This is a genomic window from Aeromonas sp. CU5, from assembly GCF_002586745.1.
Taxonomy (GTDB): Bacteria; Pseudomonadota; Gammaproteobacteria; order Enterobacterales; family Aeromonadaceae; genus Aeromonas; species Aeromonas sobria.
Genome location: NZ_CP023817.1, coordinates 1,207,421 through 1,265,091, shown reverse-complemented (window position 1 = coordinate 1,265,091; position 57,671 = coordinate 1,207,421). Strand labels below are relative to the sequence as shown.

At 56.3% G+C, this 57,671-nt stretch carries 53 protein-coding genes and 3 tRNA genes (2 of these 56 running past the window's edge); 20 read left to right on the top strand and 36 right to left on the bottom strand.

All coding sequences use genetic code 11. The features are described 5' to 3' along the window. Positions 1–1,515: the 3' portion of a hypothetical protein gene (locus tag CK911_RS05665; RefSeq protein WP_098969276.1), read on the top strand. Its footprint begins 483 nt before the window's first position; the window shows 1,515 of its 1,998 coding nt (coding positions 484–1,998); its start codon lies beyond the left edge, outside the window; its stop codon occupies positions 1,513–1,515. Positions 1,516–1,611: 96 nt separating this feature from the next. On the opposite strand, the gene glgC is transcribed toward CK911_RS05665, so the two are convergent. Further along, a complete protein-coding gene (gene glgC, locus CK911_RS05660; RefSeq protein WP_098969275.1) occupies positions 1,612–2,886 on the bottom strand; it encodes a glucose-1-phosphate adenylyltransferase in 1,275 nt (424 codons plus the stop codon). 190 nt (positions 2,887–3,076) lie between these two features. Here glgC and CK911_RS05655 point away from each other — a divergent pair, with 190 nt between their 5' ends. Next, positions 3,077–4,717, top strand: a complete 1,641-nt coding sequence (locus tag CK911_RS05655; protein WP_098969274.1) for an EAL domain-containing protein — start codon at positions 3,077–3,079, stop codon at positions 4,715–4,717. On the opposite strand, the gene CK911_RS05650 is transcribed toward CK911_RS05655, so the two are convergent. The 9 genes from CK911_RS05650 to CK911_RS05610 form a co-directional block, all read right to left on the bottom strand. Continuing rightward, a complete protein-coding gene (locus tag CK911_RS05650) occupies positions 4,680–5,174 on the bottom strand; it encodes a hypothetical protein (protein WP_098969273.1) in 495 nt (164 codons plus the stop codon). The two genes, CK911_RS05655 and CK911_RS05650, sit on opposite strands and share 38 nt — an antisense overlap. A 178-nt stretch (positions 5,175–5,352) precedes the next feature. Further along, positions 5,353–5,715, bottom strand: a complete 363-nt coding sequence (locus CK911_RS05645) for a DUF2750 domain-containing protein (protein WP_042023959.1) — start codon at positions 5,713–5,715, stop codon at positions 5,353–5,355. Positions 5,716–5,895: 180 nt separating this feature from the next. After that, on the bottom strand, positions 5,896–7,200 hold the full coding sequence (locus tag CK911_RS05640) for an inosine/guanosine kinase (protein WP_042023960.1): 1,305 nt from the start codon (positions 7,198–7,200) through the stop codon (positions 5,896–5,898). A gap of 186 nt (positions 7,201–7,386) precedes the next feature. Further along, entirely contained in the window at positions 7,387–7,779 is a 393-nt protein-coding gene (locus CK911_RS05635; RefSeq protein WP_098969272.1) for an MAPEG family protein, read from the bottom strand. 29 nt (positions 7,780–7,808) lie between these two features. Beyond that, entirely contained in the window at positions 7,809–8,783 is a 975-nt protein-coding gene (gene hemH / locus CK911_RS05630; protein WP_172953968.1) for a ferrochelatase, read from the bottom strand. Between the two features lie 99 nt (positions 8,784–8,882). Beyond that, the gene (gene adk / locus CK911_RS05625; RefSeq protein ID WP_042023979.1) at positions 8,883–9,527 is read right to left on the bottom strand and encodes an adenylate kinase; all 645 of its coding nucleotides are present in this window, start codon (positions 9,525–9,527) and stop codon (positions 8,883–8,885) included. 302 nt (positions 9,528–9,829) lie between these two features. Continuing rightward, positions 9,830–10,588 carry a tRNA-(ms[2]io[6]A)-hydroxylase gene (locus CK911_RS05620; protein ID WP_098969270.1) on the bottom strand — a complete coding sequence of 253 codons (759 nt, stop codon included), beginning with the start codon at positions 10,586–10,588 and terminating at the stop codon, positions 9,830–9,832. Between the two features lie 195 nt (positions 10,589–10,783). Further along, positions 10,784–12,304: an amidophosphoribosyltransferase gene (purF, locus tag CK911_RS05615; RefSeq protein ID WP_042023983.1), complete on the bottom strand. Its 1,521-nt coding sequence runs from the start codon at positions 12,302–12,304 to the stop codon at positions 10,784–10,786. An 18-nt stretch (positions 12,305–12,322) separates the two neighbouring features. Next, entirely contained in the window at positions 12,323–12,814 is a 492-nt protein-coding gene (locus CK911_RS05610; RefSeq protein ID WP_042023984.1) for a CvpA family protein, read from the bottom strand. A gap of 8 nt (positions 12,815–12,822) precedes the next feature. Between CK911_RS05610 and CK911_RS21115 the strand changes: the two genes are divergently transcribed. Further along, complete coding sequence (locus CK911_RS21115; protein WP_157774535.1) at positions 12,823–12,999, top strand: hypothetical protein; 177 nt, start codon at positions 12,823–12,825, stop codon at positions 12,997–12,999. A gap of 2 nt (positions 13,000–13,001) precedes the next feature. Here the strand turns inward: CK911_RS21115 and serS are convergent, their stop codons facing one another. From serS to lrp, 5 genes are all read right to left on the bottom strand, one after another. Further along, entirely contained in the window at positions 13,002–14,297 is a 1,296-nt protein-coding gene (gene serS, locus CK911_RS05605) for a serine--tRNA ligase (RefSeq protein ID WP_098969269.1), read from the bottom strand. Between the two features lie 307 nt (positions 14,298–14,604). Then, positions 14,605–15,942: a replication-associated recombination protein A gene (locus CK911_RS05600; protein ID WP_098969268.1), complete on the bottom strand. Its 1,338-nt coding sequence runs from the start codon at positions 15,940–15,942 to the stop codon at positions 14,605–14,607. 153 nt (positions 15,943–16,095) lie between these two features. Next, entirely contained in the window at positions 16,096–16,704 is a 609-nt protein-coding gene (gene lolA / locus CK911_RS05595; RefSeq protein WP_042024083.1) for an outer membrane lipoprotein chaperone LolA, read from the bottom strand. Between the two features lie 80 nt (positions 16,705–16,784). Next, positions 16,785–19,298 (bottom strand): DNA translocase FtsK, encoded by a 2,514-nt coding sequence (locus CK911_RS05590; protein ID WP_098969267.1) that lies wholly within the window; start codon positions 19,296–19,298, stop codon positions 16,785–16,787. 201 nt (positions 19,299–19,499) lie between these two features. Further along, complete coding sequence (gene lrp / locus CK911_RS05585; protein WP_042023989.1) at positions 19,500–19,991, bottom strand: leucine-responsive transcriptional regulator Lrp; 492 nt, start codon at positions 19,989–19,991, stop codon at positions 19,500–19,502. A gap of 150 nt (positions 19,992–20,141) precedes the next feature. Here lrp and ald point away from each other — a divergent pair, with 150 nt between their 5' ends. The 3 genes from ald to CK911_RS05570 all read left to right on the top strand — a co-directional run bounded on the left by ald (position 20,142) and on the right by CK911_RS05570 (position 23,702). Beyond that, positions 20,142–21,257, top strand: coding sequence for an alanine dehydrogenase (gene ald, locus CK911_RS05580; RefSeq protein WP_098969266.1), 1,116 nt, complete (start codon positions 20,142–20,144; stop codon positions 21,255–21,257). Positions 21,258–21,441: 184 nt separating this feature from the next. After that, the gene (trxB, locus tag CK911_RS05575) at positions 21,442–22,392 is read left to right on the top strand and encodes a thioredoxin-disulfide reductase (RefSeq protein ID WP_098969265.1); all 951 of its coding nucleotides are present in this window, start codon (positions 21,442–21,444) and stop codon (positions 22,390–22,392) included. Positions 22,393–22,454: 62 nt separating this feature from the next. Further along, a complete protein-coding gene (locus CK911_RS05570) occupies positions 22,455–23,702 on the top strand; it encodes a diguanylate cyclase (RefSeq protein WP_098969264.1) in 1,248 nt (415 codons plus the stop codon). Positions 23,703–23,811: 109 nt separating this feature from the next. Here the strand turns inward: CK911_RS05570 and CK911_RS05565 are convergent, their stop codons facing one another. Next, positions 23,812–24,282, bottom strand: a complete 471-nt coding sequence (locus tag CK911_RS05565) for a glycine zipper 2TM domain-containing protein (RefSeq protein ID WP_005337104.1) — start codon at positions 24,280–24,282, stop codon at positions 23,812–23,814. Between the two features lie 19 nt (positions 24,283–24,301). On the opposite strand from CK911_RS05565, the gene aat reads away from it, so the two are divergent. From aat to infA, 3 genes are all read left to right on the top strand, one after another. Next, complete coding sequence (aat, locus tag CK911_RS05560) at positions 24,302–25,009, top strand: leucyl/phenylalanyl-tRNA--protein transferase (RefSeq protein WP_098969263.1); 708 nt, start codon at positions 24,302–24,304, stop codon at positions 25,007–25,009. Beyond that, complete coding sequence (locus CK911_RS05555; protein WP_098969262.1) at positions 25,006–25,722, top strand: arginyltransferase; 717 nt, start codon at positions 25,006–25,008, stop codon at positions 25,720–25,722. The genes aat and CK911_RS05555 overlap by 4 nt, the downstream gene beginning before the upstream one ends. A gap of 68 nt (positions 25,723–25,790) precedes the next feature. Next, the gene (gene infA, locus CK911_RS05550) at positions 25,791–26,009 is read left to right on the top strand and encodes a translation initiation factor IF-1 (protein WP_005300033.1); all 219 of its coding nucleotides are present in this window, start codon (positions 25,791–25,793) and stop codon (positions 26,007–26,009) included. Positions 26,010–26,078: 69 nt separating this feature from the next. Here infA and clpA read toward each other — a convergent pair whose 3' ends face one another. Together clpA and clpS are read right to left on the bottom strand one after the other, a co-directional pair. Then, positions 26,079–28,334: an ATP-dependent Clp protease ATP-binding subunit ClpA gene (clpA, locus tag CK911_RS05545; protein WP_042023996.1), complete on the bottom strand. Its 2,256-nt coding sequence runs from the start codon at positions 28,332–28,334 to the stop codon at positions 26,079–26,081. Positions 28,335–28,393: 59 nt separating this feature from the next. Next, positions 28,394–28,711 carry an ATP-dependent Clp protease adapter ClpS gene (gene clpS / locus CK911_RS05540; protein WP_042023997.1) on the bottom strand — a complete coding sequence of 106 codons (318 nt, stop codon included), beginning with the start codon at positions 28,709–28,711 and terminating at the stop codon, positions 28,394–28,396. A 229-nt stretch (positions 28,712–28,940) separates the two neighbouring features. On the opposite strand from clpS, the gene cspD reads away from it, so the two are divergent. Beyond that, positions 28,941–29,159: a cold shock-like protein CspD gene (cspD, locus tag CK911_RS05535; protein WP_042023999.1), complete on the top strand. Its 219-nt coding sequence runs from the start codon at positions 28,941–28,943 to the stop codon at positions 29,157–29,159. Positions 29,160–29,276: 117 nt separating this feature from the next. Here the strand turns inward: cspD and folD are convergent, their stop codons facing one another. Beyond that, positions 29,277–30,131 (bottom strand): bifunctional methylenetetrahydrofolate dehydrogenase/methenyltetrahydrofolate cyclohydrolase FolD, encoded by an 855-nt coding sequence (folD, locus tag CK911_RS05530; RefSeq protein ID WP_042024001.1) that lies wholly within the window; start codon positions 30,129–30,131, stop codon positions 29,277–29,279. 213 nt (positions 30,132–30,344) lie between these two features. On the opposite strand from folD, the gene CK911_RS05525 reads away from it, so the two are divergent. The 3 genes from CK911_RS05525 to CK911_RS05515 all read left to right on the top strand — a co-directional run bounded on the left by CK911_RS05525 (position 30,345) and on the right by CK911_RS05515 (position 30,724). Next, positions 30,345–30,421 (top strand) — tRNA-Pro (locus tag CK911_RS05525). Positions 30,422–30,458: 37 nt separating this feature from the next. Beyond that, a tRNA-Arg gene (locus tag CK911_RS05520) sits at positions 30,459–30,535 on the top strand. A 113-nt stretch (positions 30,536–30,648) separates the two neighbouring features. Beyond that, a tRNA-His gene (locus CK911_RS05515) sits at positions 30,649–30,724 on the top strand. A gap of 244 nt (positions 30,725–30,968) precedes the next feature. Here the strand turns inward: CK911_RS05515 and CK911_RS05510 are convergent. Both CK911_RS05510 and CK911_RS05505 read right to left on the bottom strand, forming a co-directional pair. Beyond that, positions 30,969–31,220 carry a DinI family protein gene (locus CK911_RS05510; RefSeq protein WP_042024004.1) on the bottom strand — a complete coding sequence of 84 codons (252 nt, stop codon included), beginning with the start codon at positions 31,218–31,220 and terminating at the stop codon, positions 30,969–30,971. Positions 31,221–31,294: 74 nt separating this feature from the next. Continuing rightward, positions 31,295–33,715, bottom strand: a complete 2,421-nt coding sequence (locus tag CK911_RS05505) for a DNA polymerase II (protein WP_098969261.1) — start codon at positions 33,713–33,715, stop codon at positions 31,295–31,297. Between the two features lie 202 nt (positions 33,716–33,917). Between CK911_RS05505 and CK911_RS05500 the strand changes: the two genes are divergently transcribed. Beyond that, complete coding sequence (locus tag CK911_RS05500; protein WP_098969260.1) at positions 33,918–34,412, top strand: prolyl-tRNA synthetase associated domain-containing protein; 495 nt, start codon at positions 33,918–33,920, stop codon at positions 34,410–34,412. Beyond that, complete coding sequence (locus tag CK911_RS05495) at positions 34,413–35,009, top strand: GNAT family N-acetyltransferase (RefSeq protein WP_098969259.1); 597 nt, start codon at positions 34,413–34,415, stop codon at positions 35,007–35,009. 87 nt (positions 35,010–35,096) lie between these two features. Here the strand turns inward: CK911_RS05495 and CK911_RS05490 are convergent, their stop codons facing one another. The 4 genes from CK911_RS05490 to CK911_RS05475 form a co-directional block, all read right to left on the bottom strand. Next, positions 35,097–35,957 (bottom strand): PA4780 family RIO1-like protein kinase, encoded by an 861-nt coding sequence (locus CK911_RS05490; RefSeq protein WP_042024013.1) that lies wholly within the window; start codon positions 35,955–35,957, stop codon positions 35,097–35,099. Positions 35,958–36,162: 205 nt separating this feature from the next. Further along, positions 36,163–37,158 carry a lauroyl-Kdo(2)-lipid IV(A) myristoyltransferase gene (locus CK911_RS05485; RefSeq protein WP_172953966.1) on the bottom strand — a complete coding sequence of 332 codons (996 nt, stop codon included), beginning with the start codon at positions 37,156–37,158 and terminating at the stop codon, positions 36,163–36,165. Positions 37,159–37,309: 151 nt separating this feature from the next. Further along, positions 37,310–38,299: a lauroyl-Kdo(2)-lipid IV(A) myristoyltransferase gene (gene lpxM / locus CK911_RS05480; protein ID WP_042024020.1), complete on the bottom strand. Its 990-nt coding sequence runs from the start codon at positions 38,297–38,299 to the stop codon at positions 37,310–37,312. A gap of 254 nt (positions 38,300–38,553) precedes the next feature. Then, positions 38,554–39,546, bottom strand: a complete 993-nt coding sequence (locus tag CK911_RS05475) for a TDT family transporter (RefSeq protein ID WP_042024024.1) — start codon at positions 39,544–39,546, stop codon at positions 38,554–38,556. Positions 39,547–39,648: 102 nt separating this feature from the next. On the opposite strand from CK911_RS05475, the gene CK911_RS05470 reads away from it, so the two are divergent. After that, positions 39,649–40,554: a LysR substrate-binding domain-containing protein gene (locus CK911_RS05470; protein ID WP_098969258.1), complete on the top strand. Its 906-nt coding sequence runs from the start codon at positions 39,649–39,651 to the stop codon at positions 40,552–40,554. A 102-nt stretch (positions 40,555–40,656) separates the two neighbouring features. Here CK911_RS05470 and nfo read toward each other — a convergent pair whose 3' ends face one another. The 6 genes from nfo to CK911_RS05440 form a co-directional block, all read right to left on the bottom strand. Beyond that, a complete protein-coding gene (gene nfo / locus CK911_RS05465; protein ID WP_098969257.1) occupies positions 40,657–41,499 on the bottom strand; it encodes a deoxyribonuclease IV in 843 nt (280 codons plus the stop codon). Between the two features lie 125 nt (positions 41,500–41,624). Continuing rightward, positions 41,625–41,852 (bottom strand): DUF3955 domain-containing protein, encoded by a 228-nt coding sequence (locus CK911_RS05460; RefSeq protein WP_253860380.1) that lies wholly within the window; start codon positions 41,850–41,852, stop codon positions 41,625–41,627. A 265-nt stretch (positions 41,853–42,117) separates the two neighbouring features. Then, positions 42,118–42,447 (bottom strand): YbaB/EbfC family nucleoid-associated protein, encoded by a 330-nt coding sequence (locus CK911_RS05455; RefSeq protein WP_033113565.1) that lies wholly within the window; start codon positions 42,445–42,447, stop codon positions 42,118–42,120. Positions 42,448–42,561: 114 nt separating this feature from the next. Next, positions 42,562–45,162 (bottom strand): DNA polymerase III subunit gamma/tau, encoded by a 2,601-nt coding sequence (gene dnaX / locus CK911_RS05450; protein WP_098969255.1) that lies wholly within the window; start codon positions 45,160–45,162, stop codon positions 42,562–42,564. A gap of 172 nt (positions 45,163–45,334) precedes the next feature. Further along, positions 45,335–45,880, bottom strand: coding sequence for an adenine phosphoribosyltransferase (gene apt / locus CK911_RS05445; RefSeq protein ID WP_042024033.1), 546 nt, complete (start codon positions 45,878–45,880; stop codon positions 45,335–45,337). 133 nt (positions 45,881–46,013) lie between these two features. Beyond that, the gene (locus CK911_RS05440) at positions 46,014–46,391 is read right to left on the bottom strand and encodes a YbaN family protein (RefSeq protein WP_098969254.1); all 378 of its coding nucleotides are present in this window, start codon (positions 46,389–46,391) and stop codon (positions 46,014–46,016) included. Between the two features lie 119 nt (positions 46,392–46,510). Here CK911_RS05440 and dusC point away from each other — a divergent pair, with 119 nt between their 5' ends. The 3 genes from dusC (at position 46,511) to CK911_RS05425 (ending at position 48,886) form a co-directional block, all read left to right on the top strand. Continuing rightward, positions 46,511–47,455, top strand: a complete 945-nt coding sequence (dusC, locus tag CK911_RS05435) for a tRNA dihydrouridine(16) synthase DusC (RefSeq protein ID WP_098969253.1) — start codon at positions 46,511–46,513, stop codon at positions 47,453–47,455. A gap of 96 nt (positions 47,456–47,551) precedes the next feature. Continuing rightward, a complete protein-coding gene (locus CK911_RS05430) occupies positions 47,552–47,920 on the top strand; it encodes a conjugal transfer protein TraR (RefSeq protein ID WP_068978461.1) in 369 nt (122 codons plus the stop codon). Between the two features lie 693 nt (positions 47,921–48,613). After that, positions 48,614–48,886 carry a hypothetical protein gene (locus CK911_RS05425; protein ID WP_157774534.1) on the top strand — a complete coding sequence of 91 codons (273 nt, stop codon included), beginning with the start codon at positions 48,614–48,616 and terminating at the stop codon, positions 48,884–48,886. 404 nt (positions 48,887–49,290) lie between these two features. Here CK911_RS05425 and CK911_RS05420 read toward each other — a convergent pair whose 3' ends face one another. Together CK911_RS05420 and CK911_RS05415 are read right to left on the bottom strand one after the other, a co-directional pair. Beyond that, entirely contained in the window at positions 49,291–49,818 is a 528-nt protein-coding gene (locus CK911_RS05420) for a hypothetical protein (RefSeq protein ID WP_139244995.1), read from the bottom strand. A gap of 167 nt (positions 49,819–49,985) precedes the next feature. After that, the gene (locus CK911_RS05415) at positions 49,986–50,456 is read right to left on the bottom strand and encodes a hypothetical protein (RefSeq protein ID WP_042024048.1); all 471 of its coding nucleotides are present in this window, start codon (positions 50,454–50,456) and stop codon (positions 49,986–49,988) included. Positions 50,457–51,008: 552 nt separating this feature from the next. On the opposite strand from CK911_RS05415, the gene CK911_RS05410 reads away from it, so the two are divergent. Further along, entirely contained in the window at positions 51,009–52,019 is a 1,011-nt protein-coding gene (locus tag CK911_RS05410) for an AraC family transcriptional regulator (RefSeq protein ID WP_042024051.1), read from the top strand. On the opposite strand, the gene CK911_RS05405 is transcribed toward CK911_RS05410, so the two are convergent. The 3 genes from CK911_RS05405 to CK911_RS05395 form a co-directional block, all read right to left on the bottom strand. Further along, a complete protein-coding gene (locus CK911_RS05405) occupies positions 52,006–52,365 on the bottom strand; it encodes a hypothetical protein (RefSeq protein ID WP_042024053.1) in 360 nt (119 codons plus the stop codon). The genes CK911_RS05410 and CK911_RS05405 overlap by 14 nt on opposite strands. Positions 52,366–52,417: 52 nt before the next feature. Further along, positions 52,418–53,410: an AraC family transcriptional regulator gene (locus tag CK911_RS05400; RefSeq protein WP_098969251.1), complete on the bottom strand. Its 993-nt coding sequence runs from the start codon at positions 53,408–53,410 to the stop codon at positions 52,418–52,420. 291 nt (positions 53,411–53,701) lie between these two features. Next, positions 53,702–57,671 carry the 3' portion of an Ig domain-containing protein gene (locus tag CK911_RS05395; protein WP_157774533.1) on the bottom strand. 176 nt of this gene lie beyond the right edge of the window, so only the last 3,970 of its 4,146 coding nucleotides appear in the window; its start codon lies beyond the right edge, outside the window — the gene reads right to left on this strand; the stop codon is at positions 53,702–53,704.

Below are 57,671 nucleotides of genomic sequence, written 5' to 3'. Positions count from 1 at the left end.
AATGGCGACCAGATCACCATCAAGACCGCCAAAGGTACCGAAAAAACCGTCAAGACCCAGGTGCCCGCCTACTTCCGTGACTACAGCACCCTGCGCTGGAGCGGCAGTGACAACCTGCTGGTGCCCGCAGCCGTGGGCGGCATCCTGCTCAAAGAGGTGATGTGGTCGCAAGACTTCCTCGGTGGCATGCACGTGGCCGAAACTGATGAAGAGGTAGAAGCGGCCTCCACCACCATGGATCAGGATGGCAAGCACAAGCTGGGCGTCTCTGCCGCTGACGGCTTCAACGGCATGATGCTGACTGAACAATCCATCGACAAGCTGGCCATCATGCAGAACCAACTCGGCTTCGATGGCAAGCAACTGGGCGCCAAGATCATCCCGCAGTACGATCCGGCCAAGGGCGTTGTCTACTTCCCCCATCAGGTGAAAGTGACCGAAACCAGCAGCAACGATGCCGGTGCCATCGGCAAGCTGGAGGTGGTGGATAGCTCTGCCCAGCTGCGCGATGCCTGGATGATGCTGTGGCCGCTCTCCGAGTTCTATGCCTTCAGCGATCAACGCACTGCCAATACCAACCAGAACCCGGCCTTCCACGCTGTGTTTGACGGCGCGCCGTTTGCCGCCGCACCGGCTGCCAACCAGGCCAATGACTTGGGCAAGGCCGTCGCTGGCAGCGATGCCTTCTCGCTGGCGATCAATCTCTCCAACCTCACCTTCAAGAACCTGGCCGCCCTGCACTTTGATACCAAGGCTGGCACCCTGGTCGATAGCTGGCAGGCAGGCAAACAGGGCAAGCACGTCACCACCTTTGACGCAGCTTACGCTCTGGTCGCCCTGCAGATCTTCCAGCGCGCTCAGGATGCGCTGCCGGTCGGTTACGCCGCCGGTGACAATGGTGAGCTGAACCTCAAGACCCAGCAGGGTCAGCAGGCGCTCGACTTGATCCGCAAACAGGCCGATTTCATCCTTGCCAATCTCAAGGGCAAAAATGGTCTGGTGCATGACGGCGTCACGCTGGGTGGCAAGCTCGATGCAGGCCACTCCATCGATGCGCAGTTCGCGGCCATCCGTGGCCTGACTGCCGCGTTCCTCGCCACCTCCGATGCCAAGTACCGCACCGCCGCCCGCGAGTTGTTCATCGCCGCCGACAAGGCCTACTTCAATGCCAAAGCAGGTACCTGGCTGGCTGGTAAACAGGATGCATACACCCCCTGGACCCAGGCTGCCATCTCCGGCGCCCTACGCTCTGCCATGCTGAACCTGCGCAACGAAGGGGCCGAGCAGGCGCCCGAGCTGGAGCTGGCCAAGCTGACCGGTCAGTATGTCAGCTGGTTTCGTGGCACCGTCAACGGTGGCATGCAGATGGCCGAGTGGATCGGTGACTCCGGCGAGAACATCATCGAAGGTGCCGGCAGCGACACCGATGAAGATGGGGTACCGCAAGTGACTGCCGCCGGTGGCAAGCACGGCACCGCCATGGTGATGGCCGCCAAAGCGGTGGTCAGCGAATAATCATCGCCATTCACCCACATGTAAAAGGGAGCCAATTTGGCTCCCTTTGCATTACAGCGTCTGACACAGTTTCAAGGTACTTTTTTCACAACCCGGCTAAACCAGCTTGTCCAGCATCTCCTTGGTCACCAGCACGATCCCCTGCTCGGAGCGGTAGAAGCGGCGGATATCCTCATCGGCATTCTCGCCCACCACCAACCCATCGGGCAGGACACATCCCTTATCCACCACCACCCGGCGCAGACGGCAACCAGCCCCCACTTCAACCCCCGGGAAAATGATCGCCTGATCCAGGGTACAAAAAGAGTGGACCCGCACATTGGTAAAGATCACCGAATTGAGCACGAAGGAGCCACTGACGATGGCGCCGCCAGCAAACATCGAGTTGATGGTCATGCCGTGCTGACCGTTGCGGTCCTGCACAAACTTGGCCGGTGGCGTCAGGGTCTGGCTGGTCCAGATAGGCCAGTTTTCATCATAGATATCGAGTTCGGGCACCACAGAGGCGAGATCCATGTTCGCCTCCCAGAATGAATCCAGGGTCCCTACATCACGCCAGTAAGGCGCTTGCCCCTCACGGGCACCCACACAAGACATATTGAAGGGATGGGCATAGGCCTTGCCTTCCTCAACGATACGGGGGATCAAGTCCATCCCGAAGTCGTGTTTGGAGTCCTGATTGAGAATGTCATCTTCCAGCAGTTGATAGAGATACTCGGCCTCGAAGATATAGATCCCCATGGAGGCGAGGGAGCGGTCATCCCGACCCGGCATGGCGGGCGGATTAGCCGGTTTCTCTACAAAGGCGCGGATCTTGCGCTGCTCATCAATATCCATGACCCCGAAGGCTGACGCCTCGGCTCGTGGCACTTCGATACAGGCCACCGTCACCTTGGCGCCAAGGCGCACATGGTCGAGCAGCATGGCGGCGTAGTCCATCTTGTAGATGTGATCCCCCGCCAGCACCACTATGTATTTGGGGCCGTAGTCACGAATGATATCGACGTTCTGATAAATGGCATCGGCGGTACCGCGATACCAGTGCACTTCGTCCACTCTTTGCTGGGCAGGCAGCAAATCGATGAACTCGTTCATCTGATAACGCAAGAAGGACCAGCCCGATTGCAGGTGACGCAGCAGGCTGTGAGATTTGTACTGTGTCACTACACCCACCCGGCGGATCCCCGAGTTGATACAGTTGGATAGCACAAAATCAATGATCCGGAATTGGCCACCGAAATGGACGGCAGGCTTGGCACGATTAGCGGTCAACTGCTGCAAGCGACTGCCACGTCCACCCGCCAGCACCAGTGCCATACTCTGATTTAACAATTGTCGTGCTTTGGCACTATTTTCTGGCTCTAGCAACATGATTTACCTCTGCCCTGTTTGATCTGTTTTCAACCTATCTTCGCTGGTTTAGATGATGCTGAAAGTGGTTTCACTCACATTTAACCGATCTCAATTGACCCTTTTAACCGAGTTGCGAGGAATAGCATGATTTGATCTGCAAGCTTGGTTAAAATTCCCCCATAAAAGCAGCCACTTCAAGGATGACAAGATGGTTCACAAGCTCGGACGCCCCCTCTTTCTGATCGCTATCATAGTGACCATACCCCTGCTACTCCTGCAAGCAGTTTGGTTGGCCCTTCAGAGCACACCGCTCACCATGGCCATTATTCTGGCCACCACACTGCTCGGCATGATCTTGCTGCTGACGCTGGCCATTCGCACCATGGATGGCATGCTCCAGCATCAGGAGCTCACCTGGGTCAAGGCGATCAGGGGCCGGGATCCCGCACAACTCGATGAGCCCGCCTCACAAGAGGTGCTGCAACAGCTGCTGGAGCAGTTTGACAGTGCCGAACAGAGTGCCCATCGCCAACTGACCGAACTGAGCAATCTGGCTACCACCGACGAACTGACCCAGCTACTCAACCGCCATGCGTTTCGCCGCGACATGACCGAGCTACTGCAGCGGGATCAGGATACCCAAACCGCCACCCTGGTGTTGATCCGCGCCACCGAGCTTGGCAAGATCAATGCCCAGCGTGGCTTCCAGTCCGGTGATGCCTACATCAAGGACATGGCAACCCTGATCAAGCGAGTCGTGAGCCGCTTCCCGGGCAATCAGGTCTATCGCATCTCGGGAGCCGACTTCGCCGTACTGGTCCAGCCGGTCGCCAATATCCCGCCCCATTTGCTGGGGCAGGATTTGAAGATGGCCTTCGATCACTATCAGGATCAACATGAACTGGAGAGCACAGCCTACTCGGGGCTGACCAAACTCAACAGCGGCCAGAAGATCGAAGCTGTGCTGGCCAGAGCCGATCTGGCGCTGGCACGCGCCCAGACCGAGACCATCAATGGTTGGGCTATTCAGCAAGATGACAATGTTTCTGACCTGCAAGGACAGCATCACTGGCGCGAAGTGCTGACCGAGGTACTGGCACAGGAGCGCCTCAGCTTTACCTATCAGCCGATCCAGCCACTGCATCGCAGCATGCTGGCCTACAACGAGATCTACACTCGCTTCAGTGGCAACGATGGTACAGCCCTGCCCACTGACACCCTGTTTGCCATGGCACAGCGACTCGATCTGGTGATGCGCCTGGAACAACTGGTCATTACCCACATCATGCGTCAGTACCGGGCTTTTGGTGCGAATCAGAGCCGTTGGGGGATCAACCTCTCCCCCAACCTGCTGCAAAACAGTGCCTTTTTGATCTGGCTCGACCGCCAGTTGATCAAGGATCCCAACACCAGTGCCAATCTGGTATTCGAACTGGATGAAGAAAACCTTGAGCGCAACCTGACCGGTGCCAAGCGGGTGTTTGAGCTACTGCGCCGCAACGGCAGTCGCTCGGCCATCGCCAACTTCGGCAAGGGGATCGGCTCCTTCACCCTGTTTCGCGAACTCAAACCCGACTATATCAAGCTGGATCCGGCCCTGATCACCGGGCTGGAGCAAGATCAGACCAATCAGCAGTTCGTGCGGATGATCGTTGATGTGTCACACCGGATGGGATGCCAGGTGATTGCAGAAGGAGTAGAGCAGCTTGGCCAGAAACAGCTGCTGCAGGGGATGTATGTGGATGGCTTGCAGGGCTATCTGATCGCCCGGCCGCAACCGTTGCGACCGGATATCAGCCAGATCGGACTGTTTACTGAGGATGTTTCAACTTCAACAGAGTCAGAATGATGTCGTTGAGCTGGCGGTAACGTTCCAGCTCCTTCTGATCGTAGCGGGTCGCCAGCGTGGTGGGGTTATGGCGATTTTTGAGGTAACGGTTGATCTGCAACCGGTTGAACCCCGCCACCTGATAGACCTGCCCCAACAGGGTATTGAGCTCATCATGCGCCAGACCGGCTCGGGACAGATATTGGGTATCGGCCGGACTCTCGGTCTGGTGGCTCCACTTGCCGATACGACCGCTCTCCTGCAGATAGCTCAGCCACTGCTCGAGATACAGTGGCTTGCAGCCCGCCAGCAGACTGAAAAACCCCACCGCATCGCAACGGCAGCCGCTCAAGAGTATCACCGCCAATTCATCGTCGTCACACTGGAAGGTCACAGGCCCAGCTTGCGCCCAGTCAAGCGCCTGCAGCCGGATCTCGGCTCGTCCTCCCGCCACTCCTGTTACGTCGAATACAAACATGGCGCGCCCCCTTTGGCAAAAGGTTGATGATGGACCATACCCCAGGCAGGTGCAAAGGCAAATCGTCGTTAAAGCCATCATTGGGCCCAATCGACCATAAAAAAGACCGGTATCCTCGCAGATACCGGTCTTTAACCAAGGATGGGCCGATCTTGTCAGGCCATCAATGGAGGTGCTTTCAGGCGTTCAGTTCTACCAGTGCCTTGGCCAGCTCGATGGGTTCAAGCTCCTGGCCTTCCAGATCGGCGTTCCAGTTCGGGCCGACCAGTACATCGTCTTCATCCAGATCGTTGATCCAGATATCAAGGAACTCTTCCAGCTCGATCACTTCCGGCTCATAGTCAGCCCACTCGTCCACACAGTGCAGACGGGCATCTTCTTCGGCAGACCAGAGCGGCATCACGTCGGCATCTTCAAATTCGGCGGAACGGCAGACGACCCAGTCTTCCCCATAGCGCAAACCCCACACCTGACCCGACTCGCGGACTTGTTCGATAAACAGTTGGAAATTGGCGTCAAGGTTGTCGTTAAGCATGCTCATGGGGCTCTCTCTTTCTTTCGGGTGCTGCGGCATTGTCGGGCGACAATACGATGGCCAAATGGTGTCGTAAAAGTGACATGGACTCAAGCATATTGGGGTTATTGATGGAAAAAAGCCGGGATAACCGCCATTTGCCTGCAAAAGCGCCTCCCAGGGGAGGCGCGTGATAACAACCTGAGATCAACGCTCCCAGTAAACCTCTTCCAGGCTGTCCTCTTTCTCCGGCAAGCCGCGAGAAAGACGAGGGCTGCTCTGGGCCAGCACTTCATAGCTGACTCGGTTGGCGTACTTGCACACCTGAGCCAAAGAGGAGTAGGTCAGGAACTCGGAGATATGCTTGGCGGAGTTGGGCACATTCATCCGGTGATAGGAGTTTGCCACCATGTCGTGCAGCACGGCAGAGAGGGCGCCATCCCCTGCCCCGTTGGTGTTCTTGATCTTCTCCGGGCCACCCATGTACGGGGAGATGTGGGAGTAGATCCGGGCAGGCTTGCGGCACTTAGCGCGGGCCATCGGGCGGCTGAACTCATACATGTTGAACTCGGGGATAACGCCAGGCAACAGGGTATGGGTGGTTTCGCGCTTGTAATCTTCGTCGGTGTAGCTCGCCATATAGAGGCCAATGGGGCCCGCGGTGCAGAGCACCATGTCGGCCCAGTCGAGCGCCTTGTCTGCAGCACCGAGTGGATCTTTGATCCCGGTAAGGGCCTCACCTTCATCTTCGTTCATCGCCAGCACGGTCACGTTCTCGGCAATGAAGTCACGCCACCACTGGGGGTTTTCGTCGATGACAAAGCGGGTACCCAAGGTCAAGATGACCGGCACCCCGGCCTCGCGAGCATGGCGAACGGCGGCCATCGCGGCCTCTTTCATCGGATCACCATCATCACCACGCACCAGATAGGCGGTGATCACCAGGGCCGAAGCACCTTTGATCACCTCTGCAGGGATATGATTGACATCCAGCTGGTTCATCTTGCCGGCGTTGATACCAAAGCTGCGCTCACCGCACTCGGTGATGAAGGTAAAACAGCGACCGATGGGGCCATCGACCGGCTGCAAATAGTCGAGATTGACGCGGGAAGAGGTGTTGCACAGATAGCGGTAGGCGTAGCAGCCGATGCGAATATCCTGACTCATCACACCCAGCAGGATGGAGTGAGAATCCGCCAGCACCGAGTAGTTGTGAACCGTGTTGCCGATGGTGCCACCGGCAAACTCGCTCACCACCATATTGTTGGCTTTGAGCTCATCATAAATCCGTTCAGCCACGTCATCCTTGATCACCACAGAATGACCTTTGCTCAAACCATAACGGGTCAGAAAGTCTTCATCCACATGGGCTTCGATATCTACCAGGGTCTGATCGATCCCGACCACATAGGCTTTGCCCAATTCGGTCAACAGCGGATTGTGCGATACCAGCGGATCACGTCTGTCGACAGGGAAATAGTGTTTGGACTTGCGCTGACCGGGAAATTTCATGGCAATGTTCTGTGCTCTGGGGGAAAGAGGGGCGGGATTTTAACACAATCCGCCGCCCCGAAAAGTCGCCCTGATTAAATTATGGGGTCAGTATAGCCAAGGGCTATCAGAGAAAACGTTTGTCTTTTCACCATAAAAAAACCACCCCGCACGGGGTGGTTCTCACGCACAAAAAAGCATCGGTTTTCAGGCTGCCACAACGCCTTGCAACAGGGCCAGCACCGAGAAAAGCCCGAGGGCGAGCCAAAACAGCAAGGTCCCCAGAAAACGGGGGACATTGGGCGCTTTCGGGATCTGGATACCGATGGCATGGAGGATACGGCCGACCAGCAACATGGTACCACCGGCATGCAACCAGAGCGCATCCGCACCGGCAAGCTCACACAGCGCCATCAGCAGCAGGGTCAGCGGCACATACTCGGCGAAGTTGCCGTGAGCACGGATCGCAGCCAGCAGCTCAGGAGCCTCCCCCTGCCCTATCATCACCCCGAACTGGGCGCGGCGTCTGACCACCCAAAAAGAGAGTCCCAAAAACAGCAACCCCAGCAGGCCTGCATAAATCAGCGTGATATGGATCATCTTGTCACTCCTGCTATTGCAAGGTTCACTCAGGCCAGCTCGCGGCAGATCAGAGAGACCATCATCCTGATATGGGCCTGATCGCTGTTGAGTGCCGGAATATATTCAAATTGTTCGCCACCCGCTTCCATGAAAATCTCCCGGTTCTGCACCTGGATCTCTTCCAGGGTTTCCAGGCAATCAGCGGAAAACGCCGGGCAGATCACATCGAGCCGCTTGATCCCACTCGCAGGCAACCCTTCGATGGTCACATCGGTGTAAGGCTTGAGCCACTCCTCCTTGCCAAAGCGGGACTGGAAGCTGGCTGTCCATTGCCCCGCCGCCAGCCCGAGCGCCTCGGCCAGCAGGGCTGCGGTACTGCGGCACTGGTGGCCATAGGGGTCGCCTTCGTTCTCATAACGCTCGGGAATACCGTGGAATGACATCAGCAGATGCTCACCCTGGCCGTGTTGCTCCCAGTGACGGCGCACGCTCATGGCCAGCGCCTGAATGTATTCAGGATGGGCGTGATAATCACGGATCAGCCGCACTACCGGCAGATTGCGTTCTTTCTTCATCGCCCGCCCCCACGCATCAAACACCGATGCCGTGGTGCTAACCGAATATTGCGGATAGAGCGGCAACAGGATCACCCGGTTGACCCCCTTGGCCTTGAGAGCTTGCCAGCCATCATTCACTGACGGGGAACCATAGGTCATGGCCAGCTCCACCGGCACCTCGAGCCCTTCCCGCTTGAGCTCCTGCTCCAGCGCGGTGCGCTGCTGCTTGCTGATCACCATCAGCGGTGAGCCCTGCTCGGTCCACACCTGCTGATAGAGCTTGGCCACTTTGGGGGAGCGCGTCGGCAAGATGATGAAGTGCAGCAGCGGGCACCAGAGGTAACGGGGCAAGTCCACCACCCGGGGATCGTGCAGGAACTGGCTGAGGAACGCTTTAACGGCGGCAGTGGTCGGCGCGGCTGGGGTACCCAGATTGACCAGCAATATTCCGGTTTTCGTGGTCACATTGGCTTCCTGTCTATCTGTCATTAACCAAAAAAGGCCCCGAGGGGGCCTTTTCTTCATTTACCTGATGGCACAGAGACGCTGTACCGACAGCAAAGATCAGCCCAGAATGGTGGCAAGCTGCTTGCTGACCAGATCAACCGGCTGGGTGCCGTCGATCTTGACGTAACGGGTGTGGCCTGCTTCAGCCTCTTTGCCGTAGAAACCGATCAGCGGCGCGGTCTGCTGATGGTATACATCCAGACGCTTGCGCACTGTGGTCTCTTCGTCGTCGGCGCGGATCACCAGATCTTCGCCGGTCACGTCATCCTTGCCTTCCACTTTCGGCGGGTTGAACACCACGTGGTAGGTACGGCCGGAGCCGGAGTGAACGCGACGGCCGCTCATGCGCTTGACGATCTCTTCGTCCGGCACAGCAAACTCCAGCACGAAATCAACCACGACACCGGCATCCTTCATGGCTTGCGCCTGGGGAATGGTGCGCGGGAAACCGTCCAACAGGAAGCCTTTCACGCAATCTGCTTGAGCAATACGCTCTTTGACCAGACCAATGATAATGTCGTCAGAGACCAGCTGACCTGCGTCCATCACAGCTTTGGCTTTCAGACCAAGCTCGGTGCCCGCCTTGATTGCTGCACGCAGCATGTCGCCGGTGGAGATCTGGGGAATACCGTGGTTTTCCATGATGAACTGAGCCTGAGTACCTTTGCCGGCGCCCGGAGCCCCCAACAGAACAATGCGCATACACGCTCCTATTGATTGGTTATTCAAATATTGCGAAGGCAAAAAAGTACACGGTTTCGCCCGTTTCTACAAGCTCGAGCCGCCTGAGTGAGCAGTTTCTCACCATTATTGTCCGCTGACCGACCAGGATTTCACCGTCAGGAAGATGCGCAAAAATAATGAGGGTTTACGCAGAGTGAGCCAATTGGCTGTCAGCAGGCTCGCGATAAAAAAATCCCGGCTCAGGGCCGGGAATTGCGCTCAAAAATAACTACTTGTCGCTCGTAGTAGGAACAGAGCAATCGTAGTTTGCCCCCTGTGCGTCAACAACTGTCAGATGTGACAGGGAGGCCGCTATGGAACCGGAACTGCGGATCCGGCGAGCAGATAAGCTCGGCTTCCAGCTTGCCAAAGAACGCCACCCGCTCGCTGATATCCTCTCCCGCATACTGTTCGGCCAGGTTCAGGTAATCCTGATAGTGGCGCGCCTCGGAGCGCAGTAAAGAGATATAGAAGCGGCTCAGCTCTTCATCCAGATGGGGCGCCAGCTTGGCAAACCGCTCGCAGGAGCGCGCCTCGATGTAGGCGCCGATGATCATCTTGTCGACAATGGTGGCCGGTTCATGGGTGCGCACATGCTGCATCAATTGGCGGGCATAACGGGAGGCCGTCACCGGCCCGTATTCGATGCCGCGGGCCTGCATGATCTCCAGCACCTGCTCGAAATGATGCAGCTCCTCCTGAATGAGCCGCACCATGGGAAACAGCAGCGGGTTGCGTTCCAGCTCGGCAAAGACGGTGCGATCAGACTCCCCCATGCTGCGTTTGCCCAGGATCTCGGCCTTCTCCGGGATGGCATCCAGCTCGCGATAGAACTCCAGTTTGGGCAGCAGATGACGCTTGCCCTTGGGCAGGCAGTAGCGGCGCACCAGACTGTGGGCAGTGAGCGCGGCCTTGGTCTCGCAGTTGGCGTGATCGATGAGCAGGGTCGGCAAACGGGCAGGATCCCGCGCCATCTCGACCCACTCATCCGGGGTCTCGCACTGCAGAAACTGGCGCACAGGGGCTAGCAGATCGTCCATCACAACTCTCGTCGGTTAAAAGCGTATCGGTCATACAGGTTGGCCTCTATGCTAACGGATCCGGCCTGACATGCCCATATCCAACAAAATAAGTGCTTACTTTTCAATCTCATGTGCACTACTTTTGCCATCCCCCCGAGCAGACATAACAATGGGGGCCTTAGCCCCCATCTCAAGCACCGCCAGCGAAAACGTTTAACTTCCTTCGTTAAAAATTTCCAGATTGCTGGTGCCTTCCTGCCACTCACGCACCGCTTTGGTGTCATCGTTGCGCAGGGCATTGAGGTGATCCAGATAGGATTGGTCCACGTCGGAGGTGACGTAATGGCCGTTGAACACCGAGGTTTCGAAGTGACGCAGATCCGGGTTGAGCTCTCGCACCGCCTCTTCCAGATCTTCCAGATCCTGGAAAATCAGGCCATCGGCACCAATCAGCGCGCACACCTCTTCCACTTCACGGCCATGGGCGATCAGCTCGTTGGCGGTGGGCATGTCGATACCGTAGACGTTGGGGAAACGGATCTCCGGCGCGGCCGAGGCGAAGTAGACCTTGGCGGCACCCGCTTCACGGGCCATCTGGATGATCTGCTCGGAGGTGGTACCACGTACGATGGAGTCATCCACCAGCAATACCTTCTTGCCCTTGAATTCGGAACCAATGGCATTGAGCTTGCGACGTACCGACTTCTTGCGCTGGGTCTGGCCCGGCATAATGAAGGTACGGCCGATGTAGCGGTTCTTCACGAAGCCCTGACGGTATGGCAGGTTGAGGGTGTGGGCTATTTCCAGTGCCACGTCACAGGAGGTCTCGGGGATGGGGATAACCACATCGACGTCGAGATCTTCCCATTCGCGGGCAATCTTCTGACCCAGCTTGCGACCCATGTTGAGACGAGCGGCATACACTGACACCTTGTCGATGCACGAGTCAGGACGAGCAAAGTAGACATATTCGAAGATGCAGGTACTCATCTGCGGATTCTCCGCACACTGCTCGGAGAAGAGCTGGCCCTGCTCGGTGATGTAGATGGCTTCACCCGGTGCAATATCCCGCACCGTCTCGAAACCGATGGCATCGAGTGCCACGCTCTCGGAGGCCAGCATGTACTCCAGATGCCCTTGCTCGTCCTGACGACGACCGAGGATCAGCGGGCGGATGCCGTTGGGATCGCGAAAACCAATCAGGCCATGACCAATCACCAGCGAGACCACCGCATAAGCGCCGCGGATCTGCTGATGGGTTCTGCGCACCGCAGCGAAGATATCTTCGGGACGCAGGGCCATCTTGTCGCAAAGATCCAGCTCGTGGGCCAGCACATTCAACAACACTTCCGAATCAGAGGTGGTATTGATGTGACGGCGGGCAACCTTGAACTGCTGCTCTTTGAGATCCTTGGCGTTGGTGAGGTTGCCGTTATGGGCCAGTACCATGCCATAGGGAGAGTTCACATAAAAAGGTTGGGCTTCCGCGGCACTGGAACTGCCTGCGGTGGGGTATCTGACATGACCTATGCCAATGTTCCCCTGCAGACGCTGCATATGACGCACTTCAAACACATCCTTCACCAGGCCATTGGCCTTGCGTTGCCGGAAGTTTCCACTATCAATGGTCACGATCCCGGCGGCATCCTGTCCCCTGTGCTGCAACACCGTCAAGGCGTCGTAGAGGGCCTGATTGACGGGGGTGGTGCCAACTATACCGACAATACCGCACATGTCTTTGCTACCTCGAAGTCACTGTACCTGTTGAAGAAAGCTTGATGAGTTCAACATGAACCCGAAAAACCACTGGATCACCGGTTTGAACTCCGGCACCAGTTTGGACGCCACCCACCAGTCGCTCTGGGAGAGGCTGGTGAAGGTATCCATAAAAAACAACAGGGCACTGACAATCAGTACCCCGCGAATTGCACCGAAGCAGACCCCCAGCACCCGATCGGTGCCAGAGAGCCCGGTTTTTTCAACCAGCAACCCCACTACGTAGTTCACCACTCCCCCCAGGATCAGGGTCGCGACGAACAAGGCCGCAATAGCCAGCCCATTGCGCACCATGGCATCGGAGAACGAAGTGAAATAGACGGCGAGATCGGGATAGAAATGGCTGGCAATAAAGAAGGCGATAAACCAGGTGACAAGAGACATGGCCTCCTTGACGAAGCCGCGCACCAGGCTGATGAGAGCAGAAAAACCGACGATGCCGATGATGGTGTAATCAATCCAGACCATAGAAAAAGATGTCCTGCGAAATTGCGGCGCAGTCTAACAAAAACGATTGCGCATTGCTTGATAAAATTGTGTTAACTGTTCAAAGCGGTGCCGAACAGCCGATTTTTTTGACCACTAAAACAGGTGGCCGGCGCCAGAATGCACAACGCCATGGCAATGCCATGGCGTTGTGGTCAGCAGCGTGAGCTTACCCGATGTGGGTCAGGCCACCCATGTAGGATTGCAGCGCAGCTGGGATGGCGATGCGGCCATCTTCCTGCTGGTAGTTCTCCATCACGGCAACCAGAGTACGACCCACCGCCAGACCGGAACCGTTCAAGGTGTGCAGCAGCTGCGGCTTGCCGTCGATGCGCACGCGAGCCTGCATGCGGCGCGCCTGGAAGTCGGTGCAGTTGGAGACAGAGGAGATCTCGCGGTAGGTGTTCTGGGCCGGCAGCCACACTTCCAGATCGTAGGTCTTGGAGGCGCAGAAGCCCATGTCACCAGTGGAGAGCGCCATCACGCGATACGGCAGCTCCAGCAGTTGCAGTACCTTCTCGGCGTGGCCGACCATCTCTTCCAGCGCTTCCCAGGATTGCTCCGGGTGAACCAGCTGAACCATCTCGACCTTGTCGAACTGGTGCATACGGATCAGGCCACGGGTATCACGACCGTAGGAACCGGCTTCAGAACGGAAGCAGGGGCTGTGAGCGGTCATCTTGATCGGCAGCTCTTGCGCGTCAAAAATCTCGTCACGGGCCATGTTGGTGAGCGGTACTTCAGAGGTCGGGATCAGCGAGAACTTGCGCACCTTGCCCTCTTCTTCCCCTTCGCCCTCGATACCGGTGTTAAACAGGTCTTGAGCAAATTTTGGCAACTGACCAGTGCCATAGAGGCTGTCCGGGTTCACCAGATAAGGCACGTAGCACTCGGTGTAGCCGTGCTGCAGAGTGTGCAGGTCCAGCATGAACTGGGCCAGGGCGCGGTGCAGACGGGCAATCTGACCCTTCATCACCACGAAACGGGTACCGGAGAGCTTGACGCCGTTCTTGAAGTCAACGCCCTTGGCCGCTTCGCCCAGATCGATATGGTCGCGTACCGGGAAGCTGAACTCGCGCGGGGTACCCCAGCGACGTGCTTCCACGTTGTCATTCTCGTCACGGCCAACCGGGGTGGTCTCGCTCGGCAGGTTCGGGATCGCATCGGCAATGGCTTTCAGCTGGGCCAGCAGGGTATCCAGCTCGACCTTGCTGGTCTCCAGCTCGTCGTTGATCTTGGAAACGATGGCCTTGAGCGGGGCAACATCTTCACCACGACGGGCAGCTTCACCGATGGATTTGGAGCGGGCGTTGCGCTCAGCCTGCAGCTCCTGAGTGCGGGACTGCAGATCCTTGCGTTTCTCTTCCAGAGCATTGACAGCCACTACGTCCAGAACGTAGCCACGTGTCGCCAGACGAGCGGCAGCCTCTTCGATATCGCTGCGCAGATATTTGGGATCCAGCATGGTTTACCTACTTTTTTTAAAATGGGATCTGGGCCTGAGTCATCATGACGGGCTGGGAAACAGATCCGGAAGTTAACATCGGTTGGCGCACCCCAATCGTCTTCAGGATCGGGCCTTAACAATCAGGCCTTCGAAATCAGGAAGATGGCGCAAGGCCAAGACAAACGGGGTCGGATGGGCAGTGTAGCAGACCGCCCCCCCGCCCGAACAGGGACTATTTGTGTCGTTTTTACCGACGTTGGCACGCACACCGCCCTGCATATTCAAACGCCTGACCAATTTTCAGCCATGCGAGGTAACAAAGGGGCTATTTGCCCCGTTGCTGCGGGCTCTGCCGATCCAGCTCATGAAGATAATCGAGCTTCTGGCCGATCTGCTTTTCAAGGCCGCGATCGGTCGGCTGGTAGTACTGCTTGCCAGCCAGTTCTGGTGGGAGATAGTCCTCGCCCGCGGCATAGGCGCCCGGTTCGTCATGGGCATAGCGGTACTCGGCGCCGTAGCCCAGCTCGCTCATCAGCTTGGTGGGCGCGTTGCGAAGATGGGGTGGCACCTCGAAGTCCGGCAGGTTTTTGGCATCATTAAGTGCCGCCTTCCAGGCGGTATAGACCGCATTGCTTTTCGGCGCGCAGGCGAGATAGACGATCGCCTGGGCGATGGCGCGCTCCCCTTCCGCCGGACCGATCCGATGGAAGCAATCCCAGGCCGACAGGGCCACCTGCATGGCGCGCGGATCGGCATTGCCCACATCTTCCGAGGCAATCGCCAGCAAGCGGCGGGCAATATAGAGCGGATCGCAACCGGCACTCACCATGCGGGCATACCAGTAGAGCGCCGCATCCGGCGCCGAGCCGCGAATGGACTTGTGCACCGCCGAGATGAGGTCGTAGAAGTGATCCCCCCCCTTGTCGAAGCGGGCCACATGCTCCCCCACCACGGCGGCGAGCAGGGCACTGTCAATTTGCTTGTGACCGCTGCTATCTTGCTCGGCCATATCGGCCAACAGCTCCAGATAGTTGAGGGATTTGCGCCCATCCCCATCCACCGCCTTGGCCAGCGCCTCTTTGACGCCGGGGGCAAAGGCGAGCGCCGGATCATTGAGACCACGGGGGTCCTGCATCGCCTGATCGATCATGGCGAGAATGTCGCGCTCCTCCAGCCGCTTGAGCAGATAGGCCCGGGCCCGGGAGAGCAGCGCGTTATTGAGTTCGAACGAGGGATTTTCAGTGGTGGCACCGATAAAGGTGATGGTGCCATCTTCGATGTGAGGCAGGAACACATCCTGCTGGCTCTTGTTGAAGCGGTGCACTTCATCCACGAACAGTATGGTGCGCACCCCGCGCCAGCTGTTCTCCTTCGCCTTGTCGATGGCGGCGCGGATCTCCTTGATGCCGGAGGTGACCGCAGAGAGCCGCTCCACTTCCGCTTGGCAGTAGTGAGCCATCAGCTCCGCCAGGGTGGTCTTGCCGGTGCCGGGCGGCCCCCACAGGATCATTGAGTGGCAGTGCCCCGCCAGGATCGCTTTGCGCAGGGGCTTGTCAGCCCCCAGGATATGTTGCTGACCGATATACTGGTCGAGGTTTTGCGGCCGCATCCGGGCCGCCAGCGGACGAAAGTCCGATGAGAAATCCAGCGACAAGTTGCTCATCTGTATTGACCGTTCCGTATCATGGATACCGCCATGGAAAAACGGTCCGACGAGAAATCCAATAAGAGGTTACTCATCTGTATTGACCACCCAGCGTCACGCCACCCGTCTTTGACAGACGCAGTGGCGAGCAATCCAACGACCGCGTGCTCATTAGCGCTGGTCGTCCAGCTCAACCCCCTTCGGGATCTTGAACACAAATTCGTTGCCCTTGAGCACAGGCTTGCGGTTGAAGCTGCTCAGGGTGAATTCGCTCCACTGCCCTTGCGCCTCTTTCACATCGAAACGGCTGATGTTGTTGGCCCGATCGAAGGTGACGCGGAAGGAGGCGATCAGCTCGTCCTTGTTGCGGCTGGTGACGGTATAGACATCCCCTTGCTGGGTCACGTCATAGTTCTTCCAAAACTTGTCGTCATTACCGGCAATCAGAATGAAGGGGGTATTGAGTACCGCATCCTTCAGCTTGAGAGCGGTAACCTGCTCGACGAAGGGATCATAAACCCACACATCCTGACCATCGGCCACGATCAGGCTCTCGTCCGGTGAGGTTGTGTGCCAGTTGAAACGATTGGGACGCTGTACCAGCAGATCGCCGCTGGCCTTTTGCAGCTCCTTGCCCTTGCTGTCATAGACGGTCTGGGCAAACTTGGCGGAGAAGAGGCTGACATCTGCCAGCTTTTGCTTGAGATCGCTGGCCGCATCGGCCCACACCTGGCTACTGGCCATCAGCAGCACGGTACCCATCAACAGTTGTTTTTTCATCACGCTCTTCATAAAGACGCTCTCGATAAAAGGCCACGCCCGTGGAGGGCATGGCCAGGGATTGTATGAAACGGTGAGGCTTAGTCCCGCACCGGCGGCGGTGCCAGCACGTCGCGCTGACCATTGCCACCCGGTGAGCTGACGATGCCCTGATTCTCCATCTGCTCGATGAGACGAGCCGCCCGGTTGTAACCTATTTTGAACTTGCGCTGGACGCTGGAGGTCGAGCCACGGCGGGACTCCACCACAAAGGCGACCGCTTCGTCGAACAAGGGATCAAGCTCTTCATCGCCACCGCCGCCAAACTCGCTGCTGCCACCATCACTGCTTTCACCGGCGAGGATCTCTTCGATATAATTTGGCTCGCCGCGCAGTTTCCAGTCTGCCACCACCTTGTGCACCTCGTGATCATCGACAAAGGCGCCGTGCACCCGGGTCGGGTTGGAGGTACCGGCTGGCATGTAGAGCATGTCACCCATACCGAGCAGAGATTCAGCACCGCCCTGATCGATAATGGTGCGGGAATCGATCTTGCTCGATACCTGGAACGAGATGCGGGTCGGGATGTTGGCCTTGATAAGACCGGTAATGACATCCACCGACGGGCGCTGGGTCGCCAGAATAAGGTGAATACCGGCCGCTCGTGCCTTCTGGGCAATCCGGGCAATCAGCTCTTCCACCTTCTTGCCGACGATCATCATCATGTCGGCAAATTCGTCCACCACCACCACGATGTGGGGCAGCTTCTCCAGCTCCGGCGCTATCTGATCCATGGAGTCACCCGGACGCCACAGCGGATCACGCAAAGGCTCACCTGCGGCGGCCGCTGCCAACACCTTGTCGTTGTAGCCCTTGAGGTTACGCACCCCGACTGCCGACATCAGCTTGTAGCGACGCTCCATCTCGCCCACACACCAGCGCAGGGCGTTGGCGGCGTCCTTCATGTCGGTCACCACCTCGGTCAGGAGATGCGGGATCCCTTCGTAGACCGACAGTTCCAGCATCTTGGGATCGATCATGATAAAGCGCAGATCATCGGGGGATGACTTGTAGAGCATCGAGATGATCATGGTGTTGACCCCCACCGACTTACCGGAACCTGTGGTACCGGCCACCAGCAGGTGTGGCATCTTGGCCAAGTTCACCACCACCGGCTCCCCTGCGATGTCCTGACCCAGACCCATGGAAAGAGGGTGATGGCTATCGTGAAATGCATCGCAATCGAGGGTTTCGCGCAGGTAAACCGTCTGGCGCACCCGGTTGGGCAGTTCGATACCGACGAAGGTCTTGCCCGGGATCACTTCCACCACCCGCACACTGCTGGCCGAGAGGGAACGGGCCAGATCCCGCGACAGGTTGGTGATCTTGCTCGCCTTCATGCCCGGCGCCAAGTCCAGCTCGAAACGGGTGATGACCGGGCCTGGATAGACGCCGACCACCTTGGCCTGCACGTTGTAATCGGCCAGCTTGGCCTCAACCAGACGAGCCATACGATCCAGCTCGTCCTTGCTCATCATCTGGGTCTTGGCAGGCGGGCGATCGAGCAGCTCAATGCTTGGCAAAGGAGCCATGGCAGGCTGAGGGCGGCGCTTGGGTTTGCCCGGTGTGACGGCGGCGGGTGCAGGGACATCTTCGTGCCCCTCTGCCCAGGGCAGATCCAGCTCATCCTCATCGTCATCATCGGCCACAGCCAGTACCGGCTGACGGCGACCATTAGCGGCAGCCACCGCGCGCTTGGGCCTGGCAGCAGGGGCTGGCTCGTCATCTTCATCATCAAATTGCGGATCGAACTCGAAGGTATCGTCGTCCAGCTCCGGCAACCACTCTTCAGCGACCGCCTTCTGATCCTTGGCCTTGGGTCGACGAGTCCAGCTGCTGTGGGGCTCATCTTCCTCGTCATCAAACTCGATGGTCCCTACCCCGCCTTCCAGCAAGGGATCCGGCCCCTCGTTGCGGGGTTGACGCCAGCCGCCAGTCAACCAGCGGCCGAGGGTGGTCGGGAAGTGGTAAATCGCGCTGACCGAACCAGTGCAGGTCGCACCGATCCGCTCGACAATGGTGAGCCAGGACCAGCCGGTAAACAGGGTAATGCCGGTTGCCACGAAGCAGAGCAGCATCAGGTTGGCCCCGACACCGCCAAACAGCGGCACCACCGCAGAGGCGATCACATCCCCCACCAGACCACCGGCGGAGAAATTCTGCATATCGTTGAAGTTCATGCTGGCAATGGCCGACATGCCGAGCACGGTCAGGATAAAGCCGATGATCCGCACCCCCAGGGTGAGGTAATCCACCTCAAGCAAGCGGCTGGGGCGCCAGAACAAGCTCCAGCCCAGCAATACCACCAGCGGCGGCACCAGATAGGAAAAAGCACCGAAGGTGAACATGGTGATGTCGGCGAGCCAGGCTCCGGCGCTGCCGGAGAGGTTCTTCACCTCCCCCTGCCAGGAGGTCTGGGACCAGCCGGGATCGGCGGGATGATAGGACAACAGGGCAAGCAGAAGATACGCGGCCATCAGGGTGATGGCGATCAAGACGGCTTCGAAGATCCGTTGTGTACCTGATAAAGGAGTAAACAGCTTTTTATCGGCCAAACTCCGGCTCCTTTCTGAAAACATGTAATGCAGGAAATAGGGGGCCTAGTATCCCCGAAAAGCCCACCGATTGTCAGCCAATGCCTGATGGGACGGGGCTATATTTGCACTTCTCTTTACAAGAAGAAACGAGCGGACCGGCCGCTCGTTTCTGACTGTCATGGTGCCTCATATGGACAATACACCACGGCATAACCTGCTTTATCGGGTGCTGATCACCAGACGACAGCTCTGCTTGACCTCTTCCATCACCACATAGGTGCGGGTGTCGTTGACACCGGGCAGACGCAGCAGGGTTTCACCCAACAGGCGTCGGTAGGCCGACATGTCGCTGACTCGGGTCTTGAGCAGATAGTCGAAATCACCGGAGACCAGATGACACTCCTGGATCTCTTCGAGCACCTGAACAGCCTTGTTAAACTGTTCAAATACATCGGGCGCCCCGCGATTAAGGGTTATCTCGACAAACACCAGCAGAGATGCATCCAGATAATGAGGGTTCAGAATAGCGGCATATCCTTCGATATAACCTTGTCGCTCAAGGCGACGAACCCGTTCCAGACACGGTGTAGGACTTAGGCCAACTCGTTTGGACAACTCAACATTCGAAATCCTGCCATCCTTTTGCAGTTCATTGAGAATGTTGCGGTCAATCCTGTCCAAATCCTTTAGCCGACTCTTAGCTTCCATCATTTTATTCCATCCTTTGGCTATTTTTTGGTAAGAATCACCAGTCATTTTATAATTATGGTCACAAATCCTGTCAATACCTGAATATACTAGGCGCAAATGTTGATTAACATTTTGGCAACATGAAACACCAATCGATAGACGAGGGATAGCATGATTATCGGTGTACCTAAAGAGATAAAAAACCATGAATACCGCGTAGGCATGGTTCCGGCCAGTGTACGTGAACTGACAGCACGAAACCATACTGTTTTCGTCCAAAGCGGTGCCGGAAACGGCATTGGCTTCAGCGATACAGATTATATTGCTGTTGGTGCCGAAATTTTGGCCTCTGCCGCAGAGGTTTTCGCCAAAGCCGAGATGATCGTCAAGGTCAAGGAACCTCAGCCGGTCGAATGTGCCATGCTGCGTCCGGGTCAAACCCTGTTCACCTACCTGCATCTGGCGCCAGACTTGCCCCAGACCGAAGCCCTGCTGCAAAGCGGCGCTATCTGTATCGCCTATGAAACCGTCACTGACAGCCGTGGCGGCCTGCCCCTGCTGGCTCCGATGTCAGAAGTAGCTGGACGCATGTCTATTCAGGCTGGCGCCCAGGCACTGGAAAAATCCCGCGGCGGAAGCGGCGTGTTACTCGGCGGCGTACCCGGTGTCGAACCGGCCAAGGTGGTGATCATCGGCGGCGGGGTGGTCGGCTCCAATGCGGCCCGCATGGCCATCGGCCTGCGCGCGGATGTCACCATCCTCGACAACAACATCGATACACTGCGTCGTCTCGACAACGAGTTTCAGGGAGCAGCCAAGGTGGTCTACTCCAATAGCGAGACCCTGGAGCGCCATCTGCTGGCAGCGGATCTGGTCATCGGCGGTGTATTGGTGCCAGGCGCCACTGCGCCAAAACTTGTCAGCCGTGACCACATTGCGCGCATGAAGCCGGGCTCTGCCATCGTCGATGTGGCCATCGATCAGGGCGGCTGTGTGGAGACCTCCCACGCCACCACCCATCAGGATCCCACTTATATCGTCGATGAGGTGGTGCACTACTGTGTCGCCAACATGCCAGGGGCGGTTGCCCGTACCTCGACCGTGGCCCTCAACAATGCCACCCTCCCCTTCATCATTAAACTGGCTCAGCAAGGCTACCGCGACGCGCTGCTGTCAGACGAACATTTGCGCCATGGTCTCAACGTGATGGATGGCAAGCTGACCTGCAAGGAGGTTGCCGTGGCACATGGCCTTGCCTATACGGATGCACTGACCCTGTTGAACTGATCTCTGCTGGCCTGCGCCAGTATTGATGAGTAAAAATCCGCCCGCGATGGGCGGTTTTTTATCCCTTGAATTTGCCCCGCCTCCCTTCATGTACACGATTAATGCAATCGACTCGCCAGCCTTTGACCCCGGATCACGAATTACCTACAATCGCGCAAACTCATCACATCCCGGAAATTACATCATGAGCCAAGTCACTCACAGCAAATTGCTGATCCTGGGCTCCGGCCCGGCCGGTTACACTGCAGCCGTCTACGCCGCCCGCGCCAACCTCAACCCGCTGCTCATCACTGGCATGCAGCAAGGTGGTCAGCTGACCACCACCACCGAAGTGGAAAACTGGCCCGGCGATCCGGAAGGCCTGACCGGTCCGGCGCTGATGGAGCGCATGAAAGCCCATGCAGAGAAGTTCGATACCCGCATACTGTTTGATCACATCAACAGTGTCGAACTGACCCAGCGTCCGTTCCGCCTCAAGGGCGACAGCGCCGAATACACCTGTGATGCGCTGATCATCGCCACCGGCGCCTCTGCCAAGTATCTGGGACTGCCTTCAGAAGAGGCATTCAAGGGCCGCGGTGTTTCTGCCTGTGCCACCTGTGACGGTTTCTTCTACCGCAATCAGGAAGTGGCAGTGATCGGCGGCGGCAACACCGCTGTCGAAGAGGCGCTGTACCTGGCCAACATCGCCAAGAAAGTGCACCTCATTCACCGCCGCGACGAGTTCCGTGCCGAGAAGATCCTGATCAAGCGTCTGCACGACAAGGTCGAGAGCGGCAACATCGTGTTGCACACCCACCAGACCCTGGATGAAGTGCTGGGCGACCAGATGGGCGTCACCGGTGTACGTCTGCGCAGCACTCAGGACAACAGCACCAGCGAGCTGCCATTGATGGGGGTTTTCATCGCCATCGGTCATCAGCCCAACACCCAGATCTTCGACGGTCAGCTGGAGATGAAAAACGGCTATCTGATCGTTCGTGGCGGACTGGATGGTTTTGCTACCCAGACCAGTATTGAAGGGGTGTTTGCCGCCGGTGACGTGGCCGATCACAACTACCGTCAGGCCATCACCTCTGCCGGTACTGGCTGCATGGCAGCCCTCGATGCCGAACGCTACCTCGACGCGCAATAAACCAGCGCAGATGTGATATAAGGCATACCAGTCGGTATGCCTTTTTTCATTTAAGGAGTCTAATGAAACAGAAGATATTGATTGTCGAAGATAGCCTGACCATTCGCCGTATGTTGACTCAGGCCATTGCCCAGCAGACTGGCCTCGAAATTGACGCCTTCGATACCCTCGAAGGAGCCCGTCACTGCCGGGGAGAGGAGTATGTGGTCGCGCTGGTCGATCTCACCCTGCCGGATGCCCCCCGTGGCGAGGCGGTGAACGAGCTGCTGGCTCGAGGTTTGTCGGTGGTGATCCTCACTGCCGACATCAGCGAGGATAAACGTGCCGCCTGGCTGGAAACCGGCGTGCTGGACTATGTGATGAAGGATTCGCGCCACTCGCTGCAATATGCCGTCAGTCTGGTGCACCGCCTCTATCTCAACCAGTCCATCAAAGTACTGGTGGTCGATGATTCGCGCACCTCCCGTCACCGTACCATGGCTCAGTTGCGCAAACAGCTGTTGCAGGTGCATGAGGCAAGTCATGCCCGTGAAGCGATGGCGATGCTGGAACAGCACCCGGCCATTCGACTGGCACTGGTCGACTACTACATGCCGGATATCGATGGCATCAGTCTGGTGCGGATGCTGAGAGAGCGTTACAGCAAGCAGCAGCTCGCGATTATCGGGATCTCGGTCTCGGACAAGCGCGGTCTCTCTGCTCGCTACCTCAAGCAAGGCGCCAACGACTTTCTCAACCAGCCGTTCGAACCGGAAGAGCTGCAGTGTCGGGTCAGCCACAATCTGGAGGCGCTCGAGCAGTTCAACAGCATTCAGGAGTCAGCCAATCGTGACTACCTGACCGGTCTCTACAACCGGCGCTACTGGTTCAACGAAGGGCAGAAGTGGTTTGAAGAGCATCTGCGTCAACAGACGCCCCTTGCACTCTGTGTGCTCGATGTGGATCACTTCAAGCAGGTCAACGATCACTGGGGCCATGCCATTGGCGATCAACTGCTCTGCCACCTGACCCGGCTACTGACCCAGTTCTTCCCCGATGCCATGATCGCCCGGTTTGGCGGAGAGGAGTTTGCCATGATGGTGCCGCACTGTACCGTGCCCGTGTTGATCAAACGTCTTGAAGGGCTGCGTCAGCAGTTGCGCCAGCAACCCCTGTCACCGGAGATCCTGCTATTTGTTCGCGCCAGTTACGGTGTGATCAACGTTGGGCGGGTATCCATGGACGAGGCGCTGAGCGAAGCGGACCGGCTGCTTTATCAGGCAAAGAACACCGGTCGCGACAAGATAGTCTCTCAAGAGACGGCTATCTGAACCCTCAGGGCATCAGTCCCGTGTATTACCGCCCGACAGACTTTCCAGCAGGAGAGTCTGCGGGTTCATTTCCTGCCACAGTCTCCCCACTCGCAATGACTGTCGAAACTCAGTAAGTCTTGTCGACTCGCACCCCATCATCGAAATAGAGAATGCGCACCTTGTCTCCATTGGCAAAGACCATGGCGGGATCATAATCCTGGATCACGTTGATAAGGGCATTTTGCTCGTTGCGGATCAGCAACTCCACCAGCTTGTTTTCCACCACGGTTCCCCCTGACTGGTATTGCTGCGCGGCCGCAGCCCCCGCGAGCGCCCCGACGGCAGTGGCAATTTCACGGCCATGGCCGCCGCCAAACTGGTTGCCAAGCAGACCACCGAGCACAGCACCGCCCAACGTCTTCCAACCAGAGTGCTCGGACTCCAGGATCTGGCGCTGGGTAATATTGCGCACCGTTTCGACCTGGCCAAACACCACCTGATTGACCGGCCGCGCGGTATTGCGCTGGTAAACTTCCGCCCCGGCGGGCGCCGTGACAAAGCAGAGCAAGCTGGATACTATCAGGATAATGGCCTTCATCTATGAACCTCGTTGCCTTATGTCTCGCTATCTTACCCAACTGGATGATGAGCTTTGCTGGTTTCCCGACCCCAGCCATGCGCTGGAAGAGCCCAACGGCTTGCTGGCGATCGGCGGAGATCTCTCCCCGGCCAGATTGCTGGCAGCTTACCACAAGGGGATCTTCCCGTGGAATGAACCCCACCAGCCGACCCTGTGGTGGTCACCGGATCCCCGCGGGGTGATCCGCCCCGACCAACTCCATGTGGGACGGACATTGCAGAAGATTATCCGCCGCACCCCATTCGATATTTCCGTCAATCGCGCCTTTAATGAAGTCATCACCGCCTGCGCCGCCCCTCGTCGCACCGCTGATGGCACCTGGATCAGCCAACCCATGATCGACGCCTATCAACAATTGCACCGGCTGGGTCATGCCCACTCTATCGAGATCTGGCAGGAGGGAGAGCTGCAAGCGGGACTGTATGGCCTCTCTATCGGCCGGCTGTTTTGCGGGGAATCCATGTTCAGCCGGATTGATAACGGCGCCAAGCTGGCGATGGTGGCACTCTGCCGCCACTTTGCCCGCCATCGAGGTGCCCTCATCGATTGCCAGATTCAGAACCCGTTTCTGGCCACCCTGGGTATCGAGGAGTGGCCAAGGTCGCGCTTTCTGGCCGAGCTGGCACGCCTTGGCCAGCAACCACTATTGGCTTCCTGCTGGCAAGAGGGAGAGATCAGCTTATGACTGAAGAAGTGATCCTCAAAGTAGGGCTGACCCCCAAGCATCCCTGCAGTTATCTGGACCATGAACAGGAGCAGTTGCTAGTGCTCATGGATCACAACCTGCTCAATGCCAACGGCTACGAGCGCTTATTGACTGCCGGTTTTCGCCGCAGTGGCAACGACATCTATCGTCCCCACTGTTCCGCATGTCACGCATGCCAATCTCTGCGTATTCACAGCGAACAATTTCGCCCGAGCCGCGGCCAGAAGCGGATCCGCCAGCTCAACAGAGATATCGAACTTGTCCTGAGTTACGATGACAAGCCCGTGTATTACCAGCTCTACGAACGCTATATTCGCGAACGCCACCATGATGGCAGCATGTATCCCCCCAACCGCAACCAGTACCGCGGCTTTCTCCATTGTGACTGGATGCCACCACTCTATCTGGAGATGCGCAAGGAGGGCCGCCTGATCGGCGTGGCCACCACAGATTTGCTGCCCCACTCCATGAGCGCCATGTACACCTTCTTCGACCCGGACTACGCCGATCGCTCCTTGGGCACCTTTGCCATCCTCTGTCAGCTCGATCTGGCCAGGCGTACCGGACGGAGCTGGCTCTATCTCGGCTATCTGGTGGAGGCGTGCCGCAAGATGAATTACAAGCGTAATTACCTGCCACACGAGCTGTTAATTCAGGGGGAATGGAAAAATATCGACACCAAGCCCGAGTAAACTTTACACATAGCCTTAAATCCGGCATGATCCAGCGGTTTTTTGTTGTGGCTTATCAAGAGGATTCAATGGCTAAAGAAGACAGTATTGAGATGCAGGGCACTATTCTCGAAACCCTGCCCAATACCATGTTCCGTGTGGAACTGGAGAATGGTCACGTGGTTATCGCTCATATTTCAGGCAAGATGCGCAAAAACTACATTCGTATCCTGACTGGAGACAAAGTAACGGTAGCACTGACACCCTACGATCTCTCCAAGGGACGTATTGTTTTCCGCTCTCGCTAAGCCAGGAATTCAGCAAAAAACCCCAACCTTATCGGTTGGGGTTTTTTGTCGTTTTCTGATCACTGACGCTTAGTGGGAAACAGCTTCAACATTGACCTGAAAATCAAAGCTGAGGCTGTCATTTACCAACTCAACCTTCACAATCCCCCCGTCAACTAATGAACCGAACAGGATCTCGTTGGCCAGGGGTTTCTTGAGGTGCTCTTGGATAACCCGACCCATCGGTCTGGCGCCCATGGCTCTGTCATATCCCTTCTCTGCCAACCAATGACGGGCTCGCTCAGACACCTCGAGAGATACCCCCTTCGCATCCAGCTGCACCTGCAACTCAACAATGAACTTGTCGACCACTTGGTGGATCACCGCCATATCCAGGTGGTTAAACCAGATAGTGTGATCAAGCCGGTTACGAAACTCCGGACTGAATGTCTTGTTGATCACCGCCATGGCATCGTGGCTCAAATCCTGTTGCTGGAAGCCTATCGATTTGCGCTGGGTCTCCTGCACACCGGCGTTAGTGGTCATCACCAGAATGACGTTACGGAAATCCGCCTTGCGCCCGTTGTTATCGGTCAGGGTGCCGTTGTCCATCACCTGCAGCAGCAGGTTAAATACATCGGGGTGTGCTTTCTCAATTTCGTCGAGCAACACCACCGAATGGGGATGCTTGATCACCGCATCGGTCAGCAAACCACCCTGCTCAAAACCGACGTAGCCGGGTGGCGCACCGATCAGTCGTGAAACAGTATGACGCTCCATGTACTCGGACATATCAAAGCGCAGCATCTCGACACCCAATGCTTTGCCCAACTGTTGGGTCACCTCTGTTTTACCGACACCGGTAGGGCCTGCAAACAGGAAGCAACCTACCGGACGACGTTCATTGCCAAGACCCGAGCGTGACAAGCGGATCGCGTCAGCCAGCACTTCGATAGCCTTGTCCTGACCAAAGACCACCATTTTGAGGTTACGCTCCAGGTGTTTCAGCACCTCTTTGTCAGAGGAGGAGACTGATTTCTCTGGAATGCGGGCAATCTTGGCCACAATGGACTCAATCTCCTGCACATTGATCACTTTCTTGCGTTTGCTCGCTGGCAGTAACCGTTGGCCAGCGCCGGCCTCATCGATCACATCGATCGCTTTGTCAGGCAGGTGGCGATCGTTAATGTACTTGGCGGAAAGCTCGGCAGCCGCACGGATCGCCTTGGCGGTGTAACGCACCCCATGGTGTGCTTCATAGCGACTTTTAAGGCCCATCAGAATGCGGGTGGTGTCATCCACCGTCGGCTCGACAACATCGATCTTCTGGAAGCGACGCGCTAATGCACGATCTTTTTCAAAGACCTGAGCATATTCCTGATAAGTGGTTGACCCTACACAGCGCAGCAAACCATTGGAAAGTAACGGCTTGATAAGGTTAGCCGCATCCAACTGCCCACCGGATGCCGCTCCGGCACCAATGATGGTATGGATCTCGTCAATGAAGAGAATGGCACCTTCCTGACGCTCAATCTGCTTGAGCAGTACCTTGAGGCGCTTCTCGAAGTCGCCGCGATACTTGGTGCCAGCTAGCAGAGAACCCATATCCAGCGAATAGATGGTGCTACCGGCTATCACCTCGGGCACATCGCCCTTGACGATCCGGTAGGCCAACCCTTCGGCAATGGCAGTCTTGCCCACGCCAGCTTCACCCACCAGCAGTGGGTTGTTCTTGCGGCGACGGCAGAGCACCTGGATAGTCCGGCTGAGTTCCTGATCACGACCAATCAGCGGATCAATGCGTCCCTCCAACACCAGCTGGTTGAGGTTGGTGGCAAAGCTTTCTATCTGGGCAGCCGAGACATCGTCATCAGACTCGGGATTATTGTTACTGCTGATATCCGGTTTGCTATCCTTGCGCACCCCATGGGAGAGGAAATTGACCACATCAAGGCGGCTTATCTCGGATTTTTTCAGAAAATAGGCAGCTTGAGACTCTTGCTCACTGAAGATGGCGACCAACACGTTGGCGCCGCTGACTTCGGTATTGCCAGACGATTGCACATGGAACACTGCGCGTTGCAGCACACGCTGAAAGCCCAGGGTTGGCTGAGTTTCACGATCTTCGTCATCGCGAGGGATAAGCGGGGTTGTTTGGGTGATGAATGCGCGGATCTCCTTGCGCATCAGCTCGATATCGGCACCACAGGAGCTCAGCGCTTCATGAGCTGAACTGTTATCCAGAAGGGCTAACAACAGGTGCTCGACAGTCATGAATTCATGGCGCTCATCACGGGCCAGTTTGAAAGCCTCGTTCAGCGTCTTTTCTAGATCTTTATTCAACATAGGCACCTCCCCTAGTACAGCAGCAATGTGGTGTCACACTCGCCATCAACTCATCGAATTCAAGCCTTTTCCATAGTACATAGCAGTGGATGTTCGTTGTTACGTGAATAGGTGTTGACTTGGACTACCTTGGTTTCAGCTATTTCTGCAGTAAACATGCCACAGACCCCTTTACCACTATAATGCACGCTCAGCATGACCTGAGTCGCCTTGTCCAAATCCATACCAAAGAACTTTTGCAGCACCTCTACCACAAATTCCATTGGCGTATAGTCATCGTTGTTTAACACAACTTTATACATGGATGGCGGCTGCAGTTTGGTTTTCTCTGCCTCTGCTAGTTCTTCATTAGCAAAGAGTTCTTTCTGCTTGCTCATAATCGCGCTTTGGTACCTCTAGATTACTACCGTCTAACACAAGGTTGTCAATAGACTTGTTAACCAGATCACATCAGCTGTTAACAACTCCTTGACTCGCTCAAAACTTAGACTAAATTGATTACTTGCTAATCTGTGCCCGTCTGCTACGGGCTCATGTCCTTAGTTATAATGGGCTGGCGCAGGTTACTCAACGACTTCTGGGTAATCAATAAAAGGATGTAGAAGTATGGCAACCGGCACAGTTAAGTGGTTTAACAACGCAAAAGGATTTGGGTTTATCTGTCCGGAAGGAGGCGGTGAAGATATCTTCGCTCACTACTCCACCATTAAGATGGAGGGCTACAAGACCTTGAAAGCAGGTCAGGCCGTCAATTTTGAGCTGCAACAAGGGCCGAAAGGGAATCACGCCTCTCTTATTGTGCCAAACGAAGCACAAAATATGTAAATAACTCCCGTTGGATAAATAAAAAACCGGTTCCTCTTTGAGCAACCGGTTTTTTATTGTCAGATTTCTGGCGCATCCTGCATCCTCACGGGATCACAGGGTTATCGCCAGCCATGATCAGTCGTGATATTCGCTGCAGGCAATCAGGGTGTTTTCCATCAGGCTAGCCACTGTCATGGGGCCCACGCCACCGGGTACCGGTGTGATGAAGGAGGCATGGCTGCGGGCCGTCTCAAACTCCACATCGCCAACCAAAGAACCATCCGCCAGACGGTTGATACCCACATCGATCACCAACGCCCCCGGCTTTACCCACTCGCCCGGAATGAAGTTGGGCTTGCCGACCGCGACAACCAGCAGATCGGCACGGCGCACCTGATCTTCCAGATCCCGGGTAAAGCGGTGACAAGTCGTGGTAGTACAGCCCGCCAACAACAACTCCAGGGTCATGGGGCGCCCAACTATATTGGAAGCGCCCACCACGACCGCATGCAGGCCATGGGTCTTCACGCCGGTCGTCTCAATGAGCGTCATGATCCCTTTCGGAGTACAGGGGCGCAGCGCTGGAATACGCTGAGCCAGCCGACCCACATTATAAGGGTGGAAACCGTCAACATCCTTGTCAGGATTGATCCGCTCCAGCACTTGAGTGGTATCGAAGTGACCCGGTAACGGCAACTGAACCAGAATGCCGTCTACCTGGCTGTCGGCATTCAGCTTATCGATCAACGCCAGCAGATCTTCCTGACTCGCGGCCGCACTCAGATCATAAGAGCGGGAGAGAAAACCAACCTCTTCACACGCCCGGCGTTTGCTGCCGACATAGACCTGAGAGGCGGGGTCAGCCCCCACCAGAATGACTGCCAGCCCGGGAGCCCGTTTCCCTGCCGCCAGCCGCTGTTGCACTTGCGCCGCGACCTGGCTGCGAATCGTTTGCGCAACCTGTTTTCCATCTATGATTTTGGCAGACATCGTTCTCCACTCACCCTCTGTTCAACTGCCGCGCATTGTCGCATTTTTTTAGCCTGGATGTTAGCGGCAGACGCTCGTCAGGCCTGTAGCGGGCAATAAGTAGGCACTTGAATTTACTAGGGGAAAAAGTCATTGACGCTAGCCGGTACGCTTGGCTATGATGCCCGCCCGTTGTCCAGTACATCTCTTGTGGATATGCCGGTCAGGGTTTTTCGGTGATTAGCGCAGTCCGGTAGCGCATCTGGTTTGGGACCAGAGGGTCAAAGGTTCGAATCCTTTATCACCGACCATGTTCATCGACTTGCTGCTGCAGCGGGTCGATACAGAGCGCCCTTAGCTCAGTCGGATAGAGCAACGGCCTTCTAAGCCGTGGGTCGCAGGTTCGAATCCTGCAGGGCGCACCATTTGAAATGTGTTTGAAATCAGTGCAATAACGACGGATACCGTGACTTATCACGCACTCGTTATTTATTGCCACGATCTCCCTGATAAACACAAATGGTAAAAAAGTTCAGTGGTGGCTGTAGCTCAGTTGGTAGAGTCCCGGATTGTGATTCCGGTTGTCGTGGGTTCGAGCCCCATCAGCCACCCCATTATTATCTGTTTCGTGGTTAGCCATCCCTTTTCTAACCTCGTCCAGACCGTCAGCCTGACTGACAGCGTGCAGTGATTGCACAATTTGAAACCGGCCTTGTGCCGGTTTTTCTGTATTTGCCTTTTTAACTCCTGCCCTAAATAGGCAACCGGGAGGTATCTTGGCAAATCTCGCAGCAAAAAATGGCGCCTAAGCCGCATGATGGAGTAACAACCCTCATCTGCGCTCAGGCGCCACCTGCATCAGGATGGGACGTTCTCTTCCGGCATCCAGCTCTCGGCGTTCTCCCACACTTCCTGCACCATGGCTTCAGCCAGCTCTTTGTCTTCTTTGCTGGCACGGCTGACGGTCAGGGCCATGGCGCTGCCGGGGGCAACCCGCACGTGGATGTCGGGAAACTTCTCACCAAGCTGCTTGAGCAGCTCCTGACGCAGCGCCTCCATGGTCAAGGTCGGGATCTGGTGTTTTCTATCGATGATGATTTCAAGACGCATAGGGTACTTCTCCATGATTTATAACTGTATTTTTATCCAGTATTAAAGAGAAGTAAAGGGGCATCATGATCCAATCAGAAAAGATCCAGCTGCTGACCGCAGATCCGGTCGAATGACTCGCCGATAAAGGGCAGTATGGCGTCGGCGATGGGCCGCAACTGCTTGTCGATGTAGTGCTCGTAGTCGATGGCACTGCGCCGGTACTCCAGCGGTTCCGGGCCGCCCAGCGTCATCAGATAGGCGATGGTACCCCGATGCTGATAGCGCTGGGGCAAACCTCGGCGCAGATTCTCCTCATCGGCCAGCCGCGCCGCTCGCACATGGGGTGGCACATTCTTCTGATACTCCTCGAGTTTTTGCCGCAGCCGTTTGCGGTAGATGAGCAGATCATCGTGACGACCGGCACGGGTCTCATCCACCATGGTGCGCACATAGCCGCTGGGGTCTTCATCGTGAAACACCAGCTCGTAGAGGCGGGTCTGAAACTGCTTGGCCAGCATGGTCCAGTCGGTGCGCACCGTCTCCAGCCCTTTGAACACCAGATGTGCCCTTTCTCCCTCTCCTACCAGCCCGGCATAACGCTTCTTGCTCCCCTTCTCCAAGCCGCGGATGGTGGGCATCAGAAAGCGGCGATAGTGGGTCTCGTATTCGATCTCCAGATAGCTCGGCAAGTCGAACTCGCCCTTGATCAGCGCCGTCCAGTTGTCGTTGATCATGGCAGCCAGCTCGCGGCCAATCTGCTCGGCCTGCTGCGGGTTGGTCTCCCTGCCCAGATGGACAAAGGTGGAATCAGTATCGCCATAGATCACCTCGAATCCCTTCGCCTCAATCCACTCGCGGGTCTGCTGCATGATGCTGTGGCCACGCAGGGTGATGGATGAGGCAAGCCTGGGATCGTAGAAGCGACAGCCCCCCGACCCCAGCACGCCATAGAAGGAGTTCATGATGATCTTGATGGCCTGGGAGAGCGCCTTGTTGCTGGCCGCCTTGGCCCGATCCCGCGCCGCCCACAGGGTAGCGATGAGATCCGGCAAGAAGTGCCGCTCGCGGGAGAACAGGGCGCCGCGAAAGCCGGGAATGGCGTGGTCGGGATGTTGCAACCCCTCCACCAGCCCCATGGGGTCGATGCAGAAGGTGCGGATGATGCTGGGATAGAGGCTCTTGAAATCGAGCACCAGCACATGGCGATAGAGACCGGGTTTGGAGTCCATCACATAGCCGCCGGGGCTCGCCAGCCCCCCATCGGCAGGCAGATTGGGGGCCACGTAGCCGCCGCGGTGGAGCCGCGGCAGATAGAGGTTGGTAAAGGCCGCCACCGAGCCCCCCACCCTGTCCAGCTCCAAGCCAGTGAGTGAGGCGCGCTCGATGGCAAAGGGGATAAGGTGGCAATAGTCGAAGATCTCCCACACCAGCTTGCAATCTTCCAGGTTGTAACGGGCCAGCGCCTCCTTGTCGGAGTGGAACAGTTCGGTGATCTTCTCCCCCCGATTGGCCACATCCTCGATATCCTTGCCACGGCCAAGCAGTTCGCTCGCCACCGCATCCAGGCTGTAGCTGGCAAACTGCCAGGTGGCGCTTTTGAGGGTGTCGATGCCGTCGAGCACCATTCGCCCGGGAATAATAACGTTACCGGTCTGGGGATCGTTTCGTGACGAGCGCCAGAAGCAGAGCTCGCGCCCCCGCCCAAGCCGCAGCCGCCGCTTGTTGAGCTCGGCGCGGCGCAGCAGCAGACGAAAGTCAAAATTGACCACGTTCCAGCCAATCACCAGATCGGGGTCGTGCAGGCTGAACCAGCTCTCCAGCGCGCCGAGCAGGGCGCTTTCGTCCACCACCCACTCGACCTTGGTTCCCCAGCTTTCGGCATCCGCTTCCGGCGTGCCGATCATGATGACCCGCGCATCCTGCTCGCTGTAAAGGCCGACCGAGAAGAGCGCCCCGTCCATGGCGCACTCCACGTCCAGCGATACCCAGGAGAGGGTGGGCGTCACCGCCTGCGGTGCGCAGCGTGCCTCGTTTACTTCCCAATAGCCCTGCTTGCCCCCCCTCTTCACCGCCCGGCCATCGAAGCGCACGCCAGCGGTGATGAAGCGCTCCATCAGGAAGCGCTCCGGCAGCCGGATATCCGCCTCGAAGTGCTCGAGCCCGCGAATGAGCAACAGCTCGATGGCGCGGTGAAAGGCGCTCAGGGTAGCGAAATAGCAACCCACCACGGGGCGACCGTCGAAGGTGTGCATCGGCAGGCGGCGAAACCGCCCGCTCACCCCGGCGCCTTTGAACAGCTCGGCGGCTTCTGCCATGTGGCTCTGCGGCAAAAAGAACACCGGCTCCTGCCCCGGCACCACCACCCGCACCGGCCCCTGCGCACTCCAGAGCCACATCACGATTTCGGTGGTGGCGGCGTGCCCGTTGCGGCCGCGCACGTCCCGACCGTAGCGGGTCAGGATAAAACCGTCGAGCGGCGGGGTAGCGGGTACGGTGGGCTGGGTCGCAGTCATGAAGAGTAAGGGGCTGTCCGAGAATGGGACTATTGTACGTTCATACAGTACCCGCTCGCAATCGTCACGCAGGCAGGCTGCGGGACGCGCGTCAAACTGGTAAGCTCGATGCCGTCGTCATTCCCGTCCACCCGGTTATGACCGTGCTATTTCGCTCCATTACTGCGCTTCTTACTTCACTTTGCCGACGATAGGAGTCTTTGTGGCAATCTATTCCCTGCTGGATCAGCTGGCCATTCCCTACCAGCGTATCGACCATCCCCCCGTTTTCACCTGCGAGGAGGCGAGCAAGCTGCTGCCAGATCTGCCCGCCGCCAAGACCAAGAACCTCTTTCTGCGCGACCCGAAAAGTGAGCGACTGTTTCTGGTGGTAAGTCCGGAAGAGAGCCGAGTCGATCTCAAGGCGCTAGCGGCAAAACTCGGGGTCAAACGGCTGAGCTTTGGCTCCCCCGAGCGGCTCGATGCGGTGCTCGGTCTCACCCCGGGCTCGGTGACTCTGCTCGCCATGGTGCGCGATAGCGAACAGGCTGTGGAGTTGGTGGTGGATGAGACTATCTGGCAAGCCGAGCAGGTGCAGTGCCACCCGCTGGTCAACACCGCCACCCTGATCATCCGCCTCGACGACGTGCGCCGTCTATTAACCCATCTCGGGCGGCAAGCCACTGTGATGGCACTACCGGTCGTAGCAGCCGCTTGAATGACCGACTTCACCATCAAGGCGTCAGACCAGCCGGAGCCGACCCGTTTCGAATGCCGCAAGGCCCGACTGGCGGATGCCCCGGCCTATCACCGATATGTGCTCGAGTGTGCCGACGCGGGGATGCCACTCTATCAGGTGGCGCAATTTGACCCGGATGGCTGGCTACAGAGCCTGCTGGACCACGCCGAAGGGCGCAACTTGCCCAGCGGATACCTGCCTACCACCACTTATTTTGCCCTTGATGGAGAGGAGATCCTCGCCACCTTGCGCCTGCGTCACGGTGACAATGAGGCAACCCGGCAATGGTTGGGCCATATCGGTTACGAGACCCGCCCCTCACGCCGTGGCGAAGGGGCCGCCTCCGCCTTGCTGTGCTGGATACAACAAGCGCTGAGCGCGCCGGTGCTGATCAGCTGTGGCGAAGAGAATCTGGCCTCCCGCAAGGTGATTGCAGCAGCAGGCGGGGAATGGCTGGGGCGGCGCTACCATCCGGGGGATCGCCGCTGGCTGGAAATGTACCGGATAGATCCCCTGCCCCGCCCGACAGCCGCAGATCTATTGGCAACAGCAACAAGCGATCAGTTGCAGGTATGACGGCACCAGCCGACCACAGCCACCACAGCCGATATAGCAATAAAAAAAGCGCCTCGAAGGCGCTCTTTTTATGGGGAAGAGAAGCTGTTAGTAGCTGTCTTCCTGTTCGGCGTTCATCCGGGCCTGACGGGCATAGGCCTCTTCTTCGGCGCTCTCGATTTCGTGCAGCACGGCATCGATATCGACCGCTTCGGTGCTCTCTTCAAACAGGCCGGTCAACTCGGTTTCAGGGGTGAGATTGCCATCTTCAAACAGCGCCCACATCTCCTTGGCGTAACGGGTCTTGAGCAGCTCGGGGGCATACATGCCGTAGTAGTTGCGCATGTTGTTGACATCCCGCTCCAGCATCGCCTTGGCCTGGTTGTTGGCGGCAGCATCCACTACCTGAGGCAGGTCGATGATGACGGGGCCATGCTCGTCCACCAGCACGTTGAACTCGGAGAGATCGCCGTGGATAAGGCCGGCGCAGAGCATCCGTACTACGTAGCGGATCACCTTGTGGTGATCGATAACCGCCTGCTCGGGGGAGAGCGCCACATCGTTGAGGCGCGGCGCAACATTGCCATCCTCATCGGTGATAAGCTCCATCAGCAGAACGCCGTCGAGGCAGACATAAGGCTGTGGCACCCGTACACCGGCCGCGGCCAGCTTGAACAGGGCATCAACCTCGGTGTTCTGCCACACCTCTTCATGCTGCTTGCGACCGTACTTGGAGCCCTTCTCCATGGCGCGGGCGCTACGGCTGTTGCGCACCTTGCGCCCCTCCTGATAGACCACCGCCTGTTTGAAGCTGCGCTTGGAGGCCTCTTTATAAACTTTGGCGCAGCGGATCGCATCGCCGCAGCGCACCACATAGACGTCGGCTTCTTTGCCGCTCATCAACCGGCTGACGACCTCATCGACCAGGCCGTCATCAACCAGAGGTTGGATTCGATTTGGAATTTTCATGGCCGCCCTTTTACCCTATTTCCGCTCCGGAAGATAGCTCCGCGCACGCTCACCTGCCTATCCCTTTCATATGACACCCTTTTATCCCCTGTTTGCCCTATTTTTGTCCACCCGCACGCCTAAAAAAACATCACATCGAGCTACCTGTGCCAACCCACCATCGTCCCGCGATCGATCACGTCACGATCAGCTTGCAGCCACTGGCTCACGGCTCAGGGGGAAGCCCCTGGCGGATCCGCTGGATCCCCTCTTCATAGAGACCGTTATCCCCGTGCGGATGCTCCAGCGTTTCGAAAATTTTCAAAAACCACATGTACTGCTCTGGATGGCGCGCAACCTGTCGCTCCACCATGCGGTTCATTTCATTGATATCAGCCAGCAGATCCGTGGTGGGATACGGGTCAAACGGCGGCTCTATCTCCAGCAGGTAACACCCCTCATCCTCGTCATAACTGGCAAAAATAGGCACGGCTTTGGCTCCGGTCAGCTTCACCAGTTTGGGCAAGGCAGGCAGGGTCGCTTTCGGACGCGTAAAAAATGGCACAAAGACGCTCGCCTCGCGACCATGATCCTGGTCCGGCAGGTAGAAAAAACTGGCGCCACGGCGGATCGCCTGGATCGCCGGCTTGATGCCGACACTGCGCTCGTACACCTTGCCGCCCTTGGCCCGTTCACGGTTGATGTACCAGTCAAACACCTGATCCTTCGGGCTCTTCATCATGGTGCACATCTCTATGCCCATCATGGAAAAATAGCGGCCTATCATATCAACCGCCCAGGTGTGAGGTACCACCAGAATCAGGGGACGACCCGCCTCCTGCTCTGCTTGTATATGCTCCCAACCGCTCACCTTGATGCGGCGGGTCAGACGCGCCTTGCTGCGCCAACTCAGCTCGCCAAAGCCCATAAAGGTCTTGAGACCGACCCTGATCGATTTGAGCAGCAATACCTGCCTATCAGCCGCATCCAGCTCGGGAAAACAGATCTTGAGATTGGTATCGATGATGTAGGCCTGCTTTTTCGAAAATCGCAGCACAGTCGGTGAGACCAGATCAGCAAAGCGATCCCTTAAGCGGGCTGGAGTGAACGCTAACAGGGACAAGAGGCCCAAGGCACACCAGCTGCCCCACCATTTGGGATGCAGCAGGCGGGTATGAAAGGAGGTATCAAATAGCGGATCGAATGCAGACATAACGGCCATCACGTCATCAAAAAACAAACGGATATTGTAATTATTCTGACATTTTTTTCTACCCTGAGGAGGCTGGCCGCTGACCTGCAAGGCACTGATCAGACTAGTTATCATAAGAAATGGCCCGCTGGGGGCCATGTCAGATAGCACAGTGCACGGATTAGCCCTGTGGTGGCAACCCCTGGCGGATCCGGCGGATACCCTCTTCGTAACGGCCATCCGACCCCTCTTGATCTTCACGGGTATCAAAGATCTTGAGGAACCACATGTACTGACCCGGATGGCGAGTCAGCTGTTGCTGCACCATGTCATTCATCCGGCAAGTGTCTGCCATCACATCATCGGTGGGATAGTTGTCAAACGGGGGATCAATCTCCAGCCGGTAGCAGTGATGCTCTTCATCGTAGCAAGCGAGCAATGGCACCGCCTTGACACCGCTGACCTGCACCAGACGGGGCAAGGCAGGCAAGGTTGCTTTTTGGCAATCAAAGAAGGGAGCAAAGATGCTCTTCTCGCGGCCATGGTCCTGATCAGGCAGGTAGAAGAAACTGCGGCCTCGACGGATGGTCTTGATCACCGCTTTGATCCCGGCGCTGCGCTCATAGACGCGGCAGCCATTTTTGGCCCGAGCCCGGTTGAGGTGCCAGTCAAATACCGGATTGCGTGCCCGCTTCATCATGGTGCACATAGGCACCCCGCGCTGGGTGAAGCAGTAACCGGCAGCATCCACCGGCCAGGTGTGGGGCACCACCAGGATCACCGGACGACCAGCTGCCCGCTCCACCTCGATGTGTTCCCAACCGCTCACCTGCATCCGGCTCATCAGATAACGCTGGCTACGCATGGTGAACTCGCCAAACCCCAGCAGACTCTTGAGGCCAACGCGGATCGAGGTCAACGCAATGGCATCCCGCTCCTCCGGACTCTTCTGTGGGAAGCAGATCTCCAGATTGGTTCTGGCGATGTAGACCTGCTTTTTCGAAAGGCGAAACACCAGCGGTGCCAGCATATCTGCCAGACGGTCACGCAACCGGACCGGCACAAACGCCAGCAACATCAGCACGCCGAGGGCCAGCCAGCTAAACCAGTAACGGGGATGTAAAAAGCGGGCTTCAAAGGAGGAGTCAAATACGGGGTCTTGGGCAGACATGATTCAGGATCGAGCGAAAAAAGTGGTGCTGTATTGTAGTCGTCCTGACAGGTAATACCAGTTAATTCCATGGCAAGCGACCCAACACCGGCGCCACATCAAGAAACCATAAAAAATGCCCCACACTGTGGGGCATTTTGCTCGTTACACAACCAGGGTGGTGGCTCTTTGTCCATCCATCATATGACTGGTCGCTTATCCCGTCGCTCTCTGAGCGCACTGCTTAACCATTTCCCGGTTTCACCATTTCAGATTTACCGGTGAGCACCCTGGCCTGCCATGCCGTTGTTCATTGCGCTGTCACGCTGCGGCAGAAAAAACATCAGGTAACGCAGTGCCACATAACCGACGATGACGGTAGCGACCCCCAGCTCGAAGTGGGCCAACAGTCTGATCTGCTCCACATAGTGGGCAGCTTGCTCGAAGCCTTCAACCAGATGGGCCACTTTGAACAGAGCGGTGGCACCAATCACCAGCGGGAAGGTAAAGGCGGCATAACCCGGTGAAAAGGGCAGACGCAGCAGTTTAATGAAAGCCAGATAGATAATACCGGTCATCAGCAGAGCGATCCCCAGCAGCACAGCCACCAGCAACAAGGAAGGGTCCAGACTGACGGTCAGGTAACCGGCCAGAGAGAGGCTGGCAGGGGCCGCCAGAATGGCGATGGTCGGTTTGGCGGCATCCGGCACTTCATGGCTGAAGATCAGGCGATAGAGCATCAGCGGCAACATCAGGCCGTAGCAGATGATCCCGAACCAGAGCAGACCGTTGGCCAGCGCGGCAAACTGACCACCCGGGAAGGCAACATCAGCCACTATGATCCCCACCGGCGGGACGAACCAGCTCGGCACCATGTGGTGGATTTCAAACTCTTTGGCGCGATGCCAGATAAAGGTGGCCAGAAACAGCAGGTGAACCGCCACGGCGAACAGCCAGAGAGCCTCGCCCGCTTGCGGTGCAATCATACCCAGCGCTTTTGAGACCACCATGGTGCCCATGGCATAGGTCGGCACTACACTGCCCACCACAGGGTGAGCAAGATCCTGCAACAGCAGGCGGGGGTGCAGCAAAAACTTGAAGGTCAGGATCACCAGCAGCACGGCCGCAACAGCGGCGCCCAGCAGTTGCATGCGGCCATCGAAGTGACCGGCATTCTCCCAACACCAACCGAGACTGGCGATGCCAAGGGCCAGACCCGCCATGGGAGTCGGGGCGGCAGCCAGTGATTTACGGGTTCTTGCGATCATGATGACACCTTTCTATTGATGACTATGGCGATAGGATAATGGCCCCTTATCGTTTACGATATCTAAATGAATTAAATCAATCATTCAGGAATACCAAACACCATGAAACTGACTCTGCAGCAGTTAAAAGTGTTCGCCACCATTGCCCGCTACGGCAACCTCGGTCTTGCTGCCAACGAGCTATTCCTGAGTAAAGGGGCCGTCTCCCAGTCGTTGCAGGAGCTGGAGCGCCAGCTCGCCACCCCGCTGTTTGACCGCATTCACCCCAGATTGCAGCTCAACAACGAAGGGCGGCTGCTACAGCCTGCAGCCGAAGAGCTGCTGACCCGGATCCAGGATATCGAGAACCTGTTTAGCCCCGATGCCGAGCCAAGTGGTCAACTGCGCCTGGGAGCCAGTCAGACCATTGGCAACTATCTGCTGCCGACTCTGCTCGCCAGCAGCAAGCAGGAGCTGGGGCTGCCCCCCAAGGTGACCATTACCAACACCCACCTGCTTTGCCATGCGTTGGCCAACTTCGAACTGGATTTGGCACTGATCGAAGGGGAAAACCACCACCCCGACCTCATCAGCGAGAACTGGCTGCAAGACGAGATGCTGGTGGTGGCCCAGCCCGGCCATCCCCTTGCCAATCAGGTGGCGATCCCCCTCTCTCGACTGGGGGGCGAAACCTGGGTACTGCGTGAACCACAATCGGGTAGCCGTGAGCAGTTTATCCAGCAGGTGCAGCCCGAGCTGCCCAACTGGCAGGCGGGGCTTGAGCTCAATACCCTGGAGGCGGTGATGCTGGCCGTGGAGAAGGGGCTGGGGATCTCCTTTATCTCCCGCCTTGCAGCCTCGGATCGCCTGGCAGATGGCCGGCTGGTCGCCCTGCCCCTCACCCGCCGTTTCCCGCGCCAGCTCTCCCTGATCTGGCACAAACAGAAGTATCACTCCGCCTCCCTGCGTCACTTTATTAACTTCTGCCGGGCTCAGGTGAACGATGCAGAGGTGATCAGCCCGGAGTAACGCCCGGCCAACTCGTCGATGGCAGAGCAGCACGCCAACGGCAGAAACGCAAAAAGCAGAGAGGGAGCCACGGCTCCCTCTCTTTGACTCGCTCGCTGGCTATCACTTCGCCAGGCTGCGCAACCAGCTGATCTCCTCGCCCCAGATGGCCTCGTCAATGGTCTCGAGGATCAACGGAATGCGATCGAAGCGATCATCATTCATGATGTGGTGGAATACCGCCTCCCCCAGATTGCCCTCCCGCAGGCTGTGGTGGCGATCGACCCGGCTACCGAAGGTGCACTTGGCGCCGTTGATATGCATCCCCTTGAGATACTGGAAACCCACCGTGCGGTCGAACTCGGCAAACACGGCGGCGCAGCTCTCGGCGGTGCGCAGATCGTAGCCAGCGGCAAAGGCGTGGCAGGTATCGAAACAGATCCCGACCCGGCTCTTGTCCTCCACCCCCTCGATGATGGTGGCGAGCTGCTCGAACGACCAGCCGAGGTTGGTCCCCTGCCCTGCGGTGTTCTCGATCACCGCCGTCACCCCTGCACTGCGCTCCAGCGCCCAGTTGATGGACTCGCTCACCAGCTTGAGGCTGGCCGCTTCGGGAATTTGCTTGAGATGGCTACCGGGGTGGAAGTTCAGATAGCAAAGCCCCAACTGCTCGCAGCGTTTCATCTCATCTAGAAACGCGTCACGGGATTTGGCCAGACCATCAGGGTCAGGATGGCCCAAATTGATCAGGTAACTGTCGTGGGGCAGGATCTGCTCTGGCAGAAAACCGGCCTTGTCACAGGCAGCCTTGAAGGCGCGGATGGTGGCATCCGACAAAGGGGCCGCCTGCCACTGACGCTGATTCTTGGTAAAGAGGGCAAACGCGTTGGCCCCGATGGCCTGGGCGCGGGCGATGGTATTCTCCACCCCGCCGGCCGCACTGACGTGGGCTCCGATATATTTCATACAATCTCCTCAATACGGCAAGCCGCCATTATGCCGATCCCGCCCGTCCACACCAAACCGGGATATCCGATAGCGGGTATCGACAAATAGCGGCGGTCTTCCCCGAGGCCCAGTGATTAATGGCGCTATTTGCCCGCCCTGTGGCGACAGCGACTCACAAGAGTGCGGATCAATCCCGGCAGCGCCAGCAAGACACCCACGGCCACACACAGAAAACCGATGGGGATCAGGGCAAAGGGTTCATGCAGCAGGCCGTTCTCATCCACCGTCGAGCCAATCAGCTCGAAGGCCACAAAACAGGCCAAGCCCATGGCAGCCAGCACGGCCCCGATACGCATCATCATTGTCATCATTATCGCGCACACCTTTGTTTCATCTTGAACGAGTCACCCATTCTCCACCCCGATGTGAAGAGAACATGAAGTGGACAGGTTTTTCCGGCAAGGTCGCCGGTATGTGAGGAAAAGCAGGCCAGTCAGACAGATAACGGGGCATAAATAAAAACGCAGCTGCATCGCCTGGGCGATAGCAACTGCGTTTTTTGTCTCTCTGCCATCCCTCTCAAGTTGGCCCGAACGGCCTGCACAAAGGGATCAAGAATGCGCGAAGAGAGGCGCCTTAGAACGGCATCTTGAAGCCCGGTGGCAACTGCATGCCGCCGGTCAATTCACCCATCTTGGTCTTGTTCTGCTCTTCCACACGACGTACGGCATCGTTACAAGCAGCGGCAACCAGATCTTCCAGCAGCTCCTTGTCATCTTCCATCAGCGAAGGATCGATCTCGATACGACGGACGCTGTGGCTACCGGTCATGGTGACCTTGACCATACCTGCGCCAGCTTCACCGGTCACTTCCATCTGCGCCAGTTGCTCTTGCGCCTTCTGCATGCGCTCTTGCATCTGTTGGGCCTGTTTCATCAGGTTTCCCATTCCACCTTTACCAAACATATGTCGTCTCTCGTCTTGAAATCCGGCATCCAGCGCCGGGCTGTGGGCTTGTCTGTCCTAGATGGGGACAGCCAAACTGCTTTTCAACCGGGAGCGAACTCCCGGCCACGGAATTTAGCGGTTGAGGGGCTCGATGCTCTCGTGATGAAGCACGGCACCAAACCGCTGAACTAAAAACTGTACGTTAGGATCCTGATCCAGATCCCGCGCTACCTGTTCGCGCACCCCAATATAGAGGCGGTGTTCGATCTCAAGGGGGGTCTCCTGATCTGGCACCACGCCGAGGGTCACCTCCACCTGCACCGGTTGCCCGAGTGCCGGGCCGATGATCTCCGCCAGATCGGCGCGCGCCTTGTCGCTCACCAGATGGCGTTGCTCCGGCTTGAGGGTCAGCAACACCTTATCCCCTTCCTGTTTCATCACCGAGTTGATGGCAAGCTGGCGCAGTCGCCCGCCAACCTGGGTATGGGCAATCAGCTCAGACCAGGCATCACCACAGTTGTTGAGCAGGGATGAGGGCATCAGACGGCTCACTTCACCCTCTTGCGGTTCCTCGTCGCTCTCAATCTCATCCCAGTCGATGGTCTCCAGCACCGGTTGAGAAGGGAGGCTCTCCACCACCGTGGCGCTCACCATAGCGGCTACCGGCACAGCAGCAACAGACTGCGGCGCTGACGCTGGCGCAACAACAGGAGCCACGGCGGCACGCTCACCGGGCCGATAGCTCGGCTGCCCCTCCAGATCCCAGGGGGGCAGATCGGTTGACTGGGCCGGAGCCGTGACCGGGGCGTGGCTCATGGCCGGAGCCTGCTCGACAAAGCCCTGATTGAGGTACTCTTCGTATTCCCCGTTGTCACCCTGTAGCTCATCACCGTCGCCATAGAGATCCTGCGGCGGCAGATCATCATAGTGACCCATCTCCGCCATCCCCTGCCCGACTGGTTGGCTGAACGGCGCAGGTTGTGGAGCGACGACCAGTGCGGCGGCGGGCGCTACAGGACGCGCTGGCGCAACCGGCACCGCGCGCGGCGCGGGCGCCACCGGGGCATCCTGACCACGCTGACGGCTACGCAGCATGTTTCGCTTGCCAAGCAGGCTCTGCATGCTCGATACCGCAGAAACGGCTTCAGCAGCGGCAACCAGCTCGGCTGTCGGCTCAACTGTCGGTTCGGCTATCGGTTCGAGCGCTGGCTCGAAGGAGGCGGTCAGCGGCTCGCTACGGGAATAGTCCGCATCGGCTGCAGCATGCGCGCCATCATCAGCGGGCAGCATGGCAGAGTGCGCTGACATATCAGGCTGCGCAGCAGAGAGGGTTGGCTCTGGTTGATATCCCATGCCCGCGGCTTCACGCAACAGCTCATCCTGCTGGCTGAACAGCTCGGCGGCTTGTACCGCCTCCTCGCTGTCGGCGGTGTTGCCGGTCTCCTCCGCAATAGCAGAACGGGCAGCATCAGTCGCAGACGTATTGGCAACTGGCGGGCGGGCTAACGGTGCGAGTACGGCGCCGCTGATCGGTGCCAGTGCGGTCGATTCAGCGGCCGGGCGCTTTCCCGGCAAGGAGGCTACCGGCATGGCACTGCTCGTCATGGACGGGGGCAGTGCGGTGAGGCTGGCCGGATGCAGGGCATCGCGCCTTGGCGAGAAGGCGAGCATCCGCAGGCAGGTCATCTCCAGCGCGGTACGGCCATCGGGGGCCCAGGGCAGATCTTTACGACCACCCAGCACAATCTGGTAGCAGAGCTGCACCTCTTCCGGGCTCATCACCTTGGCCAGTTGCAGCAGGGAATCGGCATCCGCCCCCTGCTCCTGCACACTGGCAGGCAGCAGCTGCGCCATAGCGATGCGATGGAGCAAGCCTTCCAGCTCGGCGTGGAGCTGATCAAAATCGGGGCCCAGGGTGGCAATCTCGGTGATCTTGGCCATGGTCGCGGGGGCATCCTGCCGCAAAATGGCTTCCAGCAACTGGTGCAGATGGCGGTGATCGAGCGTCCCCAGCATCGCCAGCACGCTCTCGAGGCGCACGCTGCCGTTGCCGTGGGCCAGCGCCTGATCGGTCAGGCTCAGGGCATCGCGCATACTGCCGTCGGCGGCTTTGGCCAGTGCCAGCAGGGCGCGCGGCTCGAAGGGCTGACCCTCCTGATCCAGCACCCATTCGAGCTGCTTGGCGATCTGGGTCTGATCCAGACTCTTCAGATGAAACTGCAGGCAGCGCGAGAGGATGGTAATGGGCAGCTTCTGTGGATCCGTGGTGGCCAGCAGAAACTTCACATAGGGGGGGGGCTCTTCCAGGGTTTTCAGCAGCGCGTTGAAGCTGTGGCGCGACAACATGTGCACTTCATCGATGAGGTAGACCTTGAAGCGGCCACGGGCCGGACGGTACTGCACGTTGTCGAGCAGCTCGCGGGTATCTTCCACCTTGGTGCGGGACGCCGCGTCAATCTCCAGCAGGTCGACAAAGTTGCCCTGATCGATCTCGCGGCAGGTATCGCAGACGCCGCACGGGTGGCTGCTGATCCCCTGCTCGCAGTTAAGGCTCTTGGCCAGAATGCGGGCGATGGTGGTTTTGCCGACCCCGCGGGTACCGCTCAGCAGATAGGCGTGATGCAGCCGTCCCTGATCCAGGGCGTTGGTCAAGGCGGTCAGCACATGGTGCTGGCCTACCACTTGTTCAAACGTATGGGGGCGCCATTTACGCGCCAGAACCTGATAGCTCATAAATCCATCATGCAGGGAAGACAGGGCATTGAGGCCGGATGCTAACACAAATGGCGAGCGGGCTGTATCGGCTATCGGTCAGGGTCGGAGGGATCGCTTGATTTTCAAACCGATGCCCGCAAGGGCACCGGTTCAACGCAGGCCCGATGCAGAGGATCGGGCCGAAGAGGCATTACTCGCCAGCCAATTCGACCAGTGAGAGCACCTTGATGCCTGCAGCGGTCAAACGAGCATCACCACCCAGAGACGGCAGGGAGATAATGAACGCAGCGTCAGCCACGTCACCACCGGCACGGCGGATCAGCTTGACGGTCGCATCGACGGTACCGCCGGTCGCCAGCAGATCGTCAACTACCAGCACCTTGTCACCGGGCACGATGGCATCGGTATGCAGTTGCAGGGTGTCGGTACCGTACTCGAGGGCATAGGACTCCTCGATCACTGCGCGCGGCAGCTTACCCGGTTTGCGTACCGGCACGAAGCCCAGTCCCATGGCGAAGGCGACTGGCGCACCGAAAATGAAGCCACGGGCCTCGGTGCCGACAATTTTGGTGATCCCTTGACCACGGTAATGCTCTGCCAGCAGATCGATGGTGGCTTTGAAAGCCTCTGCGTTCTCGATCAGGCTGGTGATGTCGCGAAACAAAATACCCGGCTTCGGATAGTCGGGAATGGTCTTGATGCTCGCTTCAATAAACTTCAGGGTTTCCGGATTCATGTGTTGACCGCTTATTTTTTTGACCCAGGGGTGGCCATTTTTCTCAATTCCCTTCTGCGGGAAATAAAAAAGCCTGTCACGCAAAAATGACAGGCCGACTCCATAGCATTATTGCTGCAATAGCTTAGGGACTTCACTTCTCCATTGCAACCGGCTCCAGCACCGGCAGACGCATTAACCAAGTGAGCAGGATCACCATTATGACCACCAGCAGCCCCTTGACCCACAGCAGGGGCACCACCGCCAGCGATACCGAAAATGTGAGCAGAATGAAGATAATGGCGCGTCGCCGGGCATGGCGACGAATGCCGCGATATTGCTGCCAATCGACAATGGGCGGGCCGAACCAGGGATGGGTCAGCAACCAGCGATGAAAACGCGGGGATGAGCGGGCAAACAGGGCGGCAGCCAGCAACATAAAGGGGGTGGTCGGCAGTAGCGGCAACACAATACCAACGATACCGGTGGCAAATGCCAACCACCCGAGAGCCATCAAAAACCAACGCTTCACTGCCGAACCTCGCTTTATGGGTCTTCACATAGCGTAACAGCATTTGGGTGATAGCTGACAGCGGGCATCAATCCCACTACAATCTGCGCTCTTTTTTACCCTTGTCTTCGGAAGCAGTTATGCGCGTAATTTTGGCCCCTATGCAGGGGGTGCTGGATCACCTGATGCGGGAGGTACTCACCTCCGTCAATGAGTACGATCTCTGCGTGAGCGAGTTTATTCGGGTGGTCGATCAGCTGCTGCCTGCCAAGGTGTTCTACCGCCTCTGCCCCGAGCTCAAGCAGGATGGCAAGACCCGTGCAGGCACCCCGGTACGGGTTCAACTGCTGGGTCAGCACCCCGAGTGGCTGGCCGAAAACGCCGTGCGCGCCATCGAGCTCGGCTCCCCCGGCGTCGATCTCAACTTCGGCTGCCCCGCCCCCACGGTCAATAAAAGCAAGGGCGGCGCCGTGCTGCTCAAAGAGCCCGAGACCATCTATCGCATCGTCAAGGCGGTGCGCGAGGCGGTGCCCGCCCACCTGCCGGTGAGCGCCAAAATCCGCCTCGGTTACGATGACAAGGAGCTCTATCTGGAAAACGCCCAGGCGGTCTTTCAGGGGGGCGCCAACGAGCTGGCCGTCCATGCCCGCACCAAGCGTGAAGGGTACAAGGCTCCTGCTCACTGGGAGTATGTAGACGCCATCCGCCGCGCCCTGCCCATTCCCGTCACCGCCAACGGCGAGATCTGGGATCATAAAGATGCCCTCGCCTGTGCCAGCGTCTCCGGCTGCGATGCCCTGATGGTCGGGCGTGGCGCTATCTCCCTGCCCAATTTGGCCAACGTGATGAAAACCGGCTGCGCGCACATGAGCTGGGCCGAAGTGCTGCAGCTGATGGTGAGCTACACCGAGCAGGATCTGGCCAGTGAGAAGGCTGACTACTACCCCAGCCGCATCAAACAGTGGTTCAGCTATCTCAAACGGGAATATCCCGAAGCGGATCTGTTATTTCAGGATCTGCGGATACTCAAAGAGACGGCGCCCATCCGTGATGCCCTGCTGCAAGCAGCCAAAAGCCATGGCTAACCACGTTTAACTTGACGCATATCATCCTGATAATCTTATCGCTTCCCTATACTGCCTCGCATCTGTGGTTTGTCTCTGGGGGATAATGTGTGTGAAATGACGCAAGCACAGTTGGCAGTCTGGCGTAATCGCCTGCTGTTCGACTGGGCACAAGTACGAGAAACGCTGATCGGTCAGCTCAAAGCCTCTCGCCATGACGATTGGGCAGAAAAAGTGGATCACTGCGAACCCGATCAGCTGGTTGAACTCACCAGTCGGCTGGATCTGCCCAAGGTCGAGTTGAGCGTGGTACGGCTCAAGCGGATCGACGCGGCACTCTGCCAGATGGATCTCGGCCTCTATGGCCTCTGCTCCGATTGTGAAGAGCAACTGGCCATCGAACAGCTGGAGCAGGATCCAACCCTGCAACGCTGCCCGCGCTGCGAAACCCGCTATCGCAAGGGATTCCACGCCCACGAACTCTAAAGAGCGCCATGCGCTGCTGCCAGCCTTCACCTAACCTGCTGCTCTAGCAAAAAAGCGCGTCCCCCTAACGCAGGCCCTGCCAAGGCTGTGGCCATTGCCTATGCATGGACATTGCTATCGTCAAAAAGGCCAGGTCGAGCCAGAGTAGACCTGTCCACCCGCAGTGACTGATTAGGCTGCCACGACATACTGGTTACATGATGCAATAACGCAGCCCCAAGTCTCACGAAACTTGGGGCTGCGTGTTATGCGAGCAGAGAACGACACGGGTAATTAGAAGCGAGTAATTAATTGCATGTTTAACGGTGGATTCAACTCAGCCAACGGCTATATCTGCAGGCATGTCTTGAGCAAAAAACACGTTCGGCAATACGCTTGGTCAACAACTTGAGCAAATTACTTTCGCCGAGTATATCTTTCAGGGCGGAAGTCGCCCTTGAGCTACGGGTCGATGAGATTGTCTGATATTGGTATCATGCTATTGTGAATTAAGATAATAAATGCAAAAAAAATACCACAAGAGTAGTGTTCATGCACGTTAAAAACGTCATCATGCCTTTTATTAAAAAGGCCTCTCCACTAAATCACTATCTTAGCGATAACTGTTAAATTTTCACTTACTTGCCCTTACACCATAAACATGACTATAATCATTTTTATAACTATTTAAAACAAATCAACTTTATGAGGTATATGATGAAAGCTATCGCGATTGCATCCATTTTTTTCGCAATGACAGCCCATGCTGGTGTTATTAACCCTGATTGTAACGCAGAAAAGGTAGTCAAAGGGGCGGCGATGAATGCGACTATCGGTGTTAATGGTCGATGCTCCACATCTGAAGCTATCAAGGATACCGTCACTGACGGTACTAAAATAGATGAGAAGGTAAAAAATGTTAATGATAAAAAAGAGGATGTTTTGTCAAAAGACAAAAAAGATATGCTGAAAAAAGAAGATAAGTAACGAGGACTTGATGTGGCTATCGATACGTTCGACAGCCGCATCATGTTTTACAATAAATTCATTACGTTGAAATATAGCCCATTCCCAAAGGTACCGGCGGACATCTTGCCCCCGATTAATGATATTAGATGAACATCGTAGTGAACCAACGTCATGCCATAAACAGAATGGCAATTTATAGCACCAATGACGAAAAATATATCTCAATAATACTCTCCTGGTATATAAAATTTCCTTTTAGAAAGTTTTTAACAAGAAAAAAACCAACACTTCCCTATCGGAAAACATCTAACACTGGCCATCACAGATCTTGTTGTGAATACAAAAAATCAGCGACTGATAAAAAGAAGCCGGACAGGATGAAACCTTGTCCGGCTTTTTATTAACAATATCTTGATAGAGATTTAAGGGAAAACGCCACCCAACTCAGCAGTAATCACCGCACTGACCTGAATACGCTCACCTGGGGCAATATCGGTAATGACTTGATCATTGGAGACATTGACAGCCAGTGCATAGTCTTCCTTCAGCGTGGAGCCAATTTCCAATGGCTGACCATCAGCAACAAACTTCATATTGGCACCGCTCATATCGGTAGTAGAAGCATCAACCGCGTAGGAAGCCAGCCCCCACTTCACGTTGCCGGAAATAGGATCACCAATGACAGGAGCCGCAGCAACACCAGTATTGTCATGGGCTTCAACATTGATCGCTGTTGAAGTAAAAGTACCATCGGTTTTAACGTTCAAAAAACCGGCACGGATGGGGCCACCCAAATCGCCGGTAATAACGATATCATCGCTGGCTACGGAAAAAGGAACCAGCCCTTTCCAGGTCAGGGTCTCGGCAGCTTGAGTCGCAGGCAGTGCGGCGTGGGCACCGGCAGACATAGCCAGCAGCAGAGATGACATTACAATTGTTCTTTTCTTCATTTCTCTTCCTCTGTTTACTCATATGTAGCAACGCTACATATGATACAAATATTCCTGTCTACATCTTGATTAATCACGCACAACTAATGACATTCCGCGTAACGGCCACTGCATATATAACACGGTATTTTCTAAAAAAAATAAATAAAACCCACGATATGCCTAAATTAATGTGTTGCTACGCTTTTATAGAAAATTATGCTTTTAGCATCAAATACTCGCTTCTCAATATTCAGGGCCGTCACCCCCAATAACCATGCGATATCTCGAATACTCATGCCAAAAACAATTTGCAATACCAGCGGTTCTCTCAGGTAAAGGGGTAATTGAATGATCTCATCCCTCACTTTTTCAATCAGATGATTGACTGGTGTATTCAGATCACTCTCCGTGAAATAACCATCCCCTCTTCTCTCTGCATTAACCCCCTCATCAAGCTGAAGATGAAGGCAATATTCCCTCAGCATTTTTACCAACCAGACAAGGGGCATCTGATGCCGAGTATGTGACAACATCATTCTGGCTCGATCCTGAACCAGAAAAACCATACTTTCTGACAAGTCTTGGCTCTGAGTCATAAAATAGGCATATCGATATAATGCAGCACCAACAGAATTTAATGCCGGCTTATCGTTCATCACTCCTCCAGACAAACATCTACAATGAGCCTTCTCCCGAATGGTCAAACGAAAGCGATCCACTTCATTTTAAAAAAGCCGAATGCTACAGCGTAACATTCGGCAATCACCCACTGCTATGGGATCTACTGATACACAGGACTCATGCGTTTACATTCAAGAGCAAATTACTACAAGCAATAATGAAAAATAAATCAACATACTGCACATACCTGTTGATTCAGACACATGGTAATTTATTTCGCCCCAGTAAAATTGACCTCACGCGAAAACAAATGGACAAATTGCGCAAAAATGCATTTCTATCACATAATCTAAAGTAAATTAAAATTTTCACCCTGCAATAATTGCATTATCATCAGTCATTGATTAGATTTCGTCATTTTCACCAAGAGCGCCTTGGCAGCTGATAGAAATCTCTTCCGTGTTGAGTTCACCTTGTATCCATGTCAACTTGCTCATATGCAGGACGCTCGCCGACGGATGGCGTGAGAGAAATTTCTCACATAAGATCACAACGCCTGCTCAAACAACAAGGATGATCCCGTGTCAATGTACATAGTTCGCAGTACCATTCTCTTTGGCTACGAGACGCTGATGAGATCCCTCAATGGCAACCCACAGCACGCCCTGCAGGCTCAAGGGATGAGCTCCGCACAGATCCGTGATGGTAACGGCTACTTGTCCCACGAGAGCGTATGTCAGCTGCTTGAATACAGTGCCGAGGTAACGAACGAGGCTGCATTTGGCTTTAAACTGGCAAAAGAAAAATCCCCCAATGAACTGGGCGCGCTGGAACTGGCCATCTTTTTACAACCCACGGTCAGGGATGCTATCGAATTTATAAAAGCCAATTTTTATCTCCATGCCAATGGCACCTTTTTTATCGCCAGTGAACAGGATGGCCGTCAACAACTCTCCCTCACCCACCAATTCAATAAAGAGGGGACATATAAGCAGATTTGTCAGCTGGCGACGCAACGGATCCATGACCTGATCGCAGCGAAACTGTCTGGTGATGCCAACAAAGTGACCATGCATTTGACCCAATCAGCGCCCAATGAGGCGTATGCGGCCATGAAGCACATCAAATTCAATGCCGAATTCAATGGTGTTTCCTTCCCTCTTGCCTGGCTTAATGCCGAGTTCAAATTCGAGCGGCAACATGTGCTCAAATTTATCGACGCACAGCTAAATGGCTTGAAACAGGCATACCCGGATAATCTGATCACGATTACCTCTCATCTCATCAGCGAGCTGTTACCCAGTGGCGAGTGCAGCGTCGAACGCATCGCCAAGATCCTCGATATGCACCCACGGGTATTGCAGCTCAAGCTCAAAGAGCTGAACACCAGCTATAACGCCATTCTGAAAGAGAGCCGTCTGCAACTGGCCTTGAACTATCTCAAGGAACAAAACACCAGCATGACGGATATGGCCTTGCGCCTTGGCTATTCTGATGTATCGACCTTTAGTCGTAATTTCAAAGAGTGGACCGGATTCTCCCCCACCCAATGGAAGAAATCTGAAAACAGTCAGGATGGCAATATCAGTAGCTATTAATCCGACACCCAAGATCCCGCCAACGGGATGAGAGCAGATCGGCCCAGGTGATCATCTGGCTGGGCCGAATCGCCCCCTGCTCTGTATAATTTTTAAGCAATATCGGGAAATTACGGCCATCCATACGGTAGGGGGCAATATACAAGACTCGTACCCGATACTTGTACCCCCCCTGGATCGGGATCTTCTGCTCTTCTGTCTTGAAAATATGGTGATGCTTGCGGATACGCGCGAAGTCATCAGTGATCCGTTTGGCCTCTACATTGAACAACGGAGCCAGCTCCCGGGCACTCATAAATGCCTGTTGTTCATATAACCATTGAGCAACCCTGAGGTATCTTGGCATGACTTACACACTCATCTCACACTGCATATTTGTCGAATATTCGCGGCGCTGTTTACCATGACTCCTGTTGCTCTTTTTGCCACTGCAAGGGGGAAACACCAGTCCAGCTTTTGAATTTTCGACTAAAGGTCGACACATCCGAGAACCCCAGCTCAAAGGCCACATCGGTTACTCGCATATGCTTTCTTCGCAACAATTGATAGGCCAGCGCGACCCGACACTCCTGCAAGATCAGGCTGTACGATCGCCCCTCCTCCTGCAATTTCAGTTGCAGTGAACGTACCCCGCAGCCCAACACACTCGCGACTCTGGTCATGGTACATTGCCCTTCTCGCAACAGGCGGTGAACCACAGATGAAACCTGTTCGGAATAAGAGTGCGGAAAATTGCTGGTCAACTCATCCATGTATTTATCGACAAATTGCAGCATCTGCTCTCGCCCTGCCGATAAAGAGGCTGTTAGCCACGCGGCAGGAAAACTGACCCCGTCAAAATCCGCTGAAAAACAGACATGGTTGTAATGCCGTTCATGAACTGGCGGTCTGGGTTGGCGCAGATGGATCTTCATGGCGCCAATATTATCTACCTGAACCGAGGTCAGATAGTTATAGAGATGCTGGCAGGATGATTGTCGCAATTGAGTCAATGGATTTTCACCACCAAACTCATATTCGATCCCCACCTGAACCCGGTCGTTCACCTGTGTCACGGTCAGGACCTGACCATAGGCAAACAGATAAACATGGGACAGCAGATAATCGAGCGCCTGCTTGACGTTTTCTTGCAAACGAAACCCCAGCGACAGCGGCCCCAGCAATTCCGGGCCATGACGACCGGCTAACTTCAGGCCAAATAGCGCCTTGTTCAAGGTCTTTGCAGTTGCCTCCAGCAAATCTCCATAACGGGGATATGAAATAAATCCTGCGGGATCGGAAATATTGATTGGTTGTAGTCCAACCTGGACAAATATTTTTTCAGAATGTCCGCCAAGTTCATGGACAAGTTGCTCATATCCTGTCAAAGCCACATTGCTTACTAAGTACATAGTCAAGTTCACTCACTAACCAAATATTAAATATCGCACTCTTTTTGTGCAAAAAACCGACCCATTCTGAAAGTTTAATCGGATAGCTCATTTTTAATCATACAAGTTAATTTAACCAGTGACCTGTTTGGTCACGAATAAAAACCAATCATTCACGAACATTAACAATGTAAATTGTTAGAAGCCCAGATACTCCAAACGCATCAACACCCTATCTTACAAATAAATAAAAAACCCCCAAAGCAACTTGATGCTTTGAGGGTTCTCTTATTTTATTACCCAATAATGTTATTAGTTAATCACATTAAAATCACTTGTATCAGCAAATGTTTTCCCTGACACAGGGTCATGATAACTCGCTGAGATTGTCGTCACACCTGTTTTCAACATATGAACATCACCAGTGGTATTCACCGTTGCAACAGATGTGTCCGATGACGACCAGGTACTGTAATCAGTCCTATTGGTAGTCGATCCCCCCTCATATGTGCAAATAAATTCAAAACCAAAATAATACCCAGTACTTAACGATTGAGTCGTAGACGGTGGTGAAAGCGTACAATGATGAATAGCACCACTGAGTACAGTCACATTTGCTACCGCACTTTTTGTAACTCCACCTTCTGTATATGTGACATCTATTTTGGTTGAACCTGTGTTTATACCCGTCACCTTACCCGTCGCATCGACTGTCGCAATATTACTATTTTGACTGGTATACACAGCACTTGATGTCACTGTTGATTTTGATGAATCAGAGTAATTTGCCGTGACAGCCAGGTTGTATGACGAACCTTTGAACACCGAGCCAGAACCCGGTGAAACTGTGATTGATGTCAATGCTTTACTCACCGTCACCGACATGGATGCCGACTTGGTCACCCCCGCCTCACTGTAAGTGGCCGTCACCGATGTAGAACCGATGGCTTTTGCCGTCACCAGGCCAGTAGCAGTCACAGTCGCCACCGCCGTATTGGCACTCACATAGGTTGCTCCGGTCGTAGTGACTATCTGGCTGGAACTGTCACTGTAATGGGCCGTCACCACCATTTGCTCAGTGCCATTGACACTCAGGCTGGCAGTTGTGGGTGACACTGTGACACTGGTCAGGGACTTGCTTACCGTCACCGCCATGGATGCCGACTTGGTCACCCCCGCTTCACTGTAAGTGGCCGTCACCGAGCTGGACCCCGTCGCTTTCGCCGTCACCAGGCCAGTAGCAGTCACAGTCGCCACCGCCGTATTGGCACTCACATAGGTTGCTCCGGTCGTAGTGACTATCTGGCTGGAACTGTCACTGTAATGGGCCGTCACCACCATTTGCTCAGTGCCATTGACACTCAGGCTGGCAGTTGTGGGTGACACTGTGACACTGGTCAGGGACTTGCTTACCGTCACCGCCATGGATGCCGACTTGGTCACCCCCGCTTCACTGTAAGTGGCCGTCACCGAGCTGGACCCCGTCGCTTTCGCCGTCACCAGACCTGTGGTGCTCACCGTTGCCACCCCGGTATTAGAGCTGGCATAGGTTGCCCCTGCGGTAGTGACAACCTTGCTGGAACTGTCGCTGTAATGGGCGGTCACCACCATTTGCTCAGTGCCATTGACACTCAGGCTGGCAGTTGTGGGTGACACTGTGACACTGGTCAGGGACTTGCTTACCGTCACCGCCATGGATGCCGACTTGGTCACCCCCGCTTCACTGTAAGTGGCCGTCACCGAGCTGGACCCCGTCGCTTTCGCCGTCACCAGACCTGTGGTGCTCACCGTTGCCACCCCGGTATTAGAGCTGGCATAGGTTGCCCCTGCGGTAGTGACAACCTTGCTGGTACTGTCGCTGTAATGGGCGGTCACCACCATTTGCTGGGTACCATTGACACTCAGGCTGGCTGTTGTGGGCGACACGGAGAGACTGGTCAATGCCTTTTTAACCGTTACCGCAGACGTCGCGGTATAGGTGGTCCCATTCTCACTATATTTGGCCGTGATGGTGGTGGTGCCCACTGCACCAGGATTCACATAGCCGCTTGTTGTGACCGATGCAACGCTCGAGTTGGATGATGTCCAGGTTGAGGGTGAAGATACATCCTTATTGGTACCATCCTTGTAATAGACGGTGTTTTTGAAATACATACCTGCATCAGCAGCATCGAACGTCTTTGAGGAAGGCGAGATCGCGGTATGATCCACTACCTTGCCCACACTGATCGCCGCACTATCCACCTGGCTGATCCCGTGGCTGTCGGTATAGCTTGCCTGGATCGTCGCCGAGCCACTGGCATTGGCCGTGACCTTGCCAGCCACCACACTCGCCACCGCAGCATCGGTCGATGACCAGCTGGCCGTCGTGGTGACATCCTCACTCACGCCGTCATCATAGTGAGCGGTCGCCGTCAAATCCCGGGTATCGCCGATCTCCATTGCTGCGCTGCCAGGTGTCACCACCAGACTCTTCAGCCCGGAAAACACCGTCACCGGATGGGCGGCGGCATCTGCGCCAGAGAAGCTGGCGCTGATATCGACACTGCCGGGAGCAACACCGGTCACCACGCCGGAGGCAACAGTGGCCATTGCCGGCTCTGACGAGGCCCAGTTCGCTTCCGCGCTCACATCGACCACATCGCTCGAGTCATAGGTGGCGGACGCGGTCAGGTTGATGCGCTGCCCCATCCGCACTTCATTGGCCCCGGTGATGGTCAGGTTACTGACCAGGTTTTCAATAAAGGTCACCGCCGTACTCAGGGTTTGGCTCAAGTAGTTGGCGTAAACCGTAAAGGTGCCCGCAACCGGTGAATCAACGGTGACTTTGGCCTTGCCATCGGCATCCGTCATCACCTGCTTCTGGCTAAAACTCAGATTGGCATCGCTTGAGTAGAAATAGACATTCCTCAAGGACAGCGGGCTGCCGTCACCACTCGTCACCAGCGCCTCCACCTCATCGAGGGTGCTGCTGGTCGGGCCGCCGCTCACATACTGGTTATCCACTGTGGTCTCTAGCCCCGCCAGCAGGCCAGAGTAAACACAGGTCACCCCCGCAGATACCATTATCGGATTGAGAGCACTGCTGCCTGACACCAGATCGTAGACCTGACCATTGTTTGAGCTGTCCAGCGCAGCCCCTGTCCAGTAGGGGCGCGCGACTGGCCAGTTATCACTGCCAGAGGGATCGGGCTTCTCACCGTGCAGCTTGTTCATCTCGGCAATGCTGGGCAACACCATGCCTCTGACGGAGCACAAGGTCAGCGCCGCTTCATAATTGAACAGCGCCACCTGATAGGTGCCGGTGGCGTTGGTCTCTTCATAGAAATCCTGATAGGGAATGCCGAGACCATCGGCCAGGTTCTTCTCCCAGGGAGCGGTGTAGCGGGTGCCATCGCTTAGAACGATGTCGCTCCACAGGCTCTTTGCCTTGACGGTAATACGCACCACCCCGATGGCATAACCCCCGTTGTGATCGGTCACATAGTAAGAGACGTCATAGTTGCCCGGCTTGTCAGCAACAAAGTCAAAGCGGGTGTTCGATGATGTGGCATCCGTGGCAGACACGGTCGCATCGAAGGCGTAGGCATAGGTGAGCTGCAGCGGGTCGCCATCAGGGTCACTGATATGGTCTTTGACATCCACCGTCACCACGGCCCCCGGCAGCACATCTTCCGGCCCGGGGAAGCTCTCGGCCAGCGGCATGCCATCGGCCGACTTGGAAACAGAGACATCAATGGCACCGGCACGCACCTCGGTGCCATCTGCACTGAGGTAGCTGTAGATCAGGCGAGTGATGCCGGGCACTGCTGCTGCCATGTAGTTGATGGTGTTGCTGACAGGATCGGCCAGTGCCGTGCCGCTACCGAGCACAATCACATCGGGTTGCAGGGTAAAGCCCGCCGGGAAGTAACCCCCCAGCTCGCTGGCCAGATCGATGGCGATCGTCTCGTTGACCACTGCGGTGTGGGAGAGAATGGGCAACATGGCCGGAGAAGCAGCAGCAGAGACCACCACATAACTGGTGGCCTGAGTCCGCTTGGGGGTGGCCCCATTGGTTGGCACGTTCTCGATGGTATAGGCATAAGTACAGGCATCCGCGCTGCCGTTATCCACCCGAAACGAGAGCGCCTCGCTATTGACCAGCGGAGGTTGACACTGGCTGGTCAAGGGTTGCACCGACAGCAGTCGCAGCGCCAACCCTTGCGGATCGCTAACGCGATCGCGCAAAGAGACATCATTGCTGGCATTGGGCTGATTGGCGGTCAGCAACTGGTCGTAA

Coding starts and splice junctions, on each gene's coding strand:
- glgC (WP_098969275.1), bottom strand. CDS start 2,886: ATGTTGCTAGAGCCAGAAAATAGTGCCAAAGCACGACAATTGTTAAAT.
- CK911_RS05655 (WP_098969274.1), top strand. CDS start 3,077: ATGGTTCACAAGCTCGGACGCCCCCTCTTTCTGATCGCTATCATAGTG.
- CK911_RS05650 (WP_098969273.1), bottom strand. CDS start 5,174: ATGTTTGTATTCGACGTAACAGGAGTGGCGGGAGGACGAGCCGAGATC.
- CK911_RS05645 (WP_042023959.1), bottom strand. CDS start 5,715: ATGAGCATGCTTAACGACAACCTTGACGCCAATTTCCAACTGTTTATC.
- CK911_RS05640 (WP_042023960.1), bottom strand. CDS start 7,200: ATGAAATTTCCCGGTCAGCGCAAGTCCAAACACTATTTCCCTGTCGAC.
- CK911_RS05635 (WP_098969272.1), bottom strand. CDS start 7,779: ATGATCCATATCACGCTGATTTATGCAGGCCTGCTGGGGTTGCTGTTT.
- adk (WP_042023979.1), bottom strand. CDS start 9,527: ATGCGCATTGTTCTGTTGGGGGCTCCGGGCGCCGGCAAAGGTACTCAG.
- CK911_RS05620 (WP_098969270.1), bottom strand. CDS start 10,588: ATGGACGATCTGCTAGCCCCTGTGCGCCAGTTTCTGCAGTGCGAGACC.
- purF (WP_042023983.1), bottom strand. CDS start 12,304: ATGTGCGGTATTGTCGGTATAGTTGGCACCACCCCCGTCAATCAGGCC.
- CK911_RS05610 (WP_042023984.1), bottom strand. CDS start 12,814: ATGGTCTGGATTGATTACACCATCATCGGCATCGTCGGTTTTTCTGCT.
- CK911_RS21115 (WP_157774535.1), top strand. CDS start 12,823: ATGTCCTGCGAAATTGCGGCGCAGTCTAACAAAAACGATTGCGCATTG.
- serS (WP_098969269.1), bottom strand. CDS start 14,297: ATGCTGGATCCCAAATATCTGCGCAGCGATATCGAAGAGGCTGCCGCT.
- CK911_RS05600 (WP_098969268.1), bottom strand. CDS start 15,942: ATGAGCAACTTGTCGCTGGATTTCTCATCGGACTTTCGTCCGCTGGCG.
- lolA (WP_042024083.1), bottom strand. CDS start 16,704: ATGAAAAAACAACTGTTGATGGGTACCGTGCTGCTGATGGCCAGTAGC.
- lrp (WP_042023989.1), bottom strand. CDS start 19,991: ATGATGGAAGCTAAGAGTCGGCTAAAGGATTTGGACAGGATTGACCGC.
- ald (WP_098969266.1), top strand. CDS start 20,142: ATGATTATCGGTGTACCTAAAGAGATAAAAAACCATGAATACCGCGTA.
- trxB (WP_098969265.1), top strand. CDS start 21,442: ATGAGCCAAGTCACTCACAGCAAATTGCTGATCCTGGGCTCCGGCCCG.
- CK911_RS05570 (WP_098969264.1), top strand. CDS start 22,455: ATGAAACAGAAGATATTGATTGTCGAAGATAGCCTGACCATTCGCCGT.
- CK911_RS05565 (WP_005337104.1), bottom strand. CDS start 24,282: ATGAAGGCCATTATCCTGATAGTATCCAGCTTGCTCTGCTTTGTCACG.
- aat (WP_098969263.1), top strand. CDS start 24,302: ATGTCTCGCTATCTTACCCAACTGGATGATGAGCTTTGCTGGTTTCCC.
- CK911_RS05555 (WP_098969262.1), top strand. CDS start 25,006: ATGACTGAAGAAGTGATCCTCAAAGTAGGGCTGACCCCCAAGCATCCC.
- infA (WP_005300033.1), top strand. CDS start 25,791: ATGGCTAAAGAAGACAGTATTGAGATGCAGGGCACTATTCTCGAAACC.
- clpA (WP_042023996.1), bottom strand. CDS start 28,334: ATGTTGAATAAAGATCTAGAAAAGACGCTGAACGAGGCTTTCAAACTG.
- clpS (WP_042023997.1), bottom strand. CDS start 28,711: ATGAGCAAGCAGAAAGAACTCTTTGCTAATGAAGAACTAGCAGAGGCA.
- cspD (WP_042023999.1), top strand. CDS start 28,941: ATGGCAACCGGCACAGTTAAGTGGTTTAACAACGCAAAAGGATTTGGG.
- folD (WP_042024001.1), bottom strand. CDS start 30,131: ATGTCTGCCAAAATCATAGATGGAAAACAGGTTGCGCAAACGATTCGC.
- CK911_RS05510 (WP_042024004.1), bottom strand. CDS start 31,220: ATGCGTCTTGAAATCATCATCGATAGAAAACACCAGATCCCGACCTTG.
- CK911_RS05505 (WP_098969261.1), bottom strand. CDS start 33,715: ATGACTGCGACCCAGCCCACCGTACCCGCTACCCCGCCGCTCGACGGT.
- CK911_RS05495 (WP_098969259.1), top strand. CDS start 34,413: ATGACCGACTTCACCATCAAGGCGTCAGACCAGCCGGAGCCGACCCGT.
- CK911_RS05490 (WP_042024013.1), bottom strand. CDS start 35,957: ATGAAAATTCCAAATCGAATCCAACCTCTGGTTGATGACGGCCTGGTC.
- CK911_RS05485 (WP_172953966.1), bottom strand. CDS start 37,158: ATGGCCGTTATGTCTGCATTCGATCCGCTATTTGATACCTCCTTTCAT.
- lpxM (WP_042024020.1), bottom strand. CDS start 38,299: ATGTCTGCCCAAGACCCCGTATTTGACTCCTCCTTTGAAGCCCGCTTT.
- CK911_RS05475 (WP_042024024.1), bottom strand. CDS start 39,546: ATGATCGCAAGAACCCGTAAATCACTGGCTGCCGCCCCGACTCCCATG.
- CK911_RS05470 (WP_098969258.1), top strand. CDS start 39,649: ATGAAACTGACTCTGCAGCAGTTAAAAGTGTTCGCCACCATTGCCCGC.
- nfo (WP_098969257.1), bottom strand. CDS start 41,499: ATGAAATATATCGGAGCCCACGTCAGTGCGGCCGGCGGGGTGGAGAAT.
- CK911_RS05460 (WP_253860380.1), bottom strand. CDS start 41,852: ATGATGACAATGATGATGCGTATCGGGGCCGTGCTGGCTGCCATGGGC.
- CK911_RS05455 (WP_033113565.1), bottom strand. CDS start 42,447: ATGTTTGGTAAAGGTGGAATGGGAAACCTGATGAAACAGGCCCAACAG.
- dnaX (WP_098969255.1), bottom strand. CDS start 45,162: ATGAGCTATCAGGTTCTGGCGCGTAAATGGCGCCCCCATACGTTTGAA.
- apt (WP_042024033.1), bottom strand. CDS start 45,880: ATGAATCCGGAAACCCTGAAGTTTATTGAAGCGAGCATCAAGACCATT.
- dusC (WP_098969253.1), top strand. CDS start 46,511: ATGCGCGTAATTTTGGCCCCTATGCAGGGGGTGCTGGATCACCTGATG.
- CK911_RS05430 (WP_068978461.1), top strand. CDS start 47,552: ATGACGCAAGCACAGTTGGCAGTCTGGCGTAATCGCCTGCTGTTCGAC.
- CK911_RS05425 (WP_157774534.1), top strand. CDS start 48,614: ATGATGAAAGCTATCGCGATTGCATCCATTTTTTTCGCAATGACAGCC.
- CK911_RS05420 (WP_139244995.1), bottom strand. CDS start 49,818: ATGAAGAAAAGAACAATTGTAATGTCATCTCTGCTGCTGGCTATGTCT.
- CK911_RS05415 (WP_042024048.1), bottom strand. CDS start 50,456: ATGAACGATAAGCCGGCATTAAATTCTGTTGGTGCTGCATTATATCGA.
- CK911_RS05410 (WP_042024051.1), top strand. CDS start 51,009: ATGTACATAGTTCGCAGTACCATTCTCTTTGGCTACGAGACGCTGATG.
- CK911_RS05405 (WP_042024053.1), bottom strand. CDS start 52,365: ATGCCAAGATACCTCAGGGTTGCTCAATGGTTATATGAACAACAGGCA.
- CK911_RS05400 (WP_098969251.1), bottom strand. CDS start 53,410: ATGTACTTAGTAAGCAATGTGGCTTTGACAGGATATGAGCAACTTGTC.